The organism is Roseixanthobacter liquoris, assembly GCF_043195135.2.
Taxonomy (GTDB): Bacteria; Pseudomonadota; Alphaproteobacteria; order Rhizobiales; family Xanthobacteraceae; genus NCEH01.
The window spans coordinates 653926-709834 of sequence record NZ_CM195537.1; the positions used below are offsets into that span (position 1 = coordinate 653926).

General features: G+C 68.2%; 51 protein-coding genes (2 of these 51 running past the window's edge). 22 read left to right on the top strand and 29 right to left on the bottom strand.

Going from position 1 to position 55909, the window contains the following annotated elements; translation table 11 throughout:
• From V5F84_RS02890 to V5F84_RS02900, 3 genes are all read left to right on the top strand, one after another.
• A protein-coding gene (locus V5F84_RS02890; protein ID WP_394043341.1) for an acetyl/propionyl/methylcrotonyl-CoA carboxylase subunit alpha crosses the window boundary here: on the top strand, positions 1 to 305 show its 3' portion. The gene continues 1699 nt to the left of window position 1, outside the view; 305 of the gene's 2004 nt are visible here — the last part of the coding sequence; the start codon falls outside the window, past its left edge; the stop codon is at positions 303 to 305.
• Positions 302 to 1204, top strand: a complete 903-nt coding sequence (locus tag V5F84_RS02895; RefSeq protein ID WP_394043342.1) for a hydroxymethylglutaryl-CoA lyase — start codon at positions 302 to 304, stop codon at positions 1202 to 1204. The genes V5F84_RS02890 and V5F84_RS02895 overlap by 4 nt, the downstream gene beginning before the upstream one ends.
• Positions 1205 to 1404: 200 nt before the next feature.
• Positions 1405 to 2346, top strand: coding sequence for an IS481 family transposase (locus tag V5F84_RS02900; protein WP_509277113.1), 942 nt, complete (start codon positions 1405 to 1407; stop codon positions 2344 to 2346).
• Between the two features lie 138 nt (positions 2347 to 2484).
• On the opposite strand, the gene V5F84_RS02905 is transcribed toward V5F84_RS02900, so the two are convergent.
• The 4 genes from V5F84_RS02905 to V5F84_RS02920 all read right to left on the bottom strand — a co-directional run bounded on the left by V5F84_RS02905 (position 2485) and on the right by V5F84_RS02920 (position 5995).
• Complete coding sequence (locus V5F84_RS02905) at positions 2485 to 3351, bottom strand: type 1 glutamine amidotransferase (RefSeq protein ID WP_394046687.1); 867 nt, start codon at positions 3349 to 3351, stop codon at positions 2485 to 2487.
• An 85-nt stretch (positions 3352 to 3436) separates the two neighbouring features.
• Positions 3437 to 4366, bottom strand: a complete 930-nt coding sequence (locus tag V5F84_RS02910; protein WP_394046685.1) for a DMT family transporter — start codon at positions 4364 to 4366, stop codon at positions 3437 to 3439.
• Between the two features lie 41 nt (positions 4367 to 4407).
• Positions 4408 to 5160, bottom strand: a complete 753-nt coding sequence (locus V5F84_RS02915) for an SDR family NAD(P)-dependent oxidoreductase (RefSeq protein ID WP_394046683.1) — start codon at positions 5158 to 5160, stop codon at positions 4408 to 4410.
• A gap of 343 nt (positions 5161 to 5503) precedes the next feature.
• Positions 5504 to 5995: a MarR family winged helix-turn-helix transcriptional regulator gene (locus V5F84_RS02920; protein ID WP_394046681.1), complete on the bottom strand. Its 492-nt coding sequence runs from the start codon at positions 5993 to 5995 to the stop codon at positions 5504 to 5506.
• A 262-nt stretch (positions 5996 to 6257) separates the two neighbouring features.
• Between V5F84_RS02920 and V5F84_RS02925 the strand changes: the two genes are divergently transcribed.
• Positions 6258 to 7073, top strand: a complete 816-nt coding sequence (locus V5F84_RS02925; RefSeq protein WP_394046679.1) for a creatininase family protein — start codon at positions 6258 to 6260, stop codon at positions 7071 to 7073.
• Complete coding sequence (locus V5F84_RS02930; RefSeq protein WP_394046677.1) at positions 7070 to 8083, top strand: Ldh family oxidoreductase; 1014 nt, start codon at positions 7070 to 7072, stop codon at positions 8081 to 8083. Before V5F84_RS02925 ends, V5F84_RS02930 begins: the two co-directional genes overlap by 4 nt.
• 211 nt (positions 8084 to 8294) lie before the next feature.
• Here the strand turns inward: V5F84_RS02930 and V5F84_RS02935 are convergent, their stop codons facing one another.
• The 11 genes from V5F84_RS02935 to mobA form a co-directional block, all read right to left on the bottom strand.
• On the bottom strand, positions 8295 to 8960 hold the full coding sequence (locus V5F84_RS02935) for an NUDIX domain-containing protein (RefSeq protein WP_394046675.1): 666 nt from the start codon (positions 8958 to 8960) through the stop codon (positions 8295 to 8297).
• Complete coding sequence (locus V5F84_RS02940; RefSeq protein ID WP_394046673.1) at positions 8957 to 10588, bottom strand: ABC transporter ATP-binding protein; 1632 nt, start codon at positions 10586 to 10588, stop codon at positions 8957 to 8959. The genes V5F84_RS02935 and V5F84_RS02940 overlap by 4 nt, the downstream gene beginning before the upstream one ends.
• A complete protein-coding gene (locus V5F84_RS02945; protein WP_394046671.1) occupies positions 10585 to 11034 on the bottom strand; it encodes a type II toxin-antitoxin system VapC family toxin in 450 nt (149 codons plus the stop codon). Before V5F84_RS02945 ends, V5F84_RS02940 begins: the two co-directional genes overlap by 4 nt.
• Positions 11031 to 11261: a hypothetical protein gene (locus V5F84_RS02950; RefSeq protein WP_394046669.1), complete on the bottom strand. Its 231-nt coding sequence runs from the start codon at positions 11259 to 11261 to the stop codon at positions 11031 to 11033. The genes V5F84_RS02945 and V5F84_RS02950 overlap by 4 nt, the downstream gene beginning before the upstream one ends.
• Before the next feature lie 34 nt (positions 11262 to 11295).
• Positions 11296 to 12474, bottom strand: coding sequence for an ABC transporter permease (locus tag V5F84_RS02955; protein WP_394046667.1), 1179 nt, complete (start codon positions 12472 to 12474; stop codon positions 11296 to 11298).
• Positions 12475 to 12477: 3 nt separating this feature from the next.
• Positions 12478 to 13590 carry a microcin C ABC transporter permease YejB gene (locus tag V5F84_RS02960; protein WP_394046665.1) on the bottom strand — a complete coding sequence of 371 codons (1113 nt, stop codon included), beginning with the start codon at positions 13588 to 13590 and terminating at the stop codon, positions 12478 to 12480.
• 46 nt (positions 13591 to 13636) lie between these two features.
• Complete coding sequence (locus tag V5F84_RS02965; RefSeq protein ID WP_394046663.1) at positions 13637 to 15553, bottom strand: extracellular solute-binding protein; 1917 nt, start codon at positions 15551 to 15553, stop codon at positions 13637 to 13639.
• Positions 15550 to 17439 carry an extracellular solute-binding protein gene (locus V5F84_RS02970; protein ID WP_394046661.1) on the bottom strand — a complete coding sequence of 630 codons (1890 nt, stop codon included), beginning with the start codon at positions 17437 to 17439 and terminating at the stop codon, positions 15550 to 15552. Before V5F84_RS02970 ends, V5F84_RS02965 begins: the two co-directional genes overlap by 4 nt.
• A 247-nt stretch (positions 17440 to 17686) precedes the next feature.
• Positions 17687 to 19117 (bottom strand): homospermidine synthase, encoded by a 1431-nt coding sequence (locus V5F84_RS02975; protein ID WP_394046659.1) that lies wholly within the window; start codon positions 19115 to 19117, stop codon positions 17687 to 17689.
• Between the two features lie 487 nt (positions 19118 to 19604).
• On the bottom strand, positions 19605 to 19997 hold the full coding sequence (locus tag V5F84_RS02980) for a group II truncated hemoglobin (RefSeq protein WP_394046657.1): 393 nt from the start codon (positions 19995 to 19997) through the stop codon (positions 19605 to 19607).
• A 38-nt stretch (positions 19998 to 20035) separates the two neighbouring features.
• Complete coding sequence (gene mobA, locus V5F84_RS02985; RefSeq protein ID WP_394046655.1) at positions 20036 to 20686, bottom strand: molybdenum cofactor guanylyltransferase; 651 nt, start codon at positions 20684 to 20686, stop codon at positions 20036 to 20038.
• A gap of 145 nt (positions 20687 to 20831) precedes the next feature.
• On the opposite strand from mobA, the gene V5F84_RS02990 reads away from it, so the two are divergent.
• The 5 genes from V5F84_RS02990 (at position 20832) to V5F84_RS03010 (ending at position 24798) form a co-directional block, all read left to right on the top strand.
• Entirely contained in the window at positions 20832 to 21023 is a 192-nt protein-coding gene (locus tag V5F84_RS02990; RefSeq protein ID WP_394046653.1) for a hypothetical protein, read from the top strand.
• Entirely contained in the window at positions 21020 to 21766 is a 747-nt protein-coding gene (gene aztA, locus V5F84_RS02995) for a zinc ABC transporter ATP-binding protein AztA (protein ID WP_394046651.1), read from the top strand. The genes V5F84_RS02990 and aztA overlap by 4 nt, the downstream gene beginning before the upstream one ends.
• 3 nt (positions 21767 to 21769) lie before the next feature.
• On the top strand, positions 21770 to 22642 hold the full coding sequence (locus V5F84_RS03000) for a metal ABC transporter permease (protein WP_394046649.1): 873 nt from the start codon (positions 21770 to 21772) through the stop codon (positions 22640 to 22642).
• Positions 22643 to 22653: 11 nt separating this feature from the next.
• Entirely contained in the window at positions 22654 to 23616 is a 963-nt protein-coding gene (locus tag V5F84_RS03005; RefSeq protein ID WP_394046647.1) for a metal ABC transporter substrate-binding protein, read from the top strand.
• A gap of 105 nt (positions 23617 to 23721) precedes the next feature.
• Positions 23722 to 24798: a CobW family GTP-binding protein gene (locus V5F84_RS03010; RefSeq protein ID WP_394046645.1), complete on the top strand. Its 1077-nt coding sequence runs from the start codon at positions 23722 to 23724 to the stop codon at positions 24796 to 24798.
• Positions 24799 to 24862: 64 nt separating this feature from the next.
• Here the strand turns inward: V5F84_RS03010 and V5F84_RS03015 are convergent, their stop codons facing one another.
• The 3 genes from V5F84_RS03015 to hrpB form a co-directional block, all read right to left on the bottom strand.
• Positions 24863 to 25942 (bottom strand): phosphatidylglycerol lysyltransferase domain-containing protein, encoded by a 1080-nt coding sequence (locus V5F84_RS03015; RefSeq protein ID WP_394046643.1) that lies wholly within the window; start codon positions 25940 to 25942, stop codon positions 24863 to 24865.
• A gap of 31 nt (positions 25943 to 25973) precedes the next feature.
• On the bottom strand, positions 25974 to 27401 hold the full coding sequence (locus V5F84_RS03020) for a sodium:proton antiporter (protein WP_394046641.1): 1428 nt from the start codon (positions 27399 to 27401) through the stop codon (positions 25974 to 25976).
• A gap of 167 nt (positions 27402 to 27568) precedes the next feature.
• Positions 27569 to 30073: an ATP-dependent helicase HrpB gene (gene hrpB / locus V5F84_RS03025; protein WP_394046639.1), complete on the bottom strand. Its 2505-nt coding sequence runs from the start codon at positions 30071 to 30073 to the stop codon at positions 27569 to 27571.
• A gap of 130 nt (positions 30074 to 30203) precedes the next feature.
• Between hrpB and V5F84_RS03030 the strand changes: the two genes are divergently transcribed.
• From V5F84_RS03030 to V5F84_RS03040, 3 genes are all read left to right on the top strand, one after another.
• Positions 30204 to 31196 carry a WD40 repeat domain-containing protein gene (locus V5F84_RS03030; RefSeq protein ID WP_394046637.1) on the top strand — a complete coding sequence of 331 codons (993 nt, stop codon included), beginning with the start codon at positions 30204 to 30206 and terminating at the stop codon, positions 31194 to 31196.
• Between the two features lie 175 nt (positions 31197 to 31371).
• A complete protein-coding gene (locus V5F84_RS03035) occupies positions 31372 to 32118 on the top strand; it encodes an acetoacetate decarboxylase (RefSeq protein ID WP_394046635.1) in 747 nt (248 codons plus the stop codon).
• Between the two features lie 160 nt (positions 32119 to 32278).
• The gene (locus tag V5F84_RS03040; RefSeq protein WP_394046633.1) at positions 32279 to 33430 is read left to right on the top strand and encodes a patatin-like phospholipase family protein; all 1152 of its coding nucleotides are present in this window, start codon (positions 32279 to 32281) and stop codon (positions 33428 to 33430) included.
• 75 nt (positions 33431 to 33505) lie between these two features.
• Here the strand turns inward: V5F84_RS03040 and V5F84_RS03045 are convergent, their stop codons facing one another.
• Complete coding sequence (locus tag V5F84_RS03045) at positions 33506 to 34276, bottom strand: TSUP family transporter (RefSeq protein ID WP_394046631.1); 771 nt, start codon at positions 34274 to 34276, stop codon at positions 33506 to 33508.
• Positions 34277 to 34352: 76 nt separating this feature from the next.
• On the opposite strand from V5F84_RS03045, the gene V5F84_RS03050 reads away from it, so the two are divergent.
• Complete coding sequence (locus V5F84_RS03050) at positions 34353 to 35252, top strand: LysR family transcriptional regulator (RefSeq protein WP_394046629.1); 900 nt, start codon at positions 34353 to 34355, stop codon at positions 35250 to 35252.
• Between the two features lie 22 nt (positions 35253 to 35274).
• Here V5F84_RS03050 and V5F84_RS03055 read toward each other — a convergent pair whose 3' ends face one another.
• Positions 35275 to 35925 (bottom strand): glutathione S-transferase family protein, encoded by a 651-nt coding sequence (locus tag V5F84_RS03055; RefSeq protein ID WP_394046627.1) that lies wholly within the window; start codon positions 35923 to 35925, stop codon positions 35275 to 35277.
• A 297-nt stretch (positions 35926 to 36222) separates the two neighbouring features.
• On the opposite strand from V5F84_RS03055, the gene V5F84_RS03060 reads away from it, so the two are divergent.
• Positions 36223 to 37452 carry a polyhydroxyalkanoate depolymerase gene (locus V5F84_RS03060; RefSeq protein WP_394046625.1) on the top strand — a complete coding sequence of 410 codons (1230 nt, stop codon included), beginning with the start codon at positions 36223 to 36225 and terminating at the stop codon, positions 37450 to 37452.
• A 72-nt stretch (positions 37453 to 37524) separates the two neighbouring features.
• Here the strand turns inward: V5F84_RS03060 and V5F84_RS03065 are convergent, their stop codons facing one another.
• On the bottom strand, positions 37525 to 38091 hold the full coding sequence (locus V5F84_RS03065; protein WP_394046623.1) for a type 1 glutamine amidotransferase domain-containing protein: 567 nt from the start codon (positions 38089 to 38091) through the stop codon (positions 37525 to 37527).
• A 143-nt stretch (positions 38092 to 38234) separates the two neighbouring features.
• On the opposite strand from V5F84_RS03065, the gene V5F84_RS03070 reads away from it, so the two are divergent.
• The 4 genes from V5F84_RS03070 (at position 38235) to V5F84_RS03085 (ending at position 42818) form a co-directional block, all read left to right on the top strand.
• A complete protein-coding gene (locus V5F84_RS03070) occupies positions 38235 to 39419 on the top strand; it encodes a pyridoxal phosphate-dependent aminotransferase (protein WP_394046621.1) in 1185 nt (394 codons plus the stop codon).
• A 22-nt stretch (positions 39420 to 39441) separates the two neighbouring features.
• Positions 39442 to 40080 (top strand): lysozyme inhibitor LprI family protein, encoded by a 639-nt coding sequence (locus V5F84_RS03075; RefSeq protein ID WP_394046619.1) that lies wholly within the window; start codon positions 39442 to 39444, stop codon positions 40078 to 40080.
• 890 nt (positions 40081 to 40970) lie between these two features.
• The gene (locus tag V5F84_RS03080; RefSeq protein WP_394043889.1) at positions 40971 to 41894 is read left to right on the top strand and encodes a sugar kinase; all 924 of its coding nucleotides are present in this window, start codon (positions 40971 to 40973) and stop codon (positions 41892 to 41894) included.
• Between the two features lie 108 nt (positions 41895 to 42002).
• Complete coding sequence (locus V5F84_RS03085; RefSeq protein ID WP_394043890.1) at positions 42003 to 42818, top strand: hypothetical protein; 816 nt, start codon at positions 42003 to 42005, stop codon at positions 42816 to 42818.
• Between the two features lie 83 nt (positions 42819 to 42901).
• On the opposite strand, the gene eda is transcribed toward V5F84_RS03085, so the two are convergent.
• The 4 genes from eda to V5F84_RS03105 form a co-directional block, all read right to left on the bottom strand.
• Positions 42902 to 43549, bottom strand: a complete 648-nt coding sequence (gene eda, locus V5F84_RS03090) for a bifunctional 4-hydroxy-2-oxoglutarate aldolase/2-dehydro-3-deoxy-phosphogluconate aldolase (RefSeq protein ID WP_394043891.1) — start codon at positions 43547 to 43549, stop codon at positions 42902 to 42904.
• 164 nt (positions 43550 to 43713) lie between these two features.
• A complete protein-coding gene (locus V5F84_RS03095; protein WP_394044051.1) occupies positions 43714 to 44190 on the bottom strand; it encodes a prepilin peptidase in 477 nt (158 codons plus the stop codon).
• A 5-nt stretch (positions 44191 to 44195) separates the two neighbouring features.
• The gene (locus tag V5F84_RS03100) at positions 44196 to 44360 is read right to left on the bottom strand and encodes a Flp family type IVb pilin (protein WP_348845587.1); all 165 of its coding nucleotides are present in this window, start codon (positions 44358 to 44360) and stop codon (positions 44196 to 44198) included.
• Positions 44361 to 44519: 159 nt separating this feature from the next.
• Positions 44520 to 45710: an MFS transporter gene (locus tag V5F84_RS03105; RefSeq protein WP_394043892.1), complete on the bottom strand. Its 1191-nt coding sequence runs from the start codon at positions 45708 to 45710 to the stop codon at positions 44520 to 44522.
• A gap of 290 nt (positions 45711 to 46000) precedes the next feature.
• Between V5F84_RS03105 and V5F84_RS03110 the strand changes: the two genes are divergently transcribed.
• The gene (locus tag V5F84_RS03110) at positions 46001 to 47200 is read left to right on the top strand and encodes an alpha/beta hydrolase family protein (protein ID WP_394043893.1); all 1200 of its coding nucleotides are present in this window, start codon (positions 46001 to 46003) and stop codon (positions 47198 to 47200) included.
• Between the two features lie 9 nt (positions 47201 to 47209).
• Here the strand turns inward: V5F84_RS03110 and holA are convergent, their stop codons facing one another.
• Genes holA through leuS form a run of 3 tightly spaced genes read right to left on the bottom strand, consistent with a single transcriptional unit; the run spans position 47210 to position 51515 of the window.
• Positions 47210 to 48235, bottom strand: coding sequence for a DNA polymerase III subunit delta (holA, locus tag V5F84_RS03115; protein WP_394043894.1), 1026 nt, complete (start codon positions 48233 to 48235; stop codon positions 47210 to 47212).
• Between the two features lie 3 nt (positions 48236 to 48238).
• On the bottom strand, positions 48239 to 48898 hold the full coding sequence (locus V5F84_RS03120; protein WP_394043895.1) for a hypothetical protein: 660 nt from the start codon (positions 48896 to 48898) through the stop codon (positions 48239 to 48241).
• Positions 48885 to 51515, bottom strand: coding sequence for a leucine--tRNA ligase (leuS, locus tag V5F84_RS03125; RefSeq protein WP_394043896.1), 2631 nt, complete (start codon positions 51513 to 51515; stop codon positions 48885 to 48887). Before leuS ends, V5F84_RS03120 begins: the two co-directional genes overlap by 14 nt.
• A gap of 428 nt (positions 51516 to 51943) precedes the next feature.
• On the opposite strand from leuS, the gene V5F84_RS03130 reads away from it, so the two are divergent.
• Positions 51944 to 53305 carry a leucyl aminopeptidase family protein gene (locus V5F84_RS03130; protein WP_394044052.1) on the top strand — a complete coding sequence of 454 codons (1362 nt, stop codon included), beginning with the start codon at positions 51944 to 51946 and terminating at the stop codon, positions 53303 to 53305.
• 10 nt (positions 53306 to 53315) lie between these two features.
• On the top strand, positions 53316 to 54170 hold the full coding sequence (locus V5F84_RS03135; RefSeq protein WP_394043897.1) for a C40 family peptidase: 855 nt from the start codon (positions 53316 to 53318) through the stop codon (positions 54168 to 54170).
• 865 nt (positions 54171 to 55035) lie between these two features.
• On the opposite strand, the gene V5F84_RS03140 is transcribed toward V5F84_RS03135, so the two are convergent.
• On the bottom strand, positions 55036 to 55909 hold the 3' portion of the coding sequence (locus V5F84_RS03140) for an AmpG family muropeptide MFS transporter (protein WP_394043898.1). It continues 497 nt past the right edge of the window; 874 of the gene's 1371 nt are visible here — the last part of the coding sequence; the start codon falls outside the window, past its right edge; it ends in the stop codon at positions 55036 to 55038.

Consider the following 55909-nt stretch of genomic DNA (forward strand, 5'->3'; position numbering starts at 1 on the left):
GTCTGACCATCTTCTCCGCCGGCACGGAACGCAGCCTCGACCATATCGACCCCCGCCTCGCCAGCATCGAGGCGACGGGCACCGCCGGCCGTCTCGTGGCGCCCATGCCGGGCACCATCATCCGCGTTGCCGTGAGCGCCGGGGAGGAGGTGACGAAGGGCACCGCTTTGGTGGTGGTGGAGGCCATGAAGATGGAGCACACGGTGACCGCCCCGCGCGACGGGCGGGTGAAGAGCGTCGCCTTCGGCGTCGGCGATCTCGTGGACGAGGGCGCGGAACTGCTCGTGCTGGAGGATGTGGCGTGAGCCGGCCGGCGCGGGTGCGCATCGTCGAGGTGGGGCCGCGCGACGGCTTGCAGAACGAGCCCGGCCTCGTGCCGTTCGCGGCCAAGGTGGCGTTGATCGAGGCGCTGGCGGATGCCGGCGTGACGACCATCGAGGCGGGCAGCTTCGTTTCCCCCAAATGGGTGCCGCAGATGGCGGATACGGCGCAGGTGCTGGCGGCCATCCGGCCGCGCGCGGACGTGCGCTATCCGGTTCTCGTGCCGAACATGAAGGGGTTCGAGGCCGCGCTTGAAAGCGGCGTCACCGAGATCGCGGTGTTCGCCGCCGCCTCCGAGGCCTTCAGCCAGCGCAACATCAATTGCACCATCGCCGAGAGCCTGGCGCGCTTCGTCCCGGTGATCGCGGCGGCCGGCGCGGCCGGGATCGCGGTGCGCGGCTATGTGAGCTGCGTGCTCGGCTGCCCCTACCAGGGCGATGTGCCGGTGGCGAAAGTGGTGGAGGTCTCGCGCGCCCTGGTGGAGATGGGCTGCTACGAAATTTCGCTGGGCGACACCATCGGTGTCGGCACGCCGGACAAGGCGAAGGCCATGGCGGGCGCGGTGGTCGAGGCCATCGGGGTGGAGAGCACGGCGGTGCATTTCCACGACACCTACGGGCAGGCGCTGGCCAATGTGCTCTCCTGTCTCGATCTCGGCATCTGCGTGGTGGACAGCGCCGTGGCGGGCCTCGGCGGCTGCCCCTATGCCAAGGGGGCGTCGGGCAATCTCGCCACCGAGGATCTGGTCTATATGCTGGACGGCCTCGGCATCGCGACCGGCATCGATCTCGCAAAGCTCGCCGCCGCCGGGCGGGACATCACGGCCGCGCTCGACCGGTTTCCGGCCTCCAAGGTGGCGCAGGCGCTGGCGGCGAAGCTGTAGCGGGGCGTTGGGATCGGCGGAAGATCTGGCCAATTCCCTCACCTGAACGATTCGAGTCCATCCCCTCTCCGAGCGCTCGTCAATTCCCTCTCCCGCTTGCGGGGGAGGGTTAGGTGTCGAAGCTATGAAGGTTGTTCATCCGGAGCTTGGCTGAGAAGCTGGGGTTGCGAGCCAACCAACCCTGAGCCGGAGCTTCCCGGATGAACGTTCATAAGAATGCCCGGCTGACACCGTCGGGTCGAGCCCTGCTTGTGGATCGGATAGAGACGGGCTGGCGCGTACGGTCGGCGGCGGCCGCTGCTGGTGTATCGGTGCGAACGGCCTACAAGTGGCTGGGCCGGCATCGGCGAGGGGGCGCGGGCCGGCATTGTGACCGCAGCTCGGCGCCCCGCCGATGTCCCCGTGCCACGCCGGCAGGGCGGGTGGCCGAGATCGAGCGGCTCCGGCGCCAGCGCATGAGCGGCCCCCAGATCGCAGCCTTGCTCGGCATGGCGCGCTCCACGGTTGGGGCGGTCCTGCGGCGCTTGGGACTGGGCCGGCTCTCGGCGCTGGACCCCAAACCTGTGGTCGTCCGCTACGAGAAGGCGGCGCCCGGCGAACTTATCCACATGGACATCAAGAGCCTGGGCCGGATCGATGGGATCGGCCACCGCATCACCGGCCAGCATGCGGGCCATCACCGGGCCCGGGGGATCGGTTACGAACACCTGCACGTCGCCGTCGATGACGCCTCGCGCCTGGCCTATGTCGAGCTGCTGCCGAGCCTGGGGCGCGAGGATGCCACCGGCTTCCTGCGGCGGGCCCTGGCCTGGTATGCCCGCCACGGCATCACCGTCCAGCGGGTGATGACCGACAACGGCTCGGCCTATCGCTCCAGGCTATTCGCCGATGCCTTGCGGGACGCCGGCGCCCGTCACGTCCGCACCCGCCCCTACACCCCGCGCACTAACGGCAAGGCCGAGCGCTTCATCCAGACATCCCTGCGCGAGTGGGCCTACGCCAGGCCCTATTGCTCCTCAAGGGAACGGGCGGCCGCCGCCCACACCTGGGCAGACACCTACAATCTCTCCAGACCCCACACCGCTCTCGGCGGACTGCCACCTTGGAAAAGGCTGAACAACCTTCTTGGAAACGACAGTTAGGGAGGGGGAAAGGAGTGGCGGGGTTAGACCAGCGGAAGGCTCGGCCGGTTCGCAGCCCGCAGGGCGGCGCGGGCGAAGGCCCCCACCCCAACCCTCCCCCGCAAGCGGGAGAGGGGGCGGTCGGTGCGCGAAGGCGCCTCAGCCCCGCCCGCGCGCCGCGCGGGTGGGAAGCACGAGCTGCTCGATCCAGTTGCGGATTTCCACCGTGCGCAGATCCTTGGAGATCACCGCGCCGTCCACCCCGTGGCGCCAGACCAGGGGCTGGTTGCCGGGCTCGCGCTCCAGCGTCTCGAGATCGCCGATGAAGCTCTCCTGCGCCTCCTCGTCGGCGAAGAAGCCCTCCGCCACCAGCGAGGGGCTCAGCCGGCGGAAGATGGCGGCCATTTCCCGGAACGGATATTCGGGATGATATTGCACCGCCCAGGCGGTGCTGGCGCCGGCGGGGATTTCCGCGGCCTGAACCTGCGAATGATCATTGGTGGCGAGCAGGCGCGCGCCCTCCGGCAAGGTCTCCACCTCGTCCAGATGCACGGTCATGGCCTCGAACACGCGCGGCTTGCCGAGGAAGATGGGATGGGTCTCGCCGTGCTCGGTCATGCGGATGCGCCGGCCGAAGCCGACCTCCCGCCCGCGCGGATTGCGCCGCACCACGCCGCCGGCGGAAACCGTGATGAGCTGCAAGCCCCAGCAACTGCCGAAGATCGGCGTGCCGGTGGCAAAAGCGCTGCGCAGCAGTTCGATCTGCTGCTCGATGGGCAGCCCGCCATTATAGATGTTGAGCGAGGAGCCGGTGATGGCGATGCCGTCATAGCCCTCCAGGCCGCCCGCGTCGGGAAGATTGGCGCCGGGGTCGGCCGGATAGCAGATGTCGACCACGGCACCGGGGCACAGGTCGCGCAGCAGGCGGGCATAGCCCTCGCTCGCCGCCTCGCCGCCGAACTTCACCTGGCGGGCGCGGGCGTCTGCGGTATTTCCTTCAACAACGAGCAAATGGGGGGCGGGCATGGGGGCAAGGTCCGAATTCTGTGCCTCGCAGCATAAGACCTAATTTGACGAAAGCGAGGAAGCGGCGGGATTTTTCCCTGTTTCCTCAATCGGGGGTGGTCGCATAAAGCGTGTTGCGCGCCCGCGCCCTTCGCTCCTGCAACAAAAGATAAATGCCGGAACCGACCACCACCGCCGCGCCCGTCAGCGTCCAGCCGTTGGGCAGATTGCCGAACAGCAGCCAGCCGAGCACGATCATGGAAATGATCTGGGTGTAGATGAAGGGCGCCAGCGTCGCCGCCGGGGCGCGGGCATGGGCGAGGATGAGCAGGAAATGCCCGGCGCCCACCACCGCGCCCAGTTCCAGCATGGCGCCCAGCACCAAGGGCTCGCGCGGGGTTTCCCACACCCAGAACAGCGGCAGGGAGGCGGCGATCGCGCCCACCAGGGCGGAATAGAGCAAGGTGGTCTGGGACGCGTCGGTCGCGGCCAGCATCCGCGTGGTGATGCCGTAGAGCGAATAGCACACCGCCGCCGCCAGCATGAGCAAAGCGGCGGGGTGGATGCCGCCCACCCCCGGCCGCGCCACCAGGATGATGCCCGAAAAGCCCACCAGGATCGCCGCCCAGCGGCGTATCCCGATCCATTCCCCCAGCATCGGCCCGGCGAACAGGGCGACGAAGAAGGGGGTGGAGAACATGATGGAGACGGTCTGGTCCAGCTGGAGATATTGCAGCGCGTAGAAATTCAGCATCGTGCAGGCGAACAGCAGGGCGGAGCGGAACAATTGCAGCCACGGCCGGCGGGAGCGCATCAGGCCCGGCACGGTCCAGGGATTGAACACCAGCAGGGCCAGCACGAGCTGCACCATGTAGCGCGCCCACACCACCATGAACACGTTGATGTGCCCGCTGAGCCATTTCGCCGTGGCGTCGCACAGGGCGAAGCAGACCACCGCCAGGCACATGAGGCCAATTCCGGCGAGCGTCGAATCGCCTCGCCCCGAAACCTGCACTTTGTGTCCGGCGATGGTCATGGGAGGCTTTCCGGCGCCGTGCGTCGGCACGGCGCTTCTGGTCAATAGGTGGCGCGGCCCCCGGACAGATCGAAGACCGCGCCCGTGGTGAACGAACAGTCCGCCGAGGCGGCGAAGGCGATGGTGGCGGCGGCCTCGTCGACCTGGAGGAAGCGGTTGCGGGGGATCTTGGAGAGCATGTAGGCGATGTGCTGTTCGCTCATCTGGTCGAATATGGCGGTCTTGGCGGCGGCGGGGGTGACGCAGTTCACTGCGATATCATATTCCGCCACTTCCTTGCCCAGCGATTTTGTGAGCGCGATCACCCCGGCCTTCGAAGCGGAATAGGCGGAGGCGTTGGGATTGCCCTCCTTCCCGGCGATCGACGCCACATTGACGATGCGGCCGTAATTCTGCGCGATCATGCCCGGCACCACGGCGCGGCAGCAATTGAACGGGCCGGTGAGATTGATCGCCATCACCTGCGCCCAGGCGTCCGCCGGATAGTCCCAGAGCTTGTGGTTGGGCCCGGCGATGCCGGCATTATTGATGAGAATGTGGATCGCGCCGAGCGCCGCCAGCGTCGCGTCGCGGGCGCGCTCCACCTCGGCAAGGCTGGTGACGTCCACTACCACGGGCACCACCTTTTCCCGGCCGAGGGTGTTGGCGAGGCTCTGCGCGAGATCGGCGTCGCGGTCCCAGATGGCGACCTTGGCGCCGGAAGCGAGGAAACGCTCGACGACGGCGCGGCCGATGCCCTGGGCGCCTCCGGTGACGATCGCGCAGCGTCCGGCAAGATCAATGGCGTTGGACATGGCTCCCTTTCCGGCCGAAATCACGTCTCGGCTCTTAATCGATTAGATTTCCAGCAATACCGCGAGCGCGCGACACCGGCAAAGCTCTAATCTTGCATGGATCGGGAAATCGCCCATGCGCGCCAAGCGGAGCGGGTGACCCCGGCCGCACGCGGCGCGCGAAGCACGGCACGGACGGCGCTCCGCCCCTCCCCGCCCCGGTGCCGGTGCCGGCGTCCCGCAGCACGCCGGCGGCCTCGCGGGGACGGCCGGACGCATCCGGCGCCGGTGATGCGAACGAGGCCGAATGGGGCGGCGGCGGGCACCCGCGGCCCGGCGGCGCCGAGCGGGCGCGCCGCACCTCTCAATTGTCGTCTTCTTCGTCCGCCGGCTCGGCCTCGTCATCGACGCCGCCGTCGGCGCCGAGCCGCAGGGCGAGGTTCTTCTCCACCTTGCGCAGCAATTTGCGCAGGCGCTTGCGCTCCTTGCTTTCCAGGCCGGCGACCATTTCGTTTTCCAGCGTGTCCCACACATGGTCGATGGCGCTGCCCTTGTCGCGGCCGGCGGCGGTGAGGAACACGCGCACCAGGCGGCCGTCGCCGTCGGTGGCGCGGCGCTCCACCAGGCCCTGCGTGGTCAGGCGGGCAATGGTCTTGGACGCCGTGGGCGGGCGGACGCGCAAGGCGGTCGCCAGATCGCCCATGGTGCGGCCGTCCTCGTCGATCAGCAGCTTCAGCACCGATTCCTGACCCGGAAACAATCCGAGATCCGCCAGCAGCCGGGCCGAGAGGGCCTTTTGCAGCCGGGCCGTGTGCGTGAGGCGGTAGCCGATGGTCTTTGCAATCGGATCCTTCATCCCAACCCCCTGGCGCGCCCCCAAGCACAATCGTCCGCAGGCCGTCGATTGCCGCGCGCAGCGTACCTTATCCACGCGCCGGCTTACAATTTTGCGAAGGTCTTGTGCCGATTGGGAGACAAGTGCCCGCCGCCTGCTTGCGGTGCAGCAGGCACGCTCCTAATGTCCGCGCCGAAACGCGGGCCCGGGCCCGGGCGCGCCCGCCCTGCGACCAAGACGGCACGCGCACGACGGCACGGGGCATGACGGCACGGGTTCTTCCATGACACACCGATTTTGGGCCGCGCTGTCATCGCCGGCCCTCGCGGCCCTGGACCGCGCGGCGGCGATCGCCATCCTGCCGGTCGCGGCGGTGGAACAGCACGGGCCCCACCTGCCGCTCGGCACCGATACCTTCATTTCCCAGGGCTATATCGACCGCATCCTGCCCTTGCTGCGCGGCGACATGACCGCCCTGTTCCTGCCGATCCAGTCGGTGGGCAAGTCGGACGAGCACCAATCCTTCACCGGCACGCTGACCCTGTCGCCGGAAACCGCGCTGCGCGCCTGGACCGAAATCGGCGAGGCGGTGGCCCGCGCCGGCATCCGCCGGCTGGTGCTGCTCAATACCCACGGCGGCAATGTGCCGGTGATGGATCTCGTCTCCCGCACGCTGCGAGCGCGCCACAAGATGCTGGCGGTGAACGTCTCCATGCACCGCTTCGGCTATCCCGACGGCCTGTTCGCGCCGCAGGAGCGCGCGCACGGCATCCATGGCGGGGATATCGAGACCTCGCTGATGCTCGCCTTCCGCCCCGATCTGGTGGACATGGCGCAGGCGCGCGATTTCGCCCCCTGGAGCATCGCCATGGAGCGCGATTTCGCCCAGCTGCGCGCGAACCATCCGGTCGGCTTCGGCTGGATGAGCGAGGATCTGAGCCCTGCCGGCGCCATGGGCGATGCCCGCCCGGCCAGCGCGGAGAAGGGCGCGGCGGCGGCGGATTTCGGTGCCCGCGCCTTCGTCGCCCTGCTTGAGGATGTCGCCGCCTTCGACCTCACACGGTTCGATGCGCGGCCTGAAGGAGAAGACCCGTTATGACCGAGGGCCGCAGGCTCGATCTCGACGGCGCGCGCGCCTATGCCGCCGCCGTGCTTGAGCATTTCAACACCAGCGCCGAAAACGCGGCCGTGGTCGCCGATGCGCTGATCGCGGCGGAGGCGGACGGCCTGCCGAGCCACGGCCTCGCGCGGCTGCCGAGCTACGGCATGCAGGCGATGACCGGCAAGATCGACGGCCACGCCGTGCCGACCCTGCGCAAGGCCGCGCCCTCGGTGGTGGGAATCGATGCCGCGAGCGGCTTCGCCTATCCCGCCGTGCGCCTCGCCGAAGAACATCTCGCGCCGCTCGCCAAGGAGATGGGTATCGCCATCGCCGGCATTCGCCGCTCCAGCCATTTCGGCGTCGCCGGCCATCCGGTGGAGCGCCTCGCGCAGGCGGGGCTGATCGCGCTCGCCTTCACCAATGCGCCGGCCTCCATCGCGCCGTGGGGCGGGCGGCGCTCGGTGTTCGGCACCAATCCCATCGCATTTGCCACCCCGCTGCTGGACCGGCCGCCGGCGGTGGTGGACCTCTCCGTCTCCAAGGTCGCGCGCGGCTACATCCTCGCCGCCGCGCAGAAGGGCGAGCCGATTCCCGAGGGCTGGGCGCTGGATCCGGAAGGCCGCGCCACCACCGACGCCAAGGCCGGCCTTGCCGGCACCATGGTGCCCATGGGCGAAGCCAAGGGCACCGCGCTCGCCTTCATGGTGGAAGTGCTGTCCGCCGCGCTGAACGCGGCCACCTTCTCCATCGACGCGCCGTCCTTCTTCGACGGCGAGGGCCCCCCGCCGGCCATCGGCCAGACCCTGGTGGCGATCGATCCGCGCCCGCTGGCCGGGGCCGGCTATCTCGACCATCTGGCGCGACTGGTGGAGAGCATCGACGGGCAGGACGGCGCGCGCCTTCCCGGCTCCCGCCGCATCGCCGCCCGCGCCCGCGCCGCGCGCGAGGGGGTGCTGGTGAGCGCCGCCCTTGAGCGCGAGCTCGCGAAGCTCGGGTTTGCGGGCTAGGACCGATCGACAATCCCGGCGTGGCGCCATTTTTGCTGAACATCGTCATGCACGGGCTTGTCCCGTGCATCCACGCGGCACCGCTGGCGCCAGCCTTTCAAGGATCGCATCTGCGGCCAGACGTGGATGGCCGGGACAAGCCCGGCCATGACGCACAAGGGACGGCGGCTAGAAAGAGCGCCGCGCACAGGGCGCGGCCCGCGGCGAAAGCTCAGGCTTCCGCCCCGGCCTTCGCCCTGGCGGCGAGATCCGCCACATGCGGACGGTTGAGCGCCAGCCATTGCAGCGCGATGCGGGTATAGCCGTTCATCACGCAGCCGGGGCTGAGCATGGCGAGCGCATCGTCCAGGCCGAGGGTGAAGGGCGCCGTCACCTCATGCTCATGGGCAAGGCCCGCGCGCGCGGGCAGGGCATGGGAATCCACGATGCCGAGATAGAGCGTGCAGAGTTCGTCCGTCACGCCGGGCGTCGGCATGAATTTGAACAGCTCTTCCAGGCGGGTCGGCGCGATGCCGATCTCCTCCAGGCATTCGCGATGGGCGGCCGCCGCCGGCGCCTCGCCGGGATCGACCCGCCCGGCGACGATCTCCACCATCCGGCCGCGGCCGGTGGCGAGATGGGCGGCGAGGCGGAACTGGTGGATCAGCACGATGAGATCGCGCGCCGGATCGAAGCACAGCACCCCGACCACCCGCCCGCCGACCACGATGTCGCGCTGCGACGTCTCGGCCGCGCCGCCCGGCTCGTGCGGCAGGCTCACGTCATAGCGCAGATAGTCGCGAAACCCCTTGCCCAGGAGATGGGGCTGGGACACCTCCACATCCGCCGCGGCATCGCCATGGGCGCGGGGCGGGTTGATCCTGCTCGGCTCGCTCATTGGGCGGTCACTCCCGGCTGGGCTGTTTCCAGATTGAATGCGGCGGCAAACAGCGCCTTGGTATAGGCTTCCTTCGGGTTTTGGAATACCTCTCGTGCCGGGCCTTCCTCCACCATCTTGCCGTTGCGCATCACCAGGATGCGGCTCGCCAGCGCGGAGACCACCCGCAGATCGTGGGAGATGAACATATAGGTGAGAGATCGGCGCCGCTGCAGGGTGCGCAGCAATTCCACGATCTGCGCCTGGACCAGCATGTCGAGCGCGCTGGTGGGCTCGTCCAGCACCACGAAGGAGGGTTCGAGCGCCATCGCCCGCGCGATCGAGATGCGCTGGCGCTGGCCGCCGGAGAATTCGTGCGGATACAGATGCCGGCTTTCGGGATCGATGCCGACATCGGCGAGCGCGGCGATCACCCGCTGCTCGCGCGCATCGGCGTCCAGCCCCTTCTGGTGCACGCGCAAGCCCTCGCCGACGATGTCCTCGATGGACATGCGCGGGGAAAGGGCGCCGTACGGGTCCTGGAACACGATCTGCATGTCCGCGCGCAGCGGCCGCAATTGCTTGAAGCGCAGGCCGTCGATGCGGTTGCCGAGGAAGGCGATGGGACCGCTGGAGGAGATGAGGCGCAGCAGCGCGAGCCCGAGCGTGGTCTTGCCCGAGCCGGATTCGCCCACCACGCCCAGGGTTTCGCCCTCATGGATGTCGAGCGTGACCCCGTCCACCGCCTTCACATGGCCGATGGTGCGGCGAAGAATGCCGCGCTTGATGGGAAAATGCACCTTCAGGTCCTGGGCGGAGACCACGACTTTCGCGTCCGGCGCGGCCGGGGCGGGGTCGGGCTTGGGCTCGGCATGCAGCAGCGCCTGGGTGTAGGGGTGCTTGGGATGGAGGAAGGTCTCCTCCGCGCCGCCCTGTTCCACGATCTCGCCCTTGCTCATCACGCACACCCGGTCGGCGATCTTGCGCACGATGCCGAGGTCGTGGGTGATGAACAGCATGGCCATGCCCATGCGCGCCTGGAGATCCTTCAAGAGCTTGAGGATCTGCGCCTGGACGGTCACGTCGAGGGCGGTGGTGGGCTCGTCCGCGATCAAGAGGTCCGGCTCGTTGGCGAGCGCCATGGCGATCATGACGCGCTGGCGCTGGCCGCCGGAGAGCTGGTGCGGATAATCCGACAGCCGCCGCTCGGGATCGGGAATGCCCACCTCGTGCAGCAATTCCAGCGTGCGTTCGCGCACCTGCGGCCCGCCCATGCCGCGATGGAGGATGAGCATCTCGCCGATCTGCTGGGCAATGGTGTGCAGCGGGTTGAGCGAGCTCATGGGTTCCTGGAACACCATGGTCACGTCATTGCCACGCACGCCGCGCAACTCCCGCTCCGGCAAGGTGAGCAGGTCGCGGCCCTTGAACAGGATCTTGCCCGTGGGATGGCTCGCGGCCGGGTAGGGCAGCAGCTTGAGCACCGACAGCGCGGTGACCGATTTTCCCGAGCCGGATTCGCCCACCAGCGCCACCGTCTCGCCGGGCGCGACATCGAACGAAACGTTCTTCACCGCAAGAAAATCCCCGCCCACCCGGCGGAAAGCGACGGAGAGGTCTTGCACGGAGAGGAGGGGGGAGGAGGTCATGCGGGGCGCAGGATGTCGTCGACTGTGAAGGGGGTGATGGCGAGGCGGGTCAGGCCGTCCGGCACGTGCAGCCGTTCGTCGGCGGTCACGAAATGCGAACACCGCGCGGCAAGGGCGGTCGCGAGATGGATCGCGTCCGGAAGCCGGATCGCGCGGCGCGCGGCACGGATCGCGGCGGCGGAGATCAGCAGCGCACGCCCGACCTCCAGCACCTCGAAACCGGCCGTCGGCGTGATCATGTCCGTGTAAGCCTCGACGACGGTTGTTGTCTGCGCTTCCAGCGGCTTGACGAGAATCTCGGCAAGGGTGATCTCGCTCGTCACGCCGATGATTTCTTCCGCCTCGATGGCGTTCAATATCCACCACGCATGGTCCGAGTGGGCGCCGACATGCTCCAGCGCGGTGATGAAGACGTTGGCGTCGAGATAGACGCGCGGAAGCGTCATCGGCGATCCCATTCGTCCCGCAGCGCGCGGACATGGGCGACGATCTCTTCCGACGATTCGAAATGGCTGCGCCGTGCGCTTTTCCATTTCGAGAAATGACCTGCGGATGCAGCTTTCGGGAGGTCGTCTTCGAGCACCACGCGCACCGTTGTTCGTGGGGTGACGGTGACCCGCAGATCCTCCGGCAGCTTCTCCACGGGATAATGCTCCCGCACGATCCTGTTCATGGCTTCGTCTCCGTGGCGCGCATTCTACCACACCTCACCCGAAGGTCTTGCGCGGGTCGAAGGCGTCGCGCACCGCTTCGCCGATGAAGATCAGGAGGCTCAGCATCAATCCCACGGTGAAGAAGCCGGCAAGGCCCAGCCAGGGCGCCTGCACGTTGGATTTGCCTTGCGAGAGCAGTTCGCCCAGCGAGGGCGAGCCGGGCGGCAGGCCGAAGCCGAGGAAGTCGAGGGCCGTCAGCGTCATCACCGAGGAGGAGAGGATGAACGGCAGGAAGGTGAGCGTCGCCACCATGGCATTGGGCAAAAGGTGCCGCACCATGATGGTGAAATTGCCCACCCCGAGGGCGCGGGCCGCCTGCACATATTCGAAATTGCGCGCCCGCAGGAATTCGGCGCGCACCAGGCTCACCAGCGACACCCAGGAGAACAGCAGCAATATGCCCAGCAGCACCCAGAAGCCGGGCACCAGCACCGAGGAGATGATCAGCAGCAGATAGAGCGAGGGAATGGAGGTCCACACCTCGATGAAGCGCTGGAACAAGAGGTCCACCCAGCCGCCGAAATAGCCCTGCACCGCCCCCGCCGCGACCCCGATGGCGGAGGAGATGATGGTGAGCGCCAATCCGAACAGCACCGAAATGCGGAAGCCGTAGATCAGGCGGGCCAGCACGTCGCGGCCCTGGTCGTCGGTGCCGAGCCAGTTGTATTCGAGCCCCGCGCAGCCGGAGACGCCCTTGCGCTCGGCGACCGCCTTGCACTGCTCCTCGCTCAGCATCCAGGTGGGCGGCGAGGGGGCGGGGGTCGGCAGGTCCAGATTGTGAGTGGAATAGCTGAAATGCACCGGCGGCCAGATCATCCAGCCGCCCTTCTCGTCGATCAGCTTGCGCAGATAGGGATCGCGATAATCCGCCGTGGTCTCGAAATCGCCGCCGAACGTGGTCTCGGGATAGGCCTTCAGCACCGGGAAATAATAGGCGCCGTCGAAGCGCACCAGGATCGGCCGGTCGTTGGCGATGAATTCCGCGAACAGGCTGAGCACGAACAGGATCATGAACAGCACGAACGACCACCAGCCGCGCGTGTTGGCGCGGAAATTGGCGATGCGCCGCTGGTTGAGCGGGGAGAAGAAGGGCCGCTTGCTCGGCTTCGCCACCGGCAGGGGGGCCGGCGGGGTGGCGGGGGCGGTCTGGGGAAGGGTGGGCAGGGCCGTCATGGCTCAGACGTCCCGCGTCTCGAAGTCGATCCGCGGATCGACCAGCATATAGGTGAGGTCCGACAAGAGGCCGACCACGAGGCCGGCCAATGAGAAGATATAGAGCGTGCCGAACACCACCGGATAATCGCGGTTCAGCACGCTCTCGAAACCCAGCAGGCCGAGCCCGTCGAGGGAGAAGATGGTCTCGATCAGCAGCGAGCCGGTGAAGAAGGCGGAGATGAAGGCGCCGGGAAAGCCGGCGATGACGATCAGCATCGCGTTCCGGAACACATGGCGATAGAGCACGCTGCGTTCGGAGAGGCCCTTCATGCGGGCGGTGGTGACATATTGCTTGCGGATCTCTTCCAGGAACGAATTCTTGGTCAGCAGGGTCATGGTGGCGAAGGCGCCGAGCACCATGGAGGTGAGCGGCAGCACCAGGTGCCAGCCATAATCGGCGATCCGTGCGGGCCAGGACATCTGGCTCCAATTGTCCGAGGTGAGGCCGCGCAACGGAAACCAATCCAGGAACGAGCCGCCGGCGAACAGGATGATCAAGAGGATGGCGAACAGGAAGGAGGGAATGGCATAGCCGACGATGATCACCGCCGAGGTCCACACGTCGAAGCGCGAGCCGTCGCGCATGGCCTTGGAGATGCCGAGCGGAATCGAGATGGCGTAGGTCAGAAGCGTCATCCACAGGCCGAGCGAGATGGAGACCGGCATCTTCTCCGCGATCAGGTCGATGACGCGAATGTCGCGGAAATAGGAGCGGCCGAAATCGAAGGTCGCGTAATTCTTGATCATCAGCCAGAAGCGCTCATAGGCCGGCTTGTCGAAGCCGAACTGCTTTTCCAGCTCCTGGATGAATTTCGGGTCCAGCCCCTGGGCGCCGCGATATTTCGAGGCCGAGGCATCGGCCCCGCCGCCGCCGGGCATGGCGGCCCCGCCGGCGAAATCGCCGCCCTGGCCGGAAATGCGCGAGGTGGCGGAGGCGCCGTCGCCGGTCAATTGGGCGATCACCCGCTCCACCGGGCCGCCCGGCGCGAACTGCACCACCACGAAGGAAACCAGCATGATGCCGAGAATGGTCGGGATCATGAGGGCGACACGGCGGATGATATAAGCGAGCATCGGGTCTCCAGGTTCGCGCCGACGGTGCGGGCTCTCGCCGGCGGCGTCAACCGCCCTTTACGGGCGGCAGCGAGGATGCCGGCTTCTGCCACCAGGTGTCGAGCACCCCGCGATCATATTTCGGCTTCACGGCGGGCCGGTCGAACAGGTCCCAATAGGCGATCCAGTGGGAGGCCTTGTTCCATTGCGGCACCCAATAGCGCCCCGCGCGCAGCACCCGGTCGAGCGCGCGGGCGGCGGTGACCAGTTCCGGCCGGGTGCGGGCGGCCAGCGCCGCGTCGATCAGGCCGTCCACGGCGGTATCGGAAATCCCGGAGAGATTGTTTGAGCCGCGGGTGCGCGCCGCCTCGCTGCCGAAATAGGCGCGCAATTCCTCGCCCGGATTGAGCGAGACCGAATAGCGGCGCACCACGATGTCGAAGTCGAAATCCTTCAGCCGCGCCTGATATTGCGCCGGATCGACGATGCGATAGGTGGCGTCGATCCCGAGCAGCTTGAGATTGCCGATGTAGCGGGAGGTGTGGCGCTCGAACGAGCCTTCGTCGTCCAGGAACTCGATCTGCAAAGCCTGGCCCTTGCCGTCCACCAGCTTGCCCTGCTGGATGACGTAGCCCGCCTCCTTCAGCAGGGCGGCCGCGCGGCGCAGCAGGGCGCGGTCCTGCCCCGAGCCGTCGGTGACGGGGGGGATATAGGCCTCCTCGAACACGTCCTGCGGCAGGCGTTCGGCATAGGGGCGCAGCAGCTTTTCTTCGGCGGGGGAGGGCTTGCCCTGCGCCATCAGGTCGGAATTCTGGAAGAACGACCAGGTGCGCTCATACTGGCCGAACATCAAATTCTTGTTGGTCCATTCGAAATCGAAGGCGAGCGAGATCGCCTCGCGCACCGAGCGATCGAAGAATTTCGTCCGGCGGGTATTGAAGAACCAGCCCTGGGCGCCCGAGGGCGTCTCGTCCGGCAGCACGTCGCGCTTCGCATGGCCGTCGCGCAGCGCGGGAAAATCATATTGGGTGGACCAGGCGCGCGAGGTGAATTCCTCGCGGAACAGATAGACGCGGGCCCTGAACGCCTCGAAGCCCACGTCCCGGTCGCGGAAATATTCAAAGCGCACGGTATCGAAATTGTTGCGCCCCAGGTTCACGGGCAGGTCCTTGGCCCAATAGTCCGTCACCCGGTCGTATTCGATATAGCGGCCGGACTCGAAGCGGCCGATTCTGTAGGCGCCGCTGCCGAGCGGCGGCTCCAGCGTCGTCTCCTCGAACTTGTGCTTGGTGTAATAGGCCTTGGAGAAGATCGGCAGGCTCGCGGCATAGAGCGGCACGTCGCGCGGGCGCTGGGCGGTGAAGCGCAGGTTGAGGGTGCCCGTCCCGTCCGCCTCGGCGCCGATGAACTCGCGCAGCGCCTGGCGGATCAGCGGATGGCCCTGCGCCTTCAGCGTATTGAGCGAGAAGGCGACATCCTCGGCGGTCAGCGGCGTGCCGTCGTGGAAGCGCGCCTGCGGGCGCAGGCGGAAGGCGTAGAGCTGGCCGCTATCCCCGATGGTCACGCCGGAAGCGACGAGGCCGTAGAGCGAATCCGGCTCGTCGTTGGCGCGCGCCATGAGGCTGTCGAAGATCAGCGCCAGCCCCTGGGCGCCGTCGCCGCGCAGGATATAGCCGTTGAGCGAGTTGAAGGTCTGGTACGACTGGTTATAGGCCGCCGTCGGGCCGATCTGCGAAAACGTGCCGCCCTTGGGGGCGTCCGGGTTCACATAGTCGAAATGCTTGAAGTCCTTGGGATATTTCAGGTCTCCGAAGGAGGAGATGCCGTGCCGCTCGACGCCCGGCGCGGCCGGTGCATCGCCCTCGGCCGCCGCCGGGCCCGAAGGCGGCGCAGCCGGGGCCTGGGCGAGTGCCGGCCGGGCAAGCAGCGTGGCCCCGCCGGCGGCGGCGAGGCGCAGCAAAGCGCGGCGATCGAGAGGGCTCATTGGCCGCGGGTCCCGATCTTGGCCGCCTTGGCCGCGTCCCACCACCAGATTTCCGGGAAGGCGTAGGAATAGCGCGGCAGCTTTTCCGGATGGCTGAAGCGGTCCCAGCGGGCGGTGCGGGTGTAGCGCAGCGTCCAGGCGGGGATGACATATTCGTTCCACAGCAGCGCGCGGTCGAGCGCGTGGGTCGCCGCCACCAGATCCTCGCGGCTGGTGGCATAGATCACCTTCTCGATCAGCGCGTCGATGGCGGGATTCGAGATGCCGGCATAATTGCGCGAGCCGTCGCGGGTGGCGGAGTCAGAGCCCCAATAATCGCGCTGCTCATTGCCCGGCGAGAGCGACTGGCCCCAGCTCGCGACGATCATGTCGAAATCGCGCGAGCGGATGCGGTTGATATATTGCGAGGTATCCACCATCCGCACCGAGACGGCGATGCCGAGGCGCTCCAGCGCCGGCTTGTAGAACAGGGCGACACGCTCGAAGGAGGGGCTCGCCAGCAGGATCTCGATGGTGAAGGGGGCGCCGGAGGCATCCACCAATTGCTTGCCCTTCACCTGGAACCCCGCCTCCTTCAGCAGGTCCGCCGCCTTGCGCAGATTGCTGCGGCGGTCCTGGTCGGTGCCGTTGACGGGATTGACATAGGGCGTGGTGAACACCTCGGCGGGCAGCTTGTCCTTCAGGGGCGTGAGGATCTCCAGCTCGCGGCCGGCGGGCAGGCCGGAGGAGGCCAGCTCCGTGCCGCTGAAATAGCTGTTCACCCGCTCATACTGGTCGAAGAACAGGGTCTTGTTCATGCCCTCGAAATCGAGCGCGTAATTCAGCGCGCGGCGCACGCGCGGGTCCTGGAACTTGGCGCGGCGCAGATTGGGCACGAACGCCTGCATCACGCCCGAGGCGCGGTTCTCGAAGGTTTCCAGCAGCACCTTGCCGTCGGCCTTGGCCGGGAAGTCGTAGGCGGTGGCCCAGTTCTTGGCGGAGATTTCGACGCGGAAGTCGTATTGGTCGGCCTTGAAGGCTTCCAGCTCCACCGTGTCGTCGCGATAATATTCGTAGCGGATCTCGTCGAAATTATTCGTGCCCACGTTCACGGGCAGGTTCGCGCCCCAATAATCCTTCACCCGCTCGTAGACGATGGTGCGGCCGGGCACGAAGGACTTGATCTTGTAGGCGCCCGAGCCGAGGGGGGCTTCCAGCGTGCCCTGGGTGATGTCGCGGGCGCGGCCGGCGCCGTCGGTGCCGGTCCACCAATGCTTGGGCAGGACCATCATCTCGCCGACGATCTGCGGCAGTTCGCGATTGCCGCCCTGGTCGAAGGTGAAGGTCACCTCGCGCTCGCCGGTCTTCTGCACGTCCTTCACGTGGCGATAATAGAAGGCCTGGCCGGGATTGTTCTTGGTCAGCACGTCGAACGACCACACCACGTCGTCGGGGGTGATGGGCGTGCCGTCATGCCATTTCGCCTCCGGCCGCAGGCGATAGGTGACCGAGGAGAAATCCGCCGGGAAGCGCATGCCGTCGGCGATCAGGCCATAGGCGGTCGCCACCTCGTCGCGCGACTGGGTGGTGAGCGTATCGTAGATCAGGCCGAGCCCGGCGCCGGGCGTGCCGCGCGTGATGATGGCGTTGAAGCTGTCGAACGTGCCGTTCTCGGACAGGCGCACGGTGCCGCCCTTGGGCGCGTCCGGGTTCACATAGTCGAAATGCTTGAAATCCGCCGGATATTTCGGCGTGCCCATGAGGGATGCCGCGAAACGGAAGGGCTCGGCATCCGCTGGGGCTGCGGCGGGAGCGCCCTGCGCGGCCGCGTCGCGGATCGTCCCCGGCAGGCCCAGGATGGGCAGGAGGGAAACGAGGAGGGCGGCGAGGCGGACCTTCACAGGCATCAGCGGCTCCGGAGGCTGGGATAAGCGACTGCGCTTCAGCCAATATCCGATTATGGCACCTGCCGCGACGGCATAAAAATGGCGGCGTGCGCAGGCGGTGCCACATTCTCGCCGACCCGCGTGCACGTTGCGGTGAGGAGGCGCGGGGCGGAAAACGAAAAAGGCCCTACCCCGGGGGGAGGGCCTCGTTCAGGGGCGAAGGCGCGGGTCGCAGCTGGCGCGCTCAGCGCACGAAGCGACCTTGCGGTCAGCGCACGATGATATTCTTGAACTGCCAGGGGTCCTCAAGGTCGATGTCCTCGGGGAACAGGTCCACGCGCTTGGTGAGCGGGGTCCAGTCGGTATAGGTGCCCTTCACCTCGCCGAGATAGGGCGCCTGCACCTGGAGGCAGCGGCGGAAGTCCATCTCGTCGGCTTCCACGATGCCGGCTTCCGGGTTTTCCAGCGCCCACACCATGCCCGCGAGCACGGCCGAGGTCACCTGGAGGCCGGTGGCGTTCTGGTAGGGCGCAAGCTCGCGCGCTTCCTCGATGGAGAGGTGCGAGCCGTACCAATAGGCGTTCTTCGCATGGCCATAGATCAGCACGCCCAGCTCGTCGCGCCCGTCGACGATCTCGTTCTCGTCGAGGATCTTCCAGGAGGATTGCTGCACCCCGCCGGCGCCGAACATCTCGTGCAGCGACAGCACCGCGTCGTTGCAGGGGTGGTAGGCATAATGGCAGGTCGGGCGGTAGAGCACGTTCGCCCCGTCGCGCACGGTCAGATAATCGGCGATGGAGATCGCCTCATTGTGCGTGACCAGATAGCCGAACTGCGGGCCGGGCGTGGGGGTCCAGCTGCGCACGCGGGTGTCCGCGCCGGGCCGCATCAGATAGATGGCGGCGCCGCAGCCGCTCGCATGGGTGCGCCCGTCCGGGGGAAGCTGCTTCTCGTGGGTGCCCCAGCCCAGTTCGGCCGGCTGCAGGCCCTCGGAGACGAAGCCTTCCACCGACCAGGTGTTGACGAACACGTCGGCCGGCTTGGGATCGCGGGCGCGCTGGGTGTCGCGCTCGGCGATGTGGATGCCCTTCACGCCGAGGGCGCGGGCGAGCTGCGCCCATTCCTCGCGGCTGGCGGGCTCCGGCCGGTCGAGCCCGGTGTCGGCGGCGATGTTCAGCAGCGCCTGCTTCACGAACCAGGACACCATGCCCGGATTGGCGCCGCAGGTGGAGACGGCGGTGGGGCCGCCCGGCGCGCGGCGGCGCGCGTCCAGCAGGCCCTCGCGCAGCGCGTAATTGGAGCGCGCCTCGGGGCCGAGCGTGTTGTCGAAATAGAAGCCCTTCCAGGGCTCGATGACCGTATCGACATAGAGCGCGCCGATCTCCCGGCACAGTTCCATGATGGCGACAGACGACACGTCCACCGAGAGATTGACGCAGAAGCCGCGCCCGCCGCCCGCCGTCAGCAGGGGGGTGAGCAGGTCGCGATAATTCTCCGCCGTCACCTCGGACTGGATGAAGCGGATGCCGCGCTCGTCCAGCAGAGCACGATCCTTGTCCACGGGATCGATAACCACGAAGCGGGATTTATCGAATTCGAAGTGGCGCTCGATAAGCGGCAGCGTGCCGCGACCGATCGACCCGAAGCCGATCATCACAATGGGGCCATCGATTTTCGCGTGAACCGGACATTGGCTCATGATGGGGAATACTCCTCGTCAACGCCCAGATGTAAGCGCGGCCGCACCATGCGGACGGGCGGTCCCGCCGTCAACACTTGCCCGGTGAAAAGTGAAGAAACACAAGGCTTGGGACGGGATTTTAGGGGGGCGACGCGGGGCCGGGACGACATAAAAACGTCATGTCGGGTTCCCGGGGCGCCGGGCCGGCCGGCGGCGGCGAGAACCTGCAGGAAGCTGCCGTAGCGTCGTGCGCGCGTGTCCTCTCGGACCCATCGACATGCGGCGGTGGGGCGGATCGTCGAGGCGCCTGGCGGCAGGGGCTCGCGCGATTGCCTTATCTTGGGCTGAACGTCATGGACGGGCTCGTCCCGGCCATCGCACGGTTTCACGGACCGGTGGAGGCTCCGGGCGCGCGGCGGTTTGTCGCCCGAATAAACCGCGCGCAACGCCAGATGGACCGCGCTTTGGAGGGTACGGGGCGCGTCGTGCCGCCTGCGACCGGCGGTCAGGCCCGGTTCTGCATATGGGCGGCGAGCGCTTCCACGCGCGGCAGCACTTCGGCGGCGGCGGTGCGGTCGGAGACCGTCTCGGCCAGCGCCCGGCGGAAGCAGGCCAGCCAGCCGTCCCGCTCGGCCGGGCCGATGGCGGCGGGAAAATGGCGCATGCGCAGGCGCGGATGGCCGTTGCGGGCCACGTAATCGGACGGGCCGCCGAGCCAATAGGTGAGATATTCCTCCAGCTTGCGCGCGCTGCCGTCCAGGCTCGGGGGATGGATGGCACGGCATTCGGCAGCCTCGGGCAGCGTGTCCATCAGGTGATAGAAGCGTCCCACGAGCGCGCGCACGCCGGCCGCGCCGCCGATCCGCTCATAGAGGCTGGGCTCCCCGACGTCTGGCATATTTCCTTCCCGTCCCTTTTTGGCTTGTCGCCGGAACCCTAGCGCGGCCGGCGCGCCGGCTCATCCTGGGAGGATTGCGGAGTTTCCCCGGCCTTGATCCGTGCCTGCTCCAGATCCGCCGGCGTATTGACGTTGAAGAAGATCTCCGCCTCCGCCGCATAGGCGGCGACATCGGAGGGCGGCAGGATCATCGCATCGAGGGCGGCGATGAAGCCGTCCATGCGCAGGTCGCGGCGGCCGATGAAGGGCGGGATCAGCGGGGCGATGCGGCGGGCATAGATGGCGTGGAGTGGCTGCAAGCCATAGCCGTCGCGCGGCACGGCGGCGTCGTGCCCGCCGATGCTGGCATTCAGATGATGGATCAGCGGCGGGGAGATGAACGGCATGTCGCAGGCGCACACGAAGACCTTGTCGGTGCGCGCGTGGGTCAGCGCTGTATGCAGCCCGCCCAGCGCCCCGTTGCCGGGGGCGATGTCGGGATGGACCGTGAGCCCGCGCGCCGCATAGGGCTCGGGATCGGCGGCGATGACCATCAGCTCCTCGCACAATGGCGCGAGGCGGGCGATCAGCCGGTCGATTACCGGAACGCCGCCGACGCTCACCAGCGCCTTGTTGACATGACCCATGCGGCGGGCCTGGCCGCCGGCGAGAATGGCGGCGCTGAGGCCGGAAATGCGCTGCTCACTCATCACGCTCTGCTCCGTCCGGGGGCCGGCCGGATATGGACGCGCCGTCGGGCGCTGGCAAGGCGCCCGGCGCGGCTCGCGAAAAAGTGGACCGGCTCGCGTTCGGTCATGCTGGACAGGGCTAAAGATACTCTGTATCAAAACCCCCATGACGCTGCTTGACCCCATCTCTTCGGCCTCCGCGCACGCCGCCCCTCATCGCCATGGGCCGTCCGGCGCGATGGCGCAGGCGCAGCCGGCGCCGTTTTCGGTGCTGCGCTCCTCGCTCGCGGGGCGGCTGGCGGTCGTTGCCGGGCTCAGCGCGGTGATGTGGGCGCTCGTGCTGTGGGTGGTCGCATGACCGCGCCGATCCAGCTGCGCTTCCGCGACCTCACCCTCGGCTATGAGCGCCACCCGGCGGTTCACCATCTGGACGGCGCGGTGGAAGAAGGTGCGCTGCTCGCGGTGTGCGGGCCGAACGGCGCCGGCAAGTCCACCCTCATGAAGGCCATTTCCGGCGCGCTGCGCCCGCTCGGCGGCGCCATCGAGCGCTGCGGGCTCGATTCCCGCGACATCGCCTATCTGCCCCAGGGCGCGGAGGTGGATCGCTCCTTCCCCATCAGCGTCTATGATCTGGTGGCGATGGGGCTGTGGCGCCGCGCCGGCCTGTTCGGCGGCATCGGCAAGGCGGACCATGCCCGGATCGCCGACGCCATCGCCGCGGTCGGCCTCACCGGCTTCGAGCGCCGGCCCATCGGCACGCTCTCGGGCGGCCAGATGCAGCGCACCCTGTTCGCGCGCCTGCTGCTCCAGGATGCCCGCCTGATCCTGCTGGACGAGCCGTTCAACGCGCTCGACGCCAAGACCGTGTCCGACCTGCTGGAGCTGGTGCGCCGCTGGCACGGGGAAAAGCGCACGGTGCTGGCAGTGCTGCACGATTTCGAACTGGTGCGCGCGCATTTCCCGCAGACCCTGCTTCTGGCGCGCGGACCCGTCGCCTGGGGGCCGACCGCCGAGGTGCTGGCGCCGGACAATCTGCTTCTGGCCCGCCGCATGACCGAGGCGCCCCAGGACGGCGCCGCCCCGTGCAGCGCGGCGGCCTGACCCATGACCGTCTACGACCTGCTGGTCGGTCCGTTCGCGGAATTCGAATTCATGCGCCGGGCGCTGGTCGGCGTGTTCGCATTGGCGATCGGCGCCGGCCCGGTGGGCGCCTTCCTGATGCTGCGGCGCATGAGCCTGACCGGCGACGCCATGGCGCACGCCATCCTGCCCGGGGCGGCGCTGGGCTTCCTGTTCTCGGGGCTGAATCTTTACGCCATGACGGTCGGCGGCATCGCCGCCGGGCTGCTGGTGGCGGTGGGCGCGGGGGTGATCGCCCGTGCGACCGAGCTGAAGGAGGACGCCTCGCTTGCGGCCTTCTACCTGATTTCCCTGGCGCTGGGCGTGATGATCGTCTCGCTCAAGGGCTCGAACGTGGATCTCCTGCACGTGCTGTTCGGCACCGTGCTGGGGCTTGACGACCCGACGCTGATCCTGGTCGCCGGCATCGCCACCCTGACCTTGGTGACGCTGGCCATCATCTGGCGCCCTCTGGTGCTGGAATGCGTGGACCCGGCCTTCCTCGCCTCGGTGAGCCGGGCCGGTGGGCCGAGCCATATCGCCTTCCTGGCGCTGGTGGTGCTGAACCTCGTGGGCGGCTTCCACGCCCTTGGAACCTTATTGTCGGTGGGCCTGATGATGCTGCCCGCCGCCACCGCCCGCTTCTGGGTGCGCGACCTGACGCCCCTGGTGGCGCTGGCCACTTGCATTGCGTTCGCGAGCGGGGTCGTCGGCCTGCTCGTGTCCTACCATTTCGGCGCCCCCTCGGGGCCGGCCATCATCCTGGTGGCCGGAACCGCCTACGCGGTCTCGGTGCTCGTCGGGCCGGCCGGCGGCATCGTATCGGGACGCGTCCGAAGACGGCATCTCGAAGCCTAACGGAGTAAGCCATGCTCTCTCGTCGTTCCCTGCTCGCCGCGGCACTCGTGCTCGGCGTAACCCCCGCGCTCGCCCAGAGCGAGGCCGGCGCCCCCGCCGCGAAACTGCCGGTGGTGGCCTCGTTCTCGATCCTCGGGGATTTCGTGAAGAATGTCGGCGGCGACCGCATCGCCGTGACCACCATCGTCGGGCCCAACAGCGACACCCACGTCTACCAGCCGACCCCGAGCGACGCGAAGACGCTCGCCGCCGCCAAGGTGGTGTTCGTCAACGGCCTCGGCTTCGAGGGCTGGATGGACCGGCTCGTGAAGGCCTCCGGCACCAAGGCGACGGTGGTGGTCGCCACCACCGGCATCAAGCCGCGCGAGCGCACCGCCGACGAGCCGCAGGACGATGACGACGCGCCGAAGGGCAAGAAGGACGCGCACGCCGGCCACGACCACGGCCCGATCGATCCCCACGCCTGGCAGTCGGTGGCCAATGCCAAGGTGTATGTGGCCAATATCCGCGACGGCCTGATCGCCGCCGACCCCGCCGGCAAGGACGCCTACACCGCCAATGCCGACGCCTATCTCGCCAAGCTCGACGCGCTCCAGGCGGATGTGGTGAAGGCCGTCGCCACCATCCCGGAAGACCACCGCCGCATCATCACCTCCCATGACGCGTTCGGCTATTTCGGCGATGCCTATGGCCTGAAGCTGCTGGCGCCGGAAGGAGTCTCCACCGAGAGCGAGGCGTCCGCCAAGGACGTCGGCCGCATCATCCGCCAGATCAAGGCGCAGAAGATTCCGGCGGTGTTCCTGGAGAATGTCACCAATCCGCGCCTGGTCGACCGCATCGCCAAGGAAAGCGGCGCCAAGGTGGGCGGCACGCTCTATTCCGACGCCCTGTCCGATGACAAAGGGCCGGCCACCACCTACATCGACATGGTGCACTACAACCTGCGCCAGCTTTCGGCCGCCCTGGCGAGCTGAAGCTCCTCCCGGGTTGGGGGCAAAGGATTTTCATTGGACCCGCGCGGCCGGTGCATCGCCGGCCGCGCGGCATGAGGCGGGACCGAAGCCCGCGCAGGAGAAATCATGTCTGCAAGCGCATCCGAAAAGATCCCCGTCACCGTGCTCACCGGCTATCTCGGCGCCGGCAAGACCACGCTGCTCAACCGCATCCTCTCCGAGCCGCACGGCAAGAAATACGCCGTTATCGTCAATGAGTTCGGCGAGGTGGGCATCGACAACGACCTCGTGGTGGGCGCCGACGAGGAAGTGTTCGAAATGAACAACGGCTGCATCTGCTGCACCGTGCGCGGCGACCTGATCCGCATCATCGACGGGCTCATGCGCCGCAAGGGCGGCTTCGACGGCATCATCGTGGAGACCACGGGCCTTGCCGATCCCGCCCCCGTCGCCCAGACCTTCTTCGTGGACGAGGAGATGGGCGCGCGCACCAAATTGGACGCCGTGGTGACGGTGGCGGACGCCAAATGGCTCACCGACCGGCTGAAGGATGCGCCCGAGGCGAAGAACCAGATCGCCTTCGCCGACGTGATCCTGCTCAACAAGACCGATCTCGTCACGCCGGAGGAACTGGCCGAGGTGGAGGCGCGGATCCGCGCCATCAATCCCTATGCCAAGCTTCACCGCACCCAGAAGTCGGCCATCGCCCTGGACCAGGTGCTGGACCGCGGCGCCTTCGATCTCGACCGCATCCTCTCGCTGGAGCCGGCGTTCCTGGAGCAGGACGAGCATGTGCACGACGAGACCTGCGGCCCGGACTGCGGCCATGATCACGGCCATGACCATCACCACGACCACGGGCACGGCCACCATCACGGCCATGGCGGGCTGAAGCATTTCCACGACGAGGACATGCAGTCGGTCTCCATCTCGACCGACAAGCTCATGGACCCGGACAAATTCTTCCCCTGGGTGCAGGATCTGGTGGCCACCGAGGGCGTGAACATCCTGCGCTCCAAGGGCATATTGGCGTTCAAGGACGATCCGGACCGGTTCGTGTTCCAGGGCGTGCACATGATCCTGGACGGCGATCACCAGCGCCCCTGGAAGCCGGAGGAGAAGTTGCAGAGCCGCATCGTCTTCATCGGCCGCAATCTCGACCGCACGAAGCTGGAAGACGGCTTCCTCAGCTGCGCGGCCTGAGCCTCCCTCCCCGCCCTGCGCCCGGCCGGTCTCCGGCCGCGGCCAGCCCGGCGCGCGTCCGGCATCAGCCGCGCGCGTGCGCCGGACGCAGGCGCCGGAGCGGGGCGGGTAGCGTGCGGTCGATCCAGGCCGCGAATACCTGGCGGCGCGGGTAGAGCCACAGGCCCGCGCCCATCACCGCGGCCCCCAGCACCGAGAGCGCGAACGGAAACAGCAGCGAATCCTTGAACACCTCCCCCACGAGGTGGCCGACATAAATGCAGATGCCGATCGCCCCGAACACGGCATAGACCCGTCGCGCCAGGAAGATGGCGAGCAGAACCAGGGCGATATTGATCAGGCCATAGAGCGCCATCGCCCATTCCGTGCCGCCGTCGTGCAAGCTCAGCCCGCCCCAGAAGGTCACAGCCGCCACCAGATGCAGCCAGAAGGCGAAATCGGCGCGGGTGGCGGCGAGATCCACCGCCCAGGCGATCAGCAGCATCGCGAGGCCGAAATAGAGCGAGACGTCGCGCCGCTCGTCCAAGCTCAGGTCCGGCGTGTGGAACAGCACCGGGGCAAGATCCATGGAGAGGAACCAGAGCGCGAACGCCATGATCGCGACGATGAACGGGAAGCGATAGAAGGCCAGGGCGCCGGCGCCCGCCGCGAGGGTGGCGAGCTCCATGGGCAGCCAGCTGCCGTGGACCCAGCGATAGAAATCCACATAGGTGCCCGGCGCCCCCTGCGCCCCCCAGGCGCCGAGCGCGTCCTGGAGGCCGAACACGGCGAGCGGCGCCATGCCGACCGCGACCGCGATCATCAGCCCGCCCGGCGTGGTGAGCCCGCGCCGCCACAATTGGTCGCCGGCGATCAGGAACACCCCGGCATAGGCGATGGCGGTCAGCATCAGCGCCACCCCGCCCATCTGCGCGAAGGCGAGGGTGGCGAACAGGGTCATGGCGCCGATGATGGTCAGCGCCCCGCCGTACCAGAGCAGGTGGGTGAGATCGAAGCGGGGCGTCGCCATGGCGGCGGCGTGTGGGGATGGGTCGGCCGGCAAGGCGGCCAGCAGCCGGGCCACCGCCTCCGGGGCGATGGCGGCGGCGGTGGCCGCCTCGGCGATCTGTTCGCGGGTGAAACAGTGTTCGCGGGTGAAGGACATCGCCTTGCTCCGTCTCCCCCCCGCCCGGCCGCTAGATGAAATACAGGAAGGTGATGAGCGCGAAGCAGGGCAGCAGGAACACGCAGGACCAGCCCATATAGCCGAAGAAGCTCGGCATCTTCACGCCGCGGTGGCGCGCGATGGACAGCACCATGAAGTTGGGCGCATTGCCGATATAGGTCATGGCGCCCATGAACACCGCGCCCGCCGAGATCGCCTCCAGCGTCACCTGCAACGGCCCCATGAGGCGATAGGCATCGCCGCCGGCGAGGTTGAAGAAGACGAGATAGGTCGGCGCATTGTCCAGGAACGAGGACAGGATGCCGGTGAGCCAGAAATACCAGACGTTCACCGGCTGGCCGCTCGGATCGGTGACGAGGTCCACCAGCGGCGCGAGCGCGCCGGTGGAGCCCGCGCGCAGGATGGCGATGACCGGGACGATGGTGAGGAAGATGGCGGCGAACAGCTTCGCCACTTCCAGGATCGGCTCCCAGTCGAAGCCGTTGCGCTCGCGCACCAGGCGCGGCGTGATGGCGAGCGAGACGAAGGCGATGGCGATCAGCAGCACGTCGCGGATCACCCATTGCAGCTCCACGCGGGTGCCGTAGACGTCAAACACGATGCCCGGCTTCCACAGCGCGCTCAAAAGGATGGCGCCGATGATGCCGAACAGCAGCGGCACGTTCTGCAATCCGCGCACGGTGACGCGCTCGGTGTCCGGGGTGGGATCGCGCAGCGGCGGCGGGGTTTCCCTGGAATAGAAATAGCGGTCGAGACAGTAGAAGGCGACCAGCAGGATGCCGGCGACCACCACCGTGTCGTGAAACAGGTGGGTGGTGGTCCAGAAGAAGCTGACGCCCTTCAGGAAGCCCAGGAACAGCGGCGGGTCGCCGAGCGGGGTCAGCGAGCCGCCGATGTTCGACACCAGGAAGATGAAGAACACCACCACATGCACGTTGTAGCGCCGGTTGTCGTTCGCCCGCAGCAACGGGCGGATCAGCACCATGGAGGCGCCGGTGGTGCCGATGAGGCTCGCGATCACCGTGCCGAACGCCAGGATCGCGGTGTTGGTCAGCGGCGTGCCGTGGATGTTGCCGGCGATGAGAATGCCGCCGGACACGGTGAACAGCGAGAACAGGAGGATGATGAAAGGAATATATTCCAGCGTCGCCGTATGCACCACTTCGTGCAGGGTCAGGCTGGGTCCGAAGGTGAGCGCGAACGGCACCACGAAGCAGGCGCCCCAGAACAGCGCCACCTTGCCGTAATGATGGTGCCAGAAATGGTTGGCGAGCAGCGGAAACAGCGCGATCGACAGCAGCATTCCGGCGAACGGCAGGCCCCAGAGCAGGTTCAGATCGGCGCCGTTGATGCTCGTCGCACCCGGCGCGGCCGCCTGGGCGAGCGAGGCGCCGAGCAGAACCGGAGCGGCGGCCAGCAGGCCGGCGAGCGTGCGCACTCGACCTCGCCCGTGGGATGCATGCGGCTCTGCGGTTTCACGTCCCGGATTTCGCGCCACCGTCCACTCTCCCACGTCTGCCAAGCTTTTTGATGGACGATGCAGGCGGCTAACGCAAGCTGGCCGCACCGCTTTCGGCCGTGCGTCTGCCGCTGCGTCAGGGCGGATCAGGTGCCGCGCGGTTTCGCCCGGTGCGTCGGCGGCGCGGATGCGGGGTCCTCCGGCCAGGGATGGCGCGGATAGCGCCCGCGCATCTCGGCCCGCACGTCGCGCCAGGAACCGCGCCAGAATTGCGGCAGGTCCTTCGTCACCTGGATCGGCCGGTGGGCCGGCGAGAGCAGGGAGAGGATCAGCGGCACCTTGCCCCCCGCGATGGCGGGATGGCGGGTGAGGCCGAACAGTTCCTGCACCCGCACCGCCAGCAGCGGCCCTTCGGGATTCTCATAATCGATGGGCAGGCGCGAGCCCGAGGGGGCATCGAAATGGGTCGGCGCCTCCGCCTCCAGGCGGGCGGCGAGCGCATAGGGCAGCAAGGCGTGAAGCGCATTGCCGAGATCCCCCGCGCCGATCTGGGCGAGTGCAGACTTGCCGTCGAGAAACGGGGCGAGCCAAATGTCCGCCGTCGCGGCGAGGGTTGGGTCGGAAAGGTCGGGCCAGCCCTGTGCCTCGCCCTCCGCATGGCGCAGGAACTCCACCCGGTCGCGCCATTGGGCGAGCGCCGCCGTCCAGGGCAGGCGGTTCATGCCGAGGCTCGCGATCCCTTGCGCCAGCACCCGCGCGGTTTCCGCACCCGCCGGCACCGGGCGCGGCCGGTCGGCGAGCACGAGGGCGCGCAGGCGCCGCGTCTCGCGCGCCCGCACGGCGGCGGCCTCGGCGTCGAAGGCGATCTCGATGCCGGAGCGGATCTCGCCCGCGAACAGGCGCTCCAGCTCCTCGTCGGATAGCGCGGCGGCGAGCGAGATGCGCGCCGCCTCCGCCCGGCCGGAAATTTCTGCCACCGCCAGCAATGGCGCCTTGGCGAGCGTGGCGGACGGCTCCATCACCCCGCCGCGCCCGTTCGCCAGCAGGAAGCGCGTGCCGTCGCCGCGCGCCTTCGCCACCCGGTCGGGAAAGGCGAGCGCCAGCAGGGCGGCGGGGGAGGGGGCATCGCCCGTCTTCGCCCCGCGCGCGCCGGCAAGATCGGCCCAGCGCTCCGCGAGGCGGCGGGCATCGTCGGCGCGGCGGGAGCGGTCGCGGCGGAACTCCTCCAGACGGTGCAGCAGGTCCACGCTCTCGCCGCCGAGACCGCGTTCCACCAGGATCGCGGCGATCTCTGCGGCAAGCGCGGCTGCGCCGGCATCGGCGCCCCTCACCACCATATGGGCGAGGCGCGGCGGCAGGGGCAGGCGCGCCATGCGCCGGCCGAGCGCCGTCACCGCGCCGTCTTCGTCGAGCGCGCCGAGCAGCACCAGCAGCGCCTTCGCCTCCGTGAGGGCGGGCAGCGGCGGCGGATCGAGAAAGGCGAGGCTGCGGGCATCGCGCACGCCCCATACCGCGAGATCGAGCACCAGGCCGGAGAGGTCGGCGGCGAGGATCTCCGGGGTCGCGAAGGCTTGCAGGCTGGCGGTCTCCGCCTCGCCCCACAAGCGATAGCACACGCCCGGCTCCGTGCGGCCCGCGCGGCCGCGCCTTTGGTCGGCGGCAGCGCGGGAAACGCGCACGGTCTCAAGGCGCGTCAGCCCCACGTCCGGCTCGAAGCGCGGTACGCGGGCAAGACCGCCGTCGACCACCACGCGCACCCCCTCGATAGTGAGGCTGGTTTCGGCGATGGAGGTGGCGAGCACCACCTTGCGCCGCCCGGCGGGCGCGGGCAGCACCGCGCGATCCTGCTCGGCGGAATCCAGCGCGCCATAAAGCGGCACGATATCGACGGAAGGGTCGCGCACCTGCGCGCGCAGCAGGTGTTCCGTGCGGCGGATCTCGCCCGCGCCGGGCAAAAACGCCAGCACCGAGCCGCGCTCGGCGCCGAGCGCGGTCTTCACCGCCTCCGCCACCTGGGCGTCGATGGGCGCGCGGGCATCGCGGCCGAGATAGCGGGTGGTGACGGGAAAGGCCCGGCCCTCGCTCGCCACCACCGGCGCCGGCTCGCCCGCCCCGCCCAGCAGCGCGGCGACGCGGGCGCCGTCGAGCGTTGCCGACATGGGCAGAATCCGCAGGTCCTCGCGCAGCGCGCCTTGCGAATCGAGCGCGAGGGCAAGGCCGAGATCGGCGTCCAGGCTGCGCTCGTGATATTCGTCGAACAGCACCGCCGCGACGCCGGACAATTCCGGATCGTCCAGGATCATGCGGGTGAACACGCCTTCGGTGATCACCTCGATCTGGGTGCGGCGGGACACTTCCGAGCGCAGGCGCACGCGGTAGCCGACCCGATCCCCCACGCGCTCGCCGTGGGTCTGCGCCATGCGGTGGGCGGCGGCGCGGGCCGCGAGGCGGCGCGGCTCCAGCACCAGGATGCGCCGGCCCGCGACCCAGGGCTCGTCCATCAGCGCCAGGGGCACGCGCGTGGTCTTGCCCGCGCCCGGCGGCGCGACCAGCACGGCGCTCGCCCGCGCGCGCAGCGTCGCGGTGAGGGCGGGAAGAACGGCGTCGATGGGCAAAGCGGTGTCGAACATGGCGCGGCAGACCGGGAACATCGCCCCTTAGGCCATCAAAGCGCGGGGAAATCCAGCGCCGCGCCCTCCGCGCGGCCCGATGGCGTTACAAGCCCGCGGCCTTGGCTTATGAAGACGGCATCCGACCCGCCTTCATGGAATGTCGCCCTCGATGCCGTCCACGCCGTCTTCGCTCACCGACAAGGTGCGCACCTTCGCCCTCGACGGGGCGACCGCCTCCGTCGCCTTCCTTCGCGGCACTTGCGTCTTCATCGCCGAGAGCGGCACCGCGCTCTTCCCGGCGACGGACAGCACGCTCGCGCTGCACGACGGCGTGGTGCTGTGCGCCGCCGGCGACGGGCAGCGCCTCGTCACCGGCGGAGACGATGGCAAGGCGATGGAGGTGCTTGCCACCGGGGAAGCGAGGACCATCGCCACCCAGAAGGGTCGCTGGATCGACCGGATCGCGCTGGGGCCGGACGGTGCGGTCGCCTATTCCGCCGGCAAGACCGCCCATATGGTGCCGGCGAAGGGCGAGGCGCGCAGCTTCGCGGCGCCGTCCACCGTGGGGGGCCTCGCCTTCGCGCCCAAGGGTCTGCGGGTGGCGGTGGCGCATTATGGCGGGGTGAGCCTCTGGTATCCCAACGCCGCCGACGCAAAGCCCGAGGTGCTGGAATGGAAGGGCTCCCATCTCGGCGTCACCTATTCGCCGGACGGGCGCTTCATCATCACCACCATGCAGGAACCCGCGTTGCACGGCTGGCGCCTGGCGGACGGCGCCCACATGCGCATGACCGGCTATCCGGCGCGGGTGAAAAGCTTCGAATTCACCCATGACGGCAAGTGGCTCGCCTCCTCCGGCTCCACCGAAGTGGTGCTGTGGCCGTTCGCCACCAAGGATGGTCCCATCGGCAAGCAGCCCTCCATGCAGGCGCCCTCGGCCAATGGCGGGCGCGTGACCCTGGTTTCCTGCCACCCCAAGGACCCGGTGATGGCCGCCGGCTATGACGACGGCATGGTGCTGATGGTGCGCCTGACCGACGGCGCGGAAATCCTGCTGCGGGCGCCCGACGCCTCCGCCGTCTCGGCCATCGCCTGGCGCAAGGACGGCGGCGCGGTCGCCTTCGGCACGGAAAGCGGCAGCGCCGGCCTGCTGGAATTTTAGGCCCTGCGTGGGCGGGCGGGATGCGGCGGTCCGCGGCGTGGGCGCCGCACCTCAAACCCGGCGCCGGCCCCTGGCTGGTTGTGATCGTCGCGGGGCTGTCACGTCGAAAGGCTATCGGCTAACGTCAGCGTCATCTCGCAGGCGCGAGATGCACCAAGCCGGTCGGAGATGCTCCATGAAGATCGAGGACGTTCGCCGCAACGCCTACTCCATGCCCTTGACGAATCCCGCCTATCCGCCGGGACCCTACCGCTTCTTCGACCGCGAGTTCATGATCATCACCTACCGCACCGACATCGAGGCGCTGCGCCGCGTCGTGCCGGAGCCGCTCGAAGTTTACGAGCCGCTGGTGAAGTATGAATTCATCCGCATGCCCGATTCCACCGGCTTCGGCGACTATACCGAGACCGGACAGGTGATCCCCGTGAAGTTCAACGGCGTGGAAGGCGGCTACGTCCATTCCATGTATCTGGACGACGAAGCGCCGATCGCCGGCGGCCGCGAACTCTGGGGCTTCCCCAAGAAATACGCCCACCCCAAGATGGAAGTGGAGAAGGACGTCCTGGTCGGCCGCCTGCACTATGGCAAGACCCTGTGCGTGGAAGCCACCATGGGCTACAAGCACAAGCAGGCCGACAAGGACGCGGTGCTCGCCGCCCTGAAGACCCCGAGCTTCCTGATCAAGATCATCCCCCATGTGGACGCCACCCCGCGCATCTGCGAGCTGGTGCGTTACTATCTGGAAGACATCCAGCTCAAGGAATGCTGGACCGGCCCGGCCGCGCTCGGCCTCTATCCGCACGTGATGGCGGACGTGGCCAAGCTGCCGGTGCTCGAAGTGGTCTCGGCCCTGCACCTGCGCGCCGACCTGACCCTCGGCATGGGCGAAGTGGTGTACGACTACATGACCGAGCCGAAATGATCCGGCCCGGAGCGCTTGCCGCCCCACGGCGCTTGCGCTCCGGCGCCTGATTCTGCCTTCTTCGAACCGACGGCATGGCCCGGCGAGGGGTGGCTTGGAAACCCACCCCTCGCGCGCTGAACGGGCCGCTGGCCGCCAAGCTGGATGGGGAACGACCGACATGCGCACGCGGATCTGTGAAAATCCCAACGACATCAGCGATATCGTCAGGGATTACGATCGTATCGCCCTGGTGTTCCAGGGCGGCGGCGCGCTCGGCGCCTATCAGGCGGGCGTCTATGAGGCCCTGTCGATCGCGGGGGCCGAGCCCAACTGGATCTCCGGCGTGTCCATCGGCGCCATCAATTCCGCGATCATCGCCGGCAATACCCCGGAAAACCGCATTCCCCGCCTGCGGGAATTCTGGGAGACGGTCTCCGGCCGCAAGATCTGGCCGTTCACCCCCGACGGCGACGTGTTCCGGGCCCTGCGCAACCAGATGAGTTCCTATGTGACCATCAACCTGGGGCAGCCGGGCTTCTTCAAGCCGCGCTGGCCCAATGCCTGGCTGCTGCCCACCGGCGCCGAGGGCGCGACCAGCCTCTACGACACCACGCCGCTGCGCGAGACCCTGCTGAAGCTGGTGGATTTCGATCTCATCAACAGCAAGCAGAAGCGCTTCTCGGTGGGCGCCACCAATGTGCGCACCGGCAACTTCGTCTATTTCGACAACACCACCCACCGCATCGGCCCCGAGCATGTGATGGCCTCCGGCGCCCTGCCGCCGGCCTTCCCCTCGGTGCGCATCGACGGCGAATATTACTGGGATGGCGGCGTGGTCTCGAACACCCCGCTGCAATGGCTGCTGGACCAGCCGGACCATCCCGGCGCGCTGGTGTTCCAGGTGGACCTGTTCAGCGCGCGCGGCGAACTGCCCCGCGACATGTTCCAGGTGATCGAGCGCCAGAAGGACATCGGCTATTCCAGCCGCACGCGCTACACCACGGACCTGTTCCGCCGGGTGCAATTGCTGCGCTCCAAGCATGCGGAAGCGGTGCTGCGCATTCCCGAGCAGCTGCGCACCGAGGAAGACCTCCAGGTGATCGCCGATTACGAGCGGTCCGGCGCGGTCAATATCTGCCACCTGATCTATCAGGAGAAGGATTACGAGCGCGACTTCAAGGATTACGAATTCTCCGGCACCTCCATGCGCGACCATTGGGCGTCGGGCTTCGAGGATACGGTGAAGACCCTGCGCCATCCGCAATGGCTGGTGAAGCCGGACAAGAGCAAGGCCATCGTCATCCACGACGTGCATCGCACCGACGACTGAGCCGGTTCCCGCGCTCCCGAAACGCGACATCCCCGGCCCTCGGCCGGGGATTTTCGTTTGCGCCGCCGGCGCCGCTCAGGCGAGGACGCCGCGCGCCAGCATGAAGGCGCCGAGGCCGAGCAGGCCGGCGAAGAAACAGGTCTTGAAGGTCGCCGGCGAGAAGGAGAGGCGCATGCGCCGCCCCATCTCCATGCCGATCAGCGCCGGCACCAGGGCGATCAGCGACAGCATCACCGCATGCGGGTCGGCAAGCGGGGCGTCCCCGCCGGTGAGGGCGAAGGCGAGGGTGAAGTTCGCCACCGTGAAGGTGAGGCCGAGCGCCTGGATCAGGTCCTCCCGCTCCAGCGCGAGCGATTGCAGATAGGGCGCGGAGGGCATGACGGTGACGCCCGTCGTGCCGGTGAGGAAGCCCGAGGCGAGGCCGATGATGGGCGAGAGCCATCCTTCCCACGCGGTCGGCGTGTGGAAGTGGATCGCCCGCAGGCCCAGGACGCCATAGATGAACAAGGTCAGCCCCAACAGCGGCGGCGCCCAGTGGGAACTCAGCCCGCCCAGCCAATAGCCTCCCACCAGCGTGCCGGTCATGAGGGTCAGCAGCAGCGCCCAGAACCGCTTCGCATTGGGCAGGATGCGCGGGCCGCTGAACAATTGCAGCACATTGGTCACGGTCGCCGGAACGATGATCATCGCCGCCGCGTGGGAGGGCGGCATGACGATGCTCAGCAGGCCGACGCCGATGGTCGGCAGCCCCATGGCGATGACGCCCTTGACCACGCCGGCGAGCACCAGCGCGAAGGCGATGAAGAGGAGGGTGAGGAGGGACCAGTCGGACATGGGCGCGAACATGCGGCTTCCCTCCCGCGCCGGCAATGTGGAACTTCCGCTTCTAGCCTTCGGATCCTCCGAAGGATAAGCTTCGCTTATGCGCTTTGATCTCTCGGACCTGCGGCTGTTCCTGAATGTGGTGGAGGCCGGCAGCCTCACCGCCGGGGCCGCCCGCGCCCATCTGGCGCTGGCCTCGGTGAGCGCGCGCATCCGAGACATGGAGGCGGAGATCGGCACGGCGCTGCTGGAGCGCGGCCGCGCCGGCGTCGCCGTCACCCCGGCCGGCGAAGCGCTGGTGCATCACGCCCGCCTGATGCTGGCGCAGAGCGAGCGCATGCGCGGCGAACTCGCGGGCTATGGCAAGGGATTGAAGGGCCATGTGCGCCTGTGGTGCAACACCGCCGCCTTCGGCCACGGCCTCTCCGCGGAACTCGCCCGTTTCCTCGCCGCCAATCCCAACATCGACATGGACCTGGAGGAGCGGCCGAGCTGGCAGATCGCCCAGGCGCTCGCCGAGGGCCTGATCCATCTCGGCATCACCTCGGACGCCGCCGATACCACGGGGCTGCATCTCACGCGCTATCGGGAGGATCATCTGGTCGTCGCCCTGCCGCGCGGCCATCCCCTGTGCGACCGCGCGCGCCTGCGCATCGCCGACCTGCTGGACGAGCCGTTCGTCGGCCTGCCGGAGGGCAACGGCCTGCAAAGCCTGGTCGACCGCAATGCGGTCCGCGCCGGCGGGGCGCTGAAATACCGGGTGCGAGTGAACGGGTTTGCCGCCGTCGCCACCATGGTGGGGCCGCACATCGAGGCCCATGTGGGGCTCGCGGTGATCCCGGCGGCGGTGGCGCAGCAATTGCGCGAGAGCCACGCGCTCGCCTTCGTGCCGCTGGACGAGCCCTGGGCGCGCCGCACGCTGGTGATCGCGGTGCGGCGCGAAGACGTGCTGCCGGCCTATGCCCAGCGCCTGCTCGCCTATCTGCGGCCGGCGACCTGAAGGTGGGCGAGCGATGTGGGCCCTAAAATTCGACGTCCAGCTCTTCCAGCTCTTCCGGCTCGCTCTTCGCCCCGGCGATCCATTCCTGCATGAAGGGATGGGCCATCATGCGGTCGCGATAGGCGGCGCAGGCGGCGTCGAGGGCGACGTCATAGGTGGAGAAGCGCGAGCACACCGGCGCATACATGGCGTCCGCGAGCGTGATGCTCGGGCCCATCAGATACGGCCCCCCATGGGCGGCGAAGCAGCCGCGCCAGATGGCCAGGATGCGCTCGATGTCCGCCTGGGCGCCGGCCCACACCTTGAAGCCCGGGAAATGGGCCTTCATGTTCATCGGCAGGGCCGAGCGCATGTTGGCGAAGCCGGAATGCATCTCGCCGGAGATGGAAAGGCAGTGTGCCCGTGCCGCGCGGTCGGCGGGCAGCAGCTGGGCTTGCGGGAAGACTTCGTTGAGATAGGAGGCGATGGCCAGCGTATCCCACACGGTCACGCCCTCGTGCACCAGGCGCGGCACGAGGAAGGAGGGGGAGAGCAGCAGCAGTTCGGCCTTCGCGTCCGGATCGTCCACCGGCACCCGCTCTTCCTCGAAGGCGAGGCCCGCCATCTTGCACAGCAGCCAGCCGCGCAGCGACCAGGAGGAGTAATTCTTGCTGGAAATGGTGAGGGCGCTCATGAACGTCACCGCTGGCTCGAAGGCATCTGGAGCAATCTTAGCGGTTGTGTGTTGCAATGCACCACCCCCCGCTCCAATATCCTTTCTAGAAGTACATCCGATCGAGCGCGTAGGGAAGTGTAGAACAGAAATTGCGCCAAAGCCTTAGCTCTTTCGGACAGGTCGAATTGCGGGCCGGCCCGGGTGTCGGCGTGGCCCGCTCAGCGGGTATCCAGCGGGTAAAAGGCGTCCAAACGCGATGAAAAAGAACCTGTCTTCCAGGACCCAGCTCCCCTCTTGCCGGCAGCGAAGGGCATCATGATGTACCTCGCTTACCAGACCCAGTCCGACCTGATGGACCCCTTGCGCTTCGGGGCCCATATGGCCCGGCGCGCGCTCGACAATTCCTTCCTCTCCCTGTTCAGCACCGAAGGCATGCGCACCGGCATGCGCCATCTCTCGGCCGCGTTCGAGATGGTGGAGCGCGCCGGGCTCAGCCACGCGCGCCTGCCGTTCGGCATCTCCAGCACCATGGTCGGCAACCAGGAAGTGGAAGTCACCGAGGAGCCGGCCCATGTGCTGCCGTTCGGCACCTTGCTGCATTTCAAGAAGGACACCGCGGTGCCGCAACCGCGGGTGCTGGTGGTGGCGCCGCTCTCCGGCCATTTCGCCACGCTGCTCGTGGGCACGGTGAAGACCCTGCTGCCCGACCACGACGTCTATATCACCGACTGGCACAATGCCCGCGACGTGAGCCTGGAGCACGGTGCCTTCGGTTTCGACGATTATGTCGAGCACGTCATCAAGTTCCTGGAATTCATGGGGCCGGGCTGCCACATCCTCGGCGTCTGCCAGCCGTGCGTGCAGGTGCTGGTGGCCGCCGCCGTGATGGCGCAGGAGGGCAACCCCGCCTATCCGCGCTCCATGACGCTCATGGCCGGCCCCATCGACTGCCGCGTGAACCCCACCAAGGTGAACGAGCTCGCCACCTCCAAGCCCATTTCCTGGTTCGAGAAGAATCTCATCGCCACGGTGCCGATGGGCTTCAAGGGCGCGGGCCGCAAGGTCTATCCCGGCTTCATCCAGTTGACCGCCTTCGTCAGCATGAATCTCAATCGCCATGTGAAGGCGCACATGGAGCTGTACGAGAACCTCGCCGCCGGGGAGCTGGAAAAGGCCGAGACCACCAAGCATTTCTACGATGAATATTTCGCGGTGCTGGACCTCGCCTCGGAATTCTACCTGGAGACGGTGAAGTACGTGTTCCAGGATTACCTTCTGCCGAAGGGCGAATTGACCTATCGCGGCAATCCCATCGACTTCAAGGCGATCCGCCGTACGGCGCTGCTGACCGTGGAAGGCGAGCGGGACGATATCTGCTCCATCGGCCAGACCATGGCGGCGCAGGATATCTGCTCGGGCCTGCGGCCCCACCGCAAGCGCCATCATATGCAGGCGGGCGTGGGGCATTACGGCGTGTTCAGCGGGCGCAAATGGGCCGGCCAGGTCTATCCGCTGGTGCGCAACCACATTCTCGCCAGCGACTGAACCCCATCCCCCGGCTTCGGCCGGGGGATGATGCGTCGCGGACCGGACCCCGCCGGGATCCGGCAGGCATCGTCACGCCGCGCGCTGGCCGCCGTGTTTGCCCTCGGCGAATTCCTCGATCATCTTGGCGTTGAAATCGGGAATGTCCTTGGGGTTGCGGCTGGTGACGAGGCCCTGGTCCACCATCACCGATTTGTCTTCCACCTTCGCCCCGGCATTGGCGAGATCCACCTGGATCGCCTTGTAGCCGGTCATGGCGCGGCCCTTCACGAGCCCGGCCGAGATCAGCACCTGCGGCCCGTGGCAGATCGCGGCCACGGGCTTGTGATCGGCGAAGAAGGCGCGGGTGAAGGCGAGCGCCTTCTCGTTGATGCGCAGCGCGTCCGGGTTCATCACCCCGCCGGGCAGCAGCAAAGCGTCGAAATTTTTCGCATCGGCGGCGTCGAGGGCGACATCCACCGTGATGCGGTCGGCCGGCTTGTCGTGGTTCACGCCCTGGACCTCGCCCTTCTCGGGGCTGACGATCTTCACGTCGGCGCCGGCGGCTTTCAGGGCCTTCACGGGTTCCGTTAGCTCCACATTCTCGAAGCCGTTGGCGACCAGGACCGCGATCCTGCGTCCGTCGAGACGGTTAGCCATGGAAATTCTCCTTTTTGCTCATTGGTGCTATCGGTGCGCTCAAGCCCTGTGGCGTGAGGACGAGCCCCGTCCGGCCCCGGGGAACAACCCGAGGACGCAGCAAGGGGTTCCCGGCGCAGCCGGGCACCCGAGGGAGAGACGCCATGTTGAAAACCGTCGCCGCCTTCGACCGGATCGGCGAGGAAAATGCGTTTGCCGTTCTGGCGCGCGCCACCACGCTCGCGAGCCAGGGCCGCGACATCATCAATCTCGGCATCGGCCAGCCGGATTTCCGCACCCCCGAGCATATCGTGGACGCCGCCATCAAGGCGCTGCGCGACGGCCAGCACGGCTATACGCCCTCGGTGGGCATCGCGCCCTTGCGCGAGGCGGTGGCGGCCGACCTGCACAAGCGCTACGGCGTGGACGTGGATCCCGGCCTGGTGATGATCGTGCCCGGCGGCAAGGTCACCATGTATGCGGCGATCCGCCTGTTCGGCGAGCCCGGCACGGAAATCCTCTATCCCGATCCCGGCTTCCCCATCTATCGCTCGATGATCGAGCACACCGGCGCGACGCCGGTTCCGGTGCCGATCCGCGAGGAGAATGCCTTCGCCTTCTCGGCCGAGGAGACGCTGGCGCTGATCACGCCCAAGACCCGCCTGCTGATCATCAATTCCCCCGCCAATCCCACCGGCGGCGTCACGCCCAAGGCGGAGATCGACAAATTGGTGAAGGGCCTCGCCGCTTATCCCCACGTGGCGATCATGTCGGACGAGATCTACGATCATTTCGTCTTCGACGGCCAGGCCCACCAGACCCTGCTCGCCTATCCGGAGATCCGCGACCGGCTGATCCTGCTCAACGGCTGGTCCAAGACCTATGCCATGACCGGCTGGCGGCTCGGCTATTCCATCTGGCCAAAGGGCCTGTACGAGCAGGTGCGCAAGCTCTCCGTGAATGCCTGGAGCTGCGTCAACGCCGCCACCCAATATGCCGGCATCGCCGCGCTTCAGGGCCCGCAGGACGCCGTGCACGCCATGGTCGCCGAGTTCGATCGCCGTCGCCACATCGTGGTGGAGGGGCTGAACGCCCTGCCCGGCGTCTCCTGTGCGACGCCGGGCGGCGCCTTCTATGCCTTTCCCAACATCGCCGGCACGGGGTGGACCTCGGCCAAGGCGCTCGCCTCCGCCTTGCTGGAGGACGCCGGTGTGGCGGTGATCGGCGGGCCGGATTTCGGCGTCTACGGCGAAGGCTATCTGCGGCTGTCCTATGCCAATTCGGCCGAGAATATCCGTGCCGCGCTCGGCCGCATCTCCGCCTTCCTGGCACAGCGGCAGGTGGCCTGAGCAGCCGGCGGGCGGAGGGGGAATGACACGCCGCGCCTTCGCCCGCAGGACCTTCGCCGGCACGACCTTCACCGGCCGCATTCCGGCGCGCCGTCTGCCGTTGCTCGGCCCGCTGCTGATCTGCCTGCTGCTGCTCGGCCTGTTGATCTTGGCGCCGGGCGGGCCGGCGCGGGCCCAGCCGGCGGCCGGGCCGGCCAAAGCGGCGACGGCGGAACCCTGGCCCGCCACCGCCCGCTGCCGCAGCGGCGAAGTGTTGGCCCGCGAGTACAATCGCTGCCTCTATGACGCGATCCAGCTGTCCGAGAAGGGGATGGAAGCCGCGCTCGCCAATGCCTTCGCGGTCATCGACGCGCGTTCCGACCTTCTGCCGGCCCAGCGCAACCGCTGGCGCACGCTGCTGGACGAGGCGCAGATCCGCTACGGCATGTATCGCAATTTCGATTGTCAGAGCGTGGCGCCGTTCGAGGGGCGGCGCGGCATCGGCGATTTCGAGCAGCGGGCCTTGTGCCTGATCGCCAATAACGAGCGCCGCGCCGAGGATCTGCGCCGCCGCTATGGCGAGGTGCCAAAGCCCGTCGCGCCGGCGCCGGCCCTGGTGGTGGAGAATATCGGCACCCGTCCCGCCACCTGGCTCGCCGCCGTGGCGCGGCCGCTGGACTAGCCGGGCCAGCTTCCAGAGAGAGAACCCCCTCTCCCCATCGGGGAGAGGGTTGGGGTGAGGGGCGCGCCGCCCGCGCGAAGGCCGGGCGTTGCCATGCCGAGGGTCCCCTCACCCGTCCGCTGCGCGGTCGACCTCTCCCCCTCGGGGAGAGGTGGGGTCCCGTCCGGCCCGGCGTCTGGCTTCCGGAGAGAATACCCCCTCTCCCCGTCGGGGAGAGGGCTGGGGTGAGGGGCGCGCCGCTCGCGCAAAGGCCGGGCGTTGCCATGCCGAGGGTCCCCTCACCCGCCCGCTGCGCGGTCGACTTCTCCCCATTGGGGAGAGGTGAGGTCCCGTCCGGCGCGGCTGCTGGCTTCCGGAGAGAGAACCCCCTCTCCCCGTCGGGGAGAGGGTTGGGGTGAGGGGAGCGCCGCCCGCGCGAAGCCCGGGCGTTGCCATGCCGAGGGTCCCCTCACCCGTCCGCTGCGCGGTCGACCTCTCCCCCTCGGGGAGAGGTAAGGTTCCGTCCGGCGCGGCGTCTGGCTTCCGGAGAGAAAACCCCCTCTCCCCGTCGGGGAGAGGGTTGGGGTGAGGGGCGCGCCGCCCGCGCGAAGGCCGGGCGTTGCCATGTCGAGGGTCCCCCTCACCCGTCCGCTGCGCGGTCACCTCTCCCCTCGGGGAGAGGTGAGGTTCCGCCCGGCGCGGCTGCTGGCTTCCGGAGACAAAACCCCCTCTCCCCGTGGGGGAGAGGTAAGGTCCCGTCCGGCGGGGCTGCTGGCTTCCAGAGAGAGGACCCCCTCTCCCCGTCGGGGAGAGGGCTGGGGTGAGGGGCCGTCCCCCGCCTAAAACCATTAGACTTGCGCCGGCCACGTGGTTTCGCCAAAGGTGCGGGGCGATGCGTTCGAGGAAGTGCAATGGCCAAAGTGGTTTGCGTGGGCGAAGTGATGGTGGAGCTGGCGCGCGGCAATGACGGCCGGTTCGGCCTCGCCTTCGGCGGCGATACCTTCAACACCGCCGTTTATCTCGCCCGCGCGGGCATCGAGACCGCCTATGCCACCGCGCTCGGGGACGATGCCTATTCCGCCCAGATCCTGGACCTCGCCGCCACCGAGGGCGTTGAGCGCGACGCGGTGCTGATCGCCCCGGGGCGGGTACCGGGCCTCTATCTCATCACCACCGACGACCGGGGCGAGCGCACCTTCCATTACTGGCGCGACACCGCCCCCGCCCGCTCGCTGTTCGAATTCGAGGGCTGGCAGCGTGTCGCGGAGATCCTGGTGGATGCGCGGGCCACCTATTTCTCCGGCATCACCCTGTCGCTCTATTCCAATGTCGGGCTCGGCCGGTTCCTCGCGGCGCTGGAAATGGCCGGCGAGCGGGGCGCGTGGCGCGTGTTCGACGGCAATTACCGCCCGCGCGGCTGGGGCGGCGATGTCGCGCGCGCCCGCACCGTGTTCGCCGAGGCGCTGAAGCGCGCCTCCATCGCCATGCCCACCTTCGAGGACGAGGCCGCGCTGTGGGGCGATGCCTCGCCGCTCGCCACCATCGAGCGCATGACCACCTATGGGGTGAGCGAAGTGGTGGTGAAGAACGGCGCCGGCGGGGCCCTCGTCTATGCCGACGGGCGCCTCGTCGAGGTGCCGGTGGAGCGCGAAGTGCGCCCGGTCGACACCACGGGCGCCGGCGACAGCTTCAACGCCGCCTATCTCGCCGCCCGTCTCGCGGGCGCCAGCCCGGAACAGGCGGCGCGCGCCGGCCATCGCCTCGCCGGCACGGTGATCCTGCATCGCGGCGCCATCATCCCGCGCGCCGCGCAAGAGGGGCTGCTGGCGCATTGAGCGCGATGTGGAAGGCCAGTTGGAAGTGATGAAAGCAATGATTCAGGTTGCAATTTTCTGTCGCATCCGAAATAGTTGCATCTCTTCAGATGATGTCTGGCGATCTAAATGGACGGGACAGAACGTGATCCAACCAAGACCATTTGGTATGTCACATTAGATCTTTTCATCAAAAGCGTATCAGCTCTGGGCGTCGTTATCCTCGGGTTTGTTGGCTTTCGGTTGCAGTCGGACGGACAGCTCCATGATCAAGAGCGGAGATTGTCCGAGGTAAGATCAGGCATTTATTTGCCCGCTCTTCAGGTTCTTGCTCAGTTGCAGGTTGCTTTTTCTGTTTTAGCTCCTGAGCTTAAATTTACAGGAAATCACTCGCATGAAGATGATTCCAATAAAAATTGGAAGCTGCAATTTTTGATTGGTTCCTTGCAATATCCGCAAGATATCAGTGACTCGATCAAAATCGCTCGGCTCGCTGAGTACAAGGATGGGCGAAGCGCGGCGGGTACGGAGCCGGTTTCCTACAAGGCTGCAGCGAGGATGGCTGGAGAGTTTTGGGGAAATATTTCCCTGTTCCGGAAAATATGTGAACCTACTGATCGATTTTCGGAAAATCTAAGAGTTAGAGTTCAAAGCAACCCGCCGGCACTCCATTTCTTCTTGACCTTGGACCTCCAAGCTCTTCCGGGGGACGAGACGATTCCCCTTGATCCGGAGAGCTTCTCTGCATGGAATGGGTGGATTTCGCCAACGGGGGTGACCATGCCGCAATTTTGCAGGACAAATTTTGAACAATTATTTAAAGACTTGGCAAACGGGGCTTTGACTGTTTCCGACAGAGTATTGGATAGGTACCCCATTCTTTCAGAAAAATCTGTGACCATGCGTACGGACGCTTTGAAGGCGAGCGACGCTTTATGGAAATAAAGAGGTTGCGGTTTGCGTTAGCTTGAGCCGCAACCAGAAAATATGTATGCCGCGTTTGAAGTTGACTTTGTTATTTTGACTACTCAGCCGAACTTCGCCGCCCGCGGCAAGGCGGCCGCGACGCTTGCGAGATCGCGGATGGCGGTGAAATCTCCGGCGCGGATCAGGTCCGCCGGCACCACCCAGGAGCCGCCCACTGCGACCACGTTCGGCAGCGCGAGATAATTCGCCACATTGCTCGGCCCGATGCCGCCCGTGGGGCAGAAGCGCAAATGCGGCAGCGGGCCGGCCACCGATTTCAGGAAGGCGACGCCGCCCGACGCCTCGGCGGGGAAGAATTTCAGCACCTCGAATCCGAGGCCGGACAGCACCATGGCTTCGCTCGTGGTGGCGCAGCCGGGCAGCACCGGCACGGGCGCCTGCGCCAGGGCTTCGGCGAAGCGGGGCGTCGTGCCCGGGCTCACCAGATAGGCCGCGCCCGCTTCGATGGAGGCTTCCACCTGCGCCTGGTCGGTGACCGTCCCGGCGCCGGCGAGCGCGCCTTCCACGTCGCGCACGATATGGCGGATGGCCTCCAGCGCCACGGGCGTGCGCAGCGTGACTTCGATCAGCGGCAGGCCGCCCTGCACCAGGGCGCGGGCAAGTGGAACGGCGTCTTCCAGGCGTTCGATCACCACCACCGGGATGACGGGCGCGCGGGCGACGAAGGGGAGCGGGCTTGGAAGGCTCATGATGTGTCTCTCTCAACCGAGCCGCCTTTGAACCCCACCCGCCGGCCGCTGTCGAGGGGGCAAGGCGCATGCTCGGGCAGCGCGGTCGCGGGCGTTGCGTGTCAAAGGATTGAAACGATTTAAGAAATGCTCGACCGAAAATCGGCGGCCCGGCGCGGGGCGGGTCAGACCAGGGCGGTCATCAGGCTGGAGCTTGGGAACAGAGCCAGCCCCGCGCCGGCGAGCGCCACCCCGTAGGGCAGGCTTGCGGCCATCCCGAATCCGCGCCATCCACGCCGCGCCCAGAGCGTGACGCCGCCCACCAGCAGCGCGCCGAACACGCCGCAGATCACGGCGAAGGCCGGCAATTGGGAGGGATCGAGCCACAGGGCGAGGGCTGCGGCGAGCTTGGCGTCGCCCGCGCCGATGAGATCATGGGCGAACAGCCAGAACCCGGCTGCCAGCACGCCCGCCGCCAGCATCGCCCGCAGCGCGAGGTCGTCCACCCGGCCCGCGGCGGCGAGCACGGCGAAGCCGCCGGCGAGGGCGAGGATGATGAGATTGGGAATGATGCGGCGCGACAGGTCGGTGGCGATGGCCACCGCCAAAGCGGCCGGGAACAGGCCGAGCACCAGCAGGTGGTCGAGCGGGAAAAGCGCCACGTCGCTCAATTGCCCGCCGCTGCGGCGCCGGCCTTCAGGCGCGCCAGGGTGAGGCCGATCTGGGTCAGCACGGTGACGATGGCAATGGACAGCCCGGCGGCGATCAGCCCGTATTCCAGGGCTGTCGAGCCGTGTTCTTCCCTTACGAAGCGGGCCAGCAAGAGCTTCATCGCGCACCCTCGTCCGCGCATCGCGGCGCGGCGGTCTCAGACGGTGTGACACCCGTCCTTGGGTCCGAACGCTAGGGGATGCCCCTTTGCGGAGTGGTAAACGCGCCCCGCCCGGCGGCGCCTGTGCCGGCACAGCTTGTGCGGAAGGTTAACGCTCCCTCAGCAGCGCTCCGCCGCGACCGGCGCCGCGCGGGCCTCTTGTCGCTGCGCGCGGGCGTCCAGCCGTTGCGAGATCAGCCCGAGGCACAGGGCCATGCAGGCGAGCGCGATGCCCACGAACGGCAGGTTTTGATAGGCGAGGCCGTGGGTGATGGCGATGGCGCCGATCCAGGCACCGGCCGCATTGCCCAGGTTGAAGGCGCCCTGGTTGAGGGTGGAGGCAAGGTTCGGCGCCGAGGCGGCGGTATCCACCACGCGCAATTGCAGCAGCGGCACGAGGGCGAAGGCCAGCACACCCCACACCGTGAGCACGACGAGCGCGGGCGCGGGCATGGTGCTCGCGGGCACGAACAGCACCAGCACGGCGATCAGCACCACCAAGGTGCCGATGAGCGAGGGCATCAGCCGCCAGTCGGCGAGCTTGCCGCCCAGCATGTTGCCGGCGGTGAGCCCCACGCCGAACAGCAGCAGCGCGCCGGTGATGGCGTTCGCGGAAAGCCCGGTCACCTGCGCCAGCAGCGGCGAGATATAGGTGAAGACGCTGAACAGGCTGGCGGAGCACAGCACGCTGATGAGCATGGCCAGCGCCACCTGGACATCGCCCAGCACGCGGAATTCGCTCAGGATGCGGCCGCTCTTCATGGGCAGGCCCTTGGGCAGCAGCACCACCAGGGCGGTAAGCGCCGCGGCCCCGATCAGCGCTACCGCGAAGAAGGTGGAGCGCCAGCCGAGCCATTGGCCGAGCGCCGTCCCGGCCGGAACGCCCAGCACATTGGCGATGGTGAGGCCGGCGAACATGAGCGCGATCGCCTGCGCCCGCTTGTGGCGCGGCACGAGGTCGGACGCCACCACCGAGCCGATGCCGAAGAAGGCGGCATGGCAGAAGGCGGTGACGATGCGCGCGCCCATCAGCAGGCCATAGCTGGGGGCGAGCGCGCACAGGATGTTGCCGCCGATGAACACCGCCATCAGCCCCACCAAGGTGGTCTTGCGCGGCCAGTTGGCGGTGAGGATGGCGAGCAGGGGCGCGCCCACCACGACGCCGAGCGCATAGCCGGTCACCAGAAGGCCGGCTTCGGGAATGGTCACGCCCAGGTCGCGGGCCACGTCCGGCAGCAAGCCCATCACGACGAATTCCGTGGTGCCGATGCCGAAGGCGGCGACGGCGAGGGACAGGAGCGACAAGGGCATGGGACGTCCGCGCTGAGAGGGGCCGGCGAAGCGTAAGATTTGACTTTGATCAAATTGACGCAGTGCAGCAAGTGCGGCGTGATCGGGCCAGCCATGCGCGGCGCGCCGGAAGCCGCAGCGATGTGGGCAAGTTTGGCGCGGGCAAGTGTGGCGCGGGCAAGTTTAGGGGCAAGTGTGGGCGGGCAAGCTGGCGTGGGAACATCGGCGCGGGCCGGCGGCTCGCCCCCCTCGGGTTTCTGATATGTTGTCCGGCATCGATGACGGGGCGGACCGGGGCGGGGAGCGGGGCGATGGGATTGATGTTCAAGGACGACCTGTTCGACGCCCAGTTCCTGCGCACGCTCGGCCATACCTATTACGGCGGCGCCGATATCGGCGAATGCCTCGCGCTCGCCGCGCGCATCCCGCCCGGCGATACTGCGCGCTGGCATGGCGAATGGAATGCGCTGGCCGAACGGCTCTATGACGCCGGGCAGGCGAGCCTTGCCGCCGGCCGTGGCACCAGCGCGCGCCAGGCGTTTCTGCGCGCCGCCAATTATTTCCGCGCCTCGGCGCTGTTCCTGCTGGCGGCACCTCTCGATCCCCGCGGGGTCAAGGCCTATGAGCGCCAGGCCGAAGCCTTCGCCCGCGCCTGCGCGCTCATGGCCCATCCGGTGGAGAGCGTGCGCATCCCGTTCGAGGACACGAGCCTCCACGGCCTGTTCCTGCGCCCTTCGGCGGACGACACGCCGCGCGCGACGCTGATCGTCACCGGCGGCTATGATGGCACGGCGGAGGAGAATTACTTCTTCAGCGGCGCGGCGGCCCTGGAGCGCGGCTATAACGTGCTGCTCTATGACGGGCCGGGGCAGGGCGAGGCCCTGTTCAAGCAGGGCCTGCATCTGCGGCCGGATTGGGAAAACGTGCTGCGGCCGGTGGTGGATTTCGTGCTCGCCCAGCCGGCGGTGGACCCCGAGCGCATCGCCCTTCACGGCCTCAGCCTCGGCGGCTATCTGGCGCCGCGCGGCGCCAGCGGCGAGCCGCGTCTCGCGGCCCTGGTGGCGGACCCCGGCCAATATGCGCTGCTGGACGAGATGCGGGCGCGCCTGCCGGCCTGGCTCGGGCGCGGCCTGCCGAAGGGCAATGCCATCACCCGCCGTGTGATTAGTCGGCTTATGGAGCGCATGATGCGCAGCCCGACCAAGGGCTGGGGCCTGCGGCGCGGCCTGTTCGTCAACGGCGTGGCGACGCCGTGGGATTATGTGCAGTCGATCGCCACCTATACGCTGGAGGGGCGGGTCCAGGAGATCGCCTGCCCCACCATGGTCTGCAAGGCGCAGGGCGACGAAATCGGCGCCACGGCCGAACGCTTGTTCGAGCATCTCGCCTGCACCAAGCGGCTGGCGATCTTCAAGGCGGAGGACGGCGCGGCGGCCCATTGCGAGGGCGGCGCGCGCGCCTTGTTCAATCGCGAGATGTTCGACTGGCTGGATGCCGTGCTCGCGCGCTGAGCATCGCGCTCAGGCGGCGTCTCTTCGGCGCACGGCGAGGTTCAGCAGCACCCGTTCGGTGATCGGCTGGGCCATGGCGGCATTGCGCCGGCAGGCGAGAACAGCCTCGTCCACGGTGAGGATGGCGCGCAGGCACCGGTCCGGCGTGAATGCGCGCAGGGCCTTGTCCACCAGCGGCTTGCGGGAGAAATGCACGGCCGGGCGGGCCTGGTCGATCACCCGCTCGATGCTGCTGCCGCCTTCCACCGCCAGCGCCATCTGGTGCAGCGACAGGAGCGCCCGCAGCAGCGCGCCGAGAATGGCGTCCGGCCGGGTCGCCGCGCCCCAGGCCTTGGCGAGCGCGGTGGCGGTCTGCGCCGGCTGGCCGGCGAGCGCGGCGTCCACCACATCGTCCATGGCGAGGGCCGAGGCATCGCCCACGATCACCCGCACATCGTCCAGGGTCACGCGCCCGTTGCCCTTGGCGTAGAGCGCGAGCTTCTCGATCTCGCCGCGCGAGGCCAGGCGATCGCCGCCGATGAGGGAGACCAGCAGGTCGCGCGCGTCGCGGTCGATGGCGAGGCCCGCTTCGCCGAGCATGGTGTCCACGAGCCGCATCAGGTCGCGCTCGCCGTCGGCATAGCAGGGAATGGCAAGCGCGTTCGGCGCGCCTTCGCATAAAGAGCGCAGCGGCGCGCCCTTCTTCAGGTCGCCCGCCTCCACCACCACCAAGGCGTCGCACGGTTCGGAGAGCACCGGTTCGAGCGCGGGCACGAGGTTGCGGCTGCCGGCGCGCACCCACACCACGCGCTGGCCGCCGAACAGGCCGATGGTGCGCGTTTCGTCCATGAGCCGGCGCGGATCGGAGGAAAGGTCGTCGCCGTCGAGCCGCACCACCGCGAACGGGTCGGCCGCATCGGGCACGGCGCGGCGCACGAGGCCGGCGGCACGCTCGCGCACCAGCCCCATGTCGGGGCCGTAGATCAGTACCACCGGGCGCTTGGGATCGCGGCGGGCGAGGGCGGCGTCGGCCTCGCCCGCGCGCACCGCGACCATGGCTCAGCGCGCCGGAGCGGTGGCGGGGGCTGGAGTCGCAGCCGCCGGGGCTGCAGCCGGTGCCGCCGGCGGGGGGGCGACCGGCGGGCTGCCGGTGGGGGGACCACCGGGCGCGGGGGTGCCCGTGGGGTTCTTGATGAAGAAGGCGGCGAGCTGCACCTTGATCTGGTCCGCCAGCACCTGGGACGCACGGCTCTCGGCGTCGCGCGCGGCGCTGTAATTGGCGAAGCGCTGTTCGCTGACGTCGGTCGAGACGGCGGCGGCCGCCTTGCCGGCGGCGATCGGCGGCTTGGTCTCCTCGCCCGCCCGCACCAGCTTCCAATCGCCTTCGACGCGGTAGGTCTTGGCTTCCGGCAGGCCCGATTGCGTATCGACGATGGCGAACGAGCTGGACGAACGGACCGTGATGAACATCTTGTACGGCGCGTTGGCGGGATTCCCCGCCCCGCCGGTGAGATTGTAGATCAGGTCGTTGCGCAGATCGTTGCCGATGCGCCCGTTGATCTTGACGATCTCGATGTCCTGGAGCCGTTCCTGGAGGGCAGGCCCGGCGGTGGTGGAATTCGCCGCATACATGGGCTGGAAACAGCCGGCGAGCGCCCCGGAGAGGGCGCACACGAGGCCGAGGCGGGCGAGCAGCGCGGCGCGGTCAGGCGACAACATTCACGATCCTCTGTGGAACCACGATGATACGCTTCGGCGGCCGCCCGTCGAGGGCGCGCTGCACGGTTTCAAGGGCGAGCACGGCGGCTTCGATCTCCGCCGGCGTCGCCTCGCGCGGGACGATGATGTCGTCGCGCTTGCGGCCGTTGATCTGGATCGGCAGCGTGATGGTGTTTTCCACCAGCAGCGCCGGGTCCACCTGCGGCCATGCGGCCTCGGCGACCAGACCCTCGTGGCCGAGGGCGGCCCAGCATTCTTCCGCCAGATGCGGCGTCATGGGGGCGACGGTGCGCACCAGCATCTCGGCCGCCTCGCGCAGGGCGAACGCCATGTCGGGGGCGACCTCGCCGGCGCGCACGGCGGCGATGGCCTGCCCGAACACATTGGCGAATTCGTGCACATGGGCCACGGCGACGTTGAAGCGCAGGCGCTCCACATCCTCCGCGACGGTGGCGACCAGGGCATGGGAGGCGCGGCGCAGGACGGTGGCTTCCGCGCCGAAGCCGTTGGGCATGGGGGCCTCGGCCGGCGCGCCGAGGGCGATGCCCTCGTGCACCAGGCGCCACACCCGCTGCACGAAGCGCCACGCGCCCTCGATGCCGGACTGGGTCCATTCGCTGTCACGCTCGGGCGGGGTGTCGGCGAGCATGAACCAGCGCGCGCAATCCACGCCATAGGTGTCGGCCACCACTTCGGGCGCCACCACGTTGCGCTTGGACTTGGACATCTTCTCCGGCGCGCCGACCACCACCTCCTCGCCGGTGTCGATCTTCACCGCCTTGCCGGTACCGAGGAGCTTCACCTCCTCCGGGAACAGCCAGCGGCCGGCTTTGTCCTTATAGGTCTCGTGGACGATCATGCCCTGGGTGAACAGGCCGGCGAACGGCTCCTTGATGTCCACGCGGCCGCAGGCGTTGAGCGCGCGGGTGAAGAAGCGCGAATAGAGCAGGTGCAGGATCGCGTGCTCGATGCCGCCGATATATTGGTCCACCGGCAGCCAGTGGCGCACGGCGTCCTTGTCGAGCGGCTTGGCCGCATCGTCGCTGGCATAGCGTAGGAAATACCAGGACGAATCCACGAAGGTGTCCATGGTGTCGGTTTCGCGCTTCGCCGGCGCGCCGCACTTGGGGCAGGGCACGTTGCGCCAGGCCTTGGCGCGGTCCAGCGGATTGCCCGGCATGTCGAACGTCACGTCGTCCGGCAGCGTCACGGGCAGCTGCTCGCGCGGCACGCCCACGGGGCCGCAGGTCTCGCAATGGATGATGGGGATCGGGCAGCCCCAATAGCGCTGGCGCGAGATGCCCCAGTCGCGCAGGCGGAAATTCACCTGCCGTTTGCCCTGCGGCTCGTCGCCGACGCGGAACCGCTCCAGCCGGCGGGCGACCGCCTCCTTGGCGTCCTCCACGCGCATGCCGTCGAGGAACTGGGAATTGAACAGCGTGCCCTCGCCGTCATAGGCGATATCGCCCACGGTGAAAGTGGCGGGGTCGGCGTCCGGCGGCAGCACCACGGGGGTGACGGTGAGGCCGTACTTGCGGGCGAAATCCAGGTCGCGCTGGTCGTGCGCCGGGCAGCCGAAGATGGCGCCGGTGCCGTAATCCATCAGCACGAAATTGGCCACATAGACCGGCACGGTGCGGCTGGCATCCAGCGGATGCACTACCTTCAGGCCCGTGTCATAGCCCATCTTCTCCTGGGTCTCGATCGCCTCGGCGGTGGTGCCGCCCTTCTTGCAGGCGACCACGAAGGCGGCCAGCGTCGCGTCCTTCGCGGCCAGCGCCTGGGTGAGCGGGTGGTCGGGCGAGAGCGCCAGGAAGGACGCGCCGAACAGCGTATCGGGGCGGGTGGTATAGACCTTCACCGCCGCGGTGCCGGCCGGGATCTTCTCCCGGTGGTGCGCCTTGGACAGCTCGAACAGGACTTCGAGGCCTTCCGAGCGGCCGATCCAGTTGCGCTGCATGAGGCGCACGCGGTCCGGCCAGCGGTCCAGCGTGTCGATGGCGTCGAGCAGGTCCTGGGCGAAATCCGTGATGCGGAAGAACCATTGGGAGAGCTTGCGCCGCTCCACCACCGCGCCGGAGCGCCAGCCGCGCCCGTCGATCACCTGCTCGTTGGCGAGCACGGTATTGTCGATGGGGTCCCAATTGACCTCGCTCTCCTTGCGATAGGCGAGGTCCTTGTCGAAGAAGTCGAGGAAGATGCGCTGCTGCTCGACATAATAAGAGGGATCGCAGGTGGCGATCTCGCGGTTCCAGTCCAGCGACAGGCCGAGCAGCTGGAGCTGCGCCTTCATGGAGGCGATGTTCTCGTAGGTCCAGGCCTTGGGATGGATGCCGCGCTCGATGGCGGCATTCTCCGCCGGCAGGCCGAAGGCATCCCAGCCCATGGGATGGAGCACGTTGAAGCCCTGCATGCGCTTGGTGCGCGCGAGCACGTCGCCCATCACATAATTGCGCCCGTGGCCGATATGGATGCGGCCCGACGGATAGGGGAACATCTCCATCACGAAGAATTTGGGACGCGGATCGTCGTTCCGCGTGCGGAAGATGCCGCGGTCCTTCCAAATCTTCTGCCAACGGGGTTCGGCGTCGCGCGCGTTGTATCGGTCTGTGGTCATTGACTGTCTGTGGTCCAGGGGCGGCGGGACTAGGACAGAAACCGCGCCACGGGTCAACCTTCGCGGCTGCGGCAGAGGGGTGCGGGGCGCGAGTCGTTCTTGCTTCCCGGCCAACTTGCTTTCCAGCCAACTTGCTTCCCGGCCAAGTGGAGCGCCTCCGGCGCGGAGCGCGAGCCGGGACCCAGCGCAAGAAATCGCCGCAGGCGCTTCCCTCCTGAAAAAAGGCGCGCGGCGCCGTGTGCCGGCTTCGCCGCTTTTTCCTGGGTCCCGGCTCGGCGCTCCGGCTGCGCCGTCGCTGGGCCGGGACGCGAAACGCGCCATCCCGCCGCCGCGCTGGTCCGCCGGCCAGCTGGTCCGCCGCCTGGCTTGGCCGCCGCCTTGGCCCCATGCTAACCAGCAAGGCCAAGGAGACCGCCATGCCGATCGTGATGCCCGAGTGCTTCGCCCCCGCCGCCATGTCCTCCGTGCCGGTGCGCCTCGTGACCCGGGAGGGCTTCAAGTCCGCGCCCCTAGCCGCGGCGGCGCGGCGGTTCGCGGAGGCGGCGGGCTTCAAGGGCGAAAGCGGCAAATTGCTCGCTTTGCCGGGTACGGAGGAGGCGGTCTCGGGCTTCCTGTTCGGCGTGCCGGGGGAAAAGGGCGATCCGTTCGCCGCCGGCGCCCTGCCGGGCCTGCTGCCGGAAGGCGATTATCATCTGGAGGGCGAGATCGGCGCGCTGGATGCGCTGGCGTTCGCGCTCGGCACCTATCGCTTCACCCGCTATCGCGGCAATTCCAAGGGCCGTGTCCGCCTGAAGCTCGGCGCGAGCGATGATGCCGCCGCGCTCGCGCGCACGTTCGAGGCGGTGAGCCTGGTGCGCGACCTGGTCAATACGCCGGCGAATGATCTCGGTCCCGCCGAGCTGGAGGATGCCGCCCGCCGCCTCGCCGCCCGCCATGGGGCAAGCTTCCGGTCCATCGTCGGCGCGGATCTGCTGGCGCGCAATTTCCCGCTGATCCACACGGTGGGCCGCGCCGCGCCCCGCGCGCCGCGCCTGCTCGATCTTGCCTGGGGGCCGGAAGATGCGCCCAAGGTGACCCTGGTCGGCAAGGGCGTGTGCTTCGATACCGGCGGGCTCGACATCAAGCCCTCCTCCGGCATGCTGATCATGAAGAAGGACATGGGCGGGGCGGCGACCGCGCTGGGCCTTGCCCATCTCATCATGTCGCGCGGCCTGAAGGTGCGGCTGCGCGTGCTGATCCCGGCGGTGGAGAATGCCATCGCGGGCGACGCCTTCCGCCCCGGCGATATTTTCGCGAGCCGCAAGGGCCTCACCGTGGAGATCGGCAATACCGACGCCGAGGGGCGCCTCGTGCTGGCCGATGCGCTCTCGCTCGCGGACGAGGACAGCCCGGACCTGCTGGTGGATTTCGCCACCCTCACGGGTGCGGCTCGCGTCGCGCTCGGCCCCCATCTGCCGCCGGCCTATACGGACGACGAGGCGCTCGCGGCGGATCTCGCCCGCCATGCCCAGGCGCAGGCCGATCCGCTCTGGCGCCTGCCCCTGTGGCGGCCCTATGCGTCGATGATCGACTCCAAGGTGGCGGACATCAACAATGCCGGCGCGGGCGGCTTTGCCGGCTCCATCACGGCGGCGCTGTTCCTGGCGCGTTTCGTCGAGACCGCCAAATCCTGGCTGCATCTGGACATCTATGCCTGGAACCCCTCGGCCCGCCCCGGCCGGCCGGAAGGCGGCGAGGCGCAGACCATCCGCGCGCTCGATGCCCTGATCGCCGAGCGCTACGGCGCATGAGGCCGGTTTTATGAGCGATCTTCCGCAAGGCCGCGACCCGCGCCTGACCCCGGCCAAGGCCAATCTTGCCGCCGAGAGCCTGCGCGGCATCGTCGATGCGCCGTTCTATAATGAGGGCGTGAAGCGCCGGGTGGTGGAGCCGGTGGCGGCGGTGCGGCGCGCGCCCTCCTCCACCGCCGCGCTCGATACCGAGGCGCTCCTCGGCGAGATCGTCACCATCTATGAGGACGAGGGCGAGGGCTGGGCCTGGGGCCAGCTCGAAAGCGACGGCTATGTGGGCTACCTGCCGAGCGAATCGCTCGCCGCCCTCGGCCCGCAGCCGACCCACAAGGTGCGCGCGCAGCGCACCTTCCTGTTCCCCGGCCCCGACATCAAGTTGCCGCCGCGCGCAATTCTGCCGTTCGGCGCGCAAGTGGAGGTGCGCGAGCTGCGCGGCGCCTTCGCCGTGACGCCGCACGGGTTTTTGCCCGCCGTGCATGTGGCGCCGCTGGATGTGCTGGAGGCGGATTTCGTCGAAGTGGCGGGGCGGTTCCTCGGCACGCCCTATCTGTGGGGCGGGCGCTCGGCGTTCGGGCTCGATTGCTCCGGCCTGGTGCAGACGGCGCTGACCGCCTGCGGCATCGCCGCGCCGCGCGACAGCGACCAGCAGGAAGCCGCCCTCGGCACGGCCGTGCCGCTGGATGCGCCTTTGCGGCGGGGCGATTTGCTGTTCTGGCCGGGCCATGTGGGCCTCGTCGAGGATGAGGCGAACCTGCTGCACGCCAACGCCTTCGCCATGTCCGTCGCCCGCGAGCCTCTGGCGCATGCGCTCGCCCGCATCGCTGAAAAGACGCCGCTGCGCAGCATCAAGCGCCTTGGGGTTTAGGCGCCTCGAGCCCCGCTCTCGCGTCCCGGTCCAGCGACGGCGCAGCCGGAGCGCCGAACCGGGACCCAGGGGTGGACGCGGCGAAGCCGTCAAAAGCCGTGCCCGCTGAGGGATTGAAGCGCCTGCGGCGGTTTTTTGTGCTGGGTCCCGGCTCGCGGTCCGCGTCGGCCCCGCCGCCGCTTCCCTTGGCCGGGACGCGCATTTTTTGCGGCCGGCCCCGCCATGATGGGGAGATAGGGACGTCATCCCCCGCCCGCAGGAAAGTGCGCCCCGCGCCCGTCTCGCGTCCCGGTCCAGCGACGGCGCAGCCGGAGCGCCGAACCGGGACCCAGGGGAGAACGCGGCGAAGCCGTCAAAAGCATCACCCGCTTGAGGGATTGAAGCGCCTGCGGCGGTCTTTTGTGCTGGGTCCCGGCTCGCAGTCCGCGTCGGCCCCGCCGCCGCTTCCCTTGGCCGGGACGCGCATTTTTTGCGACCGGCCCATCGCGTCCCGGTCCAGCGACGGCGCAGCCGGAGCGCCGAACCGGGACCCAGGGGAGAACGCGGCGAAGCCGTCAAAAGCGCCCTGCCCGCTGAGGGATTGAAGCGCCTGCGGCGGTCTTTTGTGCTGGGTCCCGGCTCGCGATCCGCGTCGGCCCCGCCGCCGTTTCCCTTGGCCGGGACGCGCATTTTTTGCGGCCGGCCCATCGCGTCCCGGTCCAGCGACGACGCGGCCGGAGCGCCGAACCGGGACCCAGGGGAGAACGCGGCGAAGCCGTCAAAAGCCCTGCCCGCTGAGGGATTGAAGCGCCTGCGGCGGTTTTTTGTGCGGGGTCCCGGCTCGCAGTCCGCGTCGGCCCCGCCGCCGCTTCCCTTGGCCGGGACGCTAGAGCCCGGCTGCGTCCGCCGCATCCTTCTTTGCCAGCGCCTTGAAATGGCCGCGCACCTGGAGCCAGGCCAGCAGGATCAGGCCCGGGATGCCGGCGATCACGGTGATGACGAAGAACAGCGCCCAGCCGGTGACTTCCACGATATAGCCGCCGCCGGAGGCGAGGAAGGTGCGGCCCACGGCGGTGAGGGCGGTCAGCAGCGCATATTGCGTGGCGGTGTGCGCCCGCGCCCCGCACAGGGCCGAGAGATAGGCGACGAAGATCACCGTGCCGATGGCGCCGGTGAAATTCTCCACCACCACGGTGGCGGTGAGCGCCGGCACGTTCACCCCGATCAGCGCCTGGGCGGAGAAGGCGAGATTGGACGTCATCTGGAGGATGCCGCCGATCCACAGGCAGGTGACGAGCGGATAGGCGCGCGCGAGGGCGCCGCCGGCAAAGCCGCCGAGCAATGCGGCGGCAAGGCCGACGCCCTTCACGATGGCCGCATAGGTCGCCTTGTCGAAGCCGATGGAGATGACGAACGGCGCCGTGAGCACGCCGGCGAGCGCATCGCAGAATTTATACAGCAGCACGAACAGCAGGATGGTCACGGCCTGGTCGCGCGAGAGGAATTCGCTGAAGGCCCCGACCGCGGTTGCGATGACGCGCTTCAGCGCGCCGCCCTCGCGGGTGGGCGTGTCGCCGTCGTGCCGCACCGGGGCATCCGGCTCGCGGGCGAGGAAGGTGGCGGCGATGCCCACTCCCATGAAGAGGGCGGCGGCCACATAGCCCCAGCTCCACACCTGCGCGCGCGGAACCCCATAGGCTTCCAACGCCGCGACGATGGCGATGACCCCGGCGCCCGAAACCAGCATGCCGATGCGATAG

What these genes read in the sequence shown, in the direction of transcription:
- V5F84_RS02945 (WP_394046671.1), bottom strand. Translation starts at nt 11,034, where the DNA reads ATGACGCTTCCGCGCGTCTATCTCGACGCCAACGTCTTCATCACCGCG.
- V5F84_RS03075 (WP_394046619.1), top strand. Translation starts at nt 39,442, where the DNA reads ATGACACGCCGCGCCTTCGCCCGCAGGACCTTCGCCGGCACGACCTTC.
- V5F84_RS03060 (WP_394046625.1), top strand. Translation starts at nt 36,223, where the DNA reads ATGATGTACCTCGCTTACCAGACCCAGTCCGACCTGATGGACCCCTTG.
- V5F84_RS03035 (WP_394046635.1), top strand. Translation starts at nt 31,372, where the DNA reads ATGAAGATCGAGGACGTTCGCCGCAACGCCTACTCCATGCCCTTGACG.
- V5F84_RS02935 (WP_394046675.1), bottom strand. Translation starts at nt 8,960, where the DNA reads ATGAGCGAGCCGAGCAGGATCAACCCGCCCCGCGCCCATGGCGATGCC.
- aztA (WP_394046651.1), top strand. Translation starts at nt 21,020, where the DNA reads ATGACCGCGCCGATCCAGCTGCGCTTCCGCGACCTCACCCTCGGCTAT.
- V5F84_RS03030 (WP_394046637.1), top strand. Translation starts at nt 30,204, where the DNA reads ATGCCGTCCACGCCGTCTTCGCTCACCGACAAGGTGCGCACCTTCGCC.
- V5F84_RS03080 (WP_394043889.1), top strand. Translation starts at nt 40,971, where the DNA reads ATGGCCAAAGTGGTTTGCGTGGGCGAAGTGATGGTGGAGCTGGCGCGC.
- eda (WP_394043891.1), bottom strand. Translation starts at nt 43,549, where the DNA reads ATGAGCCTTCCAAGCCCGCTCCCCTTCGTCGCCCGCGCGCCCGTCATC.
- V5F84_RS02910 (WP_394046685.1), bottom strand. Translation starts at nt 4,366, where the DNA reads ATGACCATCGCCGGACACAAAGTGCAGGTTTCGGGGCGAGGCGATTCG.
- V5F84_RS02930 (WP_394046677.1), top strand. Translation starts at nt 7,070, where the DNA reads ATGACCGAGGGCCGCAGGCTCGATCTCGACGGCGCGCGCGCCTATGCC.
- hrpB (WP_394046639.1), bottom strand. Translation starts at nt 30,073, where the DNA reads ATGTTCCCGGTCTGCCGCGCCATGTTCGACACCGCTTTGCCCATCGAC.
- holA (WP_394043894.1), bottom strand. Translation starts at nt 48,235, where the DNA reads ATGGTCGCGGTGCGCGCGGGCGAGGCCGACGCCGCCCTCGCCCGCCGC.
- leuS (WP_394043896.1), bottom strand. Translation starts at nt 51,515, where the DNA reads ATGACCACAGACCGATACAACGCGCGCGACGCCGAACCCCGTTGGCAG.
- V5F84_RS03135 (WP_394043897.1), top strand. Translation starts at nt 53,316, where the DNA reads ATGAGCGATCTTCCGCAAGGCCGCGACCCGCGCCTGACCCCGGCCAAG.
- V5F84_RS02900 (WP_509277113.1), top strand. Translation starts at nt 1,405, where the DNA reads ATGAACGTTCATAAGAATGCCCGGCTGACACCGTCGGGTCGAGCCCTG.
- V5F84_RS02915 (WP_394046683.1), bottom strand. Translation starts at nt 5,160, where the DNA reads ATGTCCAACGCCATTGATCTTGCCGGACGCTGCGCGATCGTCACCGGA.
- V5F84_RS02980 (WP_394046657.1), bottom strand. Translation starts at nt 19,997, where the DNA reads ATGCCAGACGTCGGGGAGCCCAGCCTCTATGAGCGGATCGGCGGCGCG.
- V5F84_RS03065 (WP_394046623.1), bottom strand. Translation starts at nt 38,091, where the DNA reads ATGGCTAACCGTCTCGACGGACGCAGGATCGCGGTCCTGGTCGCCAAC.
- V5F84_RS03015 (WP_394046643.1), bottom strand. Translation starts at nt 25,942, where the DNA reads ATGTCCTTCACCCGCGAACACTGTTTCACCCGCGAACAGATCGCCGAG.
- V5F84_RS03010 (WP_394046645.1), top strand. Translation starts at nt 23,722, where the DNA reads ATGTCTGCAAGCGCATCCGAAAAGATCCCCGTCACCGTGCTCACCGGC.
- V5F84_RS03110 (WP_394043893.1), top strand. Translation starts at nt 46,001, where the DNA reads ATGGGATTGATGTTCAAGGACGACCTGTTCGACGCCCAGTTCCTGCGC.
- V5F84_RS02950 (WP_394046669.1), bottom strand. Translation starts at nt 11,261, where the DNA reads ATGAACAGGATCGTGCGGGAGCATTATCCCGTGGAGAAGCTGCCGGAG.
- V5F84_RS02925 (WP_394046679.1), top strand. Translation starts at nt 6,258, where the DNA reads ATGACACACCGATTTTGGGCCGCGCTGTCATCGCCGGCCCTCGCGGCC.
- V5F84_RS02965 (WP_394046663.1), bottom strand. Translation starts at nt 15,553, where the DNA reads ATGAGCCCTCTCGATCGCCGCGCTTTGCTGCGCCTCGCCGCCGCCGGC.
- V5F84_RS03100 (WP_348845587.1), bottom strand. Translation starts at nt 44,360, where the DNA reads ATGAAGCTCTTGCTGGCCCGCTTCGTAAGGGAAGAACACGGCTCGACA.
- V5F84_RS03105 (WP_394043892.1), bottom strand. Translation starts at nt 45,710, where the DNA reads ATGCCCTTGTCGCTCCTGTCCCTCGCCGTCGCCGCCTTCGGCATCGGC.
- mobA (WP_394046655.1), bottom strand. Translation starts at nt 20,686, where the DNA reads ATGAGTGAGCAGCGCATTTCCGGCCTCAGCGCCGCCATTCTCGCCGGC.
- V5F84_RS03085 (WP_394043890.1), top strand. Translation starts at nt 42,003, where the DNA reads ATGGACGGGACAGAACGTGATCCAACCAAGACCATTTGGTATGTCACA.
- V5F84_RS03040 (WP_394046633.1), top strand. Translation starts at nt 32,279, where the DNA reads ATGCGCACGCGGATCTGTGAAAATCCCAACGACATCAGCGATATCGTC.
- V5F84_RS03120 (WP_394043895.1), bottom strand. Translation starts at nt 48,898, where the DNA reads ATGTTGTCGCCTGACCGCGCCGCGCTGCTCGCCCGCCTCGGCCTCGTG.
- V5F84_RS03070 (WP_394046621.1), top strand. Translation starts at nt 38,235, where the DNA reads ATGTTGAAAACCGTCGCCGCCTTCGACCGGATCGGCGAGGAAAATGCG.
- V5F84_RS02940 (WP_394046673.1), bottom strand. Translation starts at nt 10,588, where the DNA reads ATGACCTCCTCCCCCCTCCTCTCCGTGCAAGACCTCTCCGTCGCTTTC.
- V5F84_RS03055 (WP_394046627.1), bottom strand. Translation starts at nt 35,925, where the DNA reads ATGAGCGCCCTCACCATTTCCAGCAAGAATTACTCCTCCTGGTCGCTG.
- V5F84_RS02990 (WP_394046653.1), top strand. Translation starts at nt 20,832, where the DNA reads ATGACGCTGCTTGACCCCATCTCTTCGGCCTCCGCGCACGCCGCCCCT.
- V5F84_RS03000 (WP_394046649.1), top strand. Translation starts at nt 21,770, where the DNA reads ATGACCGTCTACGACCTGCTGGTCGGTCCGTTCGCGGAATTCGAATTC.
- V5F84_RS03050 (WP_394046629.1), top strand. Translation starts at nt 34,353, where the DNA reads ATGCGCTTTGATCTCTCGGACCTGCGGCTGTTCCTGAATGTGGTGGAG.
- V5F84_RS02955 (WP_394046667.1), bottom strand. Translation starts at nt 12,474, where the DNA reads ATGACGGCCCTGCCCACCCTTCCCCAGACCGCCCCCGCCACCCCGCCG.
- V5F84_RS03005 (WP_394046647.1), top strand. Translation starts at nt 22,654, where the DNA reads ATGCTCTCTCGTCGTTCCCTGCTCGCCGCGGCACTCGTGCTCGGCGTA.
- V5F84_RS03045 (WP_394046631.1), bottom strand. Translation starts at nt 34,276, where the DNA reads ATGTTCGCGCCCATGTCCGACTGGTCCCTCCTCACCCTCCTCTTCATC.
- V5F84_RS02970 (WP_394046661.1), bottom strand. Translation starts at nt 17,439, where the DNA reads ATGCCTGTGAAGGTCCGCCTCGCCGCCCTCCTCGTTTCCCTCCTGCCC.
- V5F84_RS02905 (WP_394046687.1), bottom strand. Translation starts at nt 3,351, where the DNA reads ATGCCCGCCCCCCATTTGCTCGTTGTTGAAGGAAATACCGCAGACGCC.
- V5F84_RS03130 (WP_394044052.1), top strand. Translation starts at nt 51,944, where the DNA reads ATGCCCGAGTGCTTCGCCCCCGCCGCCATGTCCTCCGTGCCGGTGCGC.
- V5F84_RS02960 (WP_394046665.1), bottom strand. Translation starts at nt 13,590, where the DNA reads ATGCTCGCTTATATCATCCGCCGTGTCGCCCTCATGATCCCGACCATT.
- V5F84_RS02975 (WP_394046659.1), bottom strand. Translation starts at nt 19,117, where the DNA reads ATGAGCCAATGTCCGGTTCACGCGAAAATCGATGGCCCCATTGTGATG.
- V5F84_RS02920 (WP_394046681.1), bottom strand. Translation starts at nt 5,995, where the DNA reads ATGAAGGATCCGATTGCAAAGACCATCGGCTACCGCCTCACGCACACG.